Below are 57467 nucleotides of genomic sequence, written 5' to 3' on the forward strand. Positions count from 1 at the left end.
GTTTCAGAATTACCGTTCGTTCATGTAATATTTCAGCCGGTGCCGGATTTATTGTCGCACTGACCGGAGATATCATGAAAATGCCTGGCCTGCCAAAAGTACCGGCAGCCGAAAAAATTGATGTTGATGAAAATGGCGTAATTTCTGGTTTATTCTAGAACTGGAAGCCCGGTAAACTTGCTTTAAGAAGGATTGGTTCTGCAGTTCTTCCTCCAAACAATGAATCGATATAATCACAAAACCCTCGCTGATTTTCAGCGAGGGTTTTATTGCAGTTAGTTTTAATATTGTTTTTCCTTGATCAGACCTTTACGGTAGGCAGTGATCAGCATTTCCAGGTCTTCCACCTGGGTCATGATCGCTTTGCCGGTATCGGTGTCCCGAACCCTTTTTCGCTCGGTTGTTTTTTCCACAACCATCAGGGTAGACTTGATGTCAACCCCATCGGAAATAGCCTTTTCTACCGATTCAAAGGGGTCGTGACTGATTAGAATCAGTCCGTAGGAATTGTAGGTCAGTGTGTAACCGGCAATGCCGGTAGTTTTCTGATAAGCCCGGGCAAAGCCGCCGTCGATGACCAACTGCTTTCCTTTGGCTCGGATCGGGCTTTCCCCGGAGGTGGCCTTAACCGGAATGTGGCCGTTGATCAGGTGGCCCTGATCGGGGTCAACCCCGAATTCCACCAGAATTTTTCGGGCCAGTTCTTCATTATCGTCGATCAGCAGATAAAACGGCGCATGGTACTCTTTATGGGGTGTTTTGTCGTCAATGAAATAACGCTCAAAGGTGGCCATTTTGTCTTTGCCGAACAGGGGTGAATCCTCATGGCACCACAGGAACCAGAGAAAATCGGTTTGGGTGGGGTTTTCCTCGATGTCGCTTTTACCGAAATAGGCTTCCCGGGCCATCTGGTCGAACTTATCCATCAGGCTTTTCCCGGCGTAGGTTTTTCCGGCGATTTCTTTTTCCTTAAAACTGCCGTCGTCGTTTATCAACACACAGGCATGAAAGAGCAGGTTATCATTGAAGACCTTGTACATGCTGCCCTTGGCATACATAAAACGGATATGTTTCTGCAGTTTTTCACTGTGCAGAAAAGCGTAAACCAGGCGATCCATTACCAGCCTTTCTTCCTCGGTCAGGACACAGGGGTCGGCCGGATCCAGGGTTGGGAAGTTGGTGTCGTTAAGCTGGTAAACAACCCCCTCAACATTCACCGTACCGTTGTCAAAATCAATTCGGCGCAGCAGCTGTCGCTTGGCCATATTATACTCAGGGTGCTGGTCGATCATGCATTCTTCCAACTTGAACTGAATCATCGCAATGGCTTTGTGCATCTTGGCCATCAGGGCGGTTTCCTGGTCGGAGACGGTATGGCTGTCAGAAATTTTCGGGGCAAATTTGGTGCAGGGATCGTCGCTGTATTCCCGGTTGGCAAAGGAGGCCAGGGGTAGCAGATTGATACCATAGCCGTTTTCCAGCACATCCATGTTGGCGTAACGCAGGGCAATTCGGACGGCATTGGCAATGCAGGCGGCATTGCCGGCAGCGGCGCCCATCCAGAGAATATCGTGGTTGCCCCATTGCATGTCCAGAGAATGATGGCGCATCAGGGTATCCATGACCTCGTCGGGTCCGGCACCCCGGTCATAGACATCACCAATGATATGCAGGTGATCAATGGTCAGCCGTTTGATAACCCCGGAAATCTCCACAATAAAGTGTTGGGCTCGCTCCAGTTTAACCAGGCTTTCAATGATCTCCTGATAGTACTCCCGTTTGTTAAAGCGGTGTTCATCCTCCTGCAACAACTCTTCCATAATGTAGGCAAAGTCTTTGGGTAAGGCTTTGCGGACCTTGGAACGGGTGTATTTTGAGGCTGCGGCACGGCAGACCTTCACGAGGCGGTAAATAGTCAGCTTGTACCAGTTGTCCAGGGATTCCCGGCTCCGTTCCTTTTTTATCAGATCTATTTTTTCTTCGGGATAGTAAATAAGAGTGGATAACTCTTCCAGTTCTTCAAAGGCAATGGTGTTTCCCAGTTCTTGGTGGACCTTGCGTTTAATAGCTCCGGAAGCGTTTTGCATGACATGGTTGAAGGCTTCGTGTTCACCGTGTATGTCAGTGAGAAAATGCTCAGTTCCCTTGGGGAGATTCAGAATCGCTTTCAGATTGACCACCTCGCCGACGGCGCTGGTAATATTGGGAAAGCTTTGAGAAAGGAGTTCCAGGTATTTCTGATTTTCTTGAAGTTGCGTTTTTGTATAACCGTTCATATCGACCTCTATCTTTAAAATTCGAATCATAAATGCAAATGTTTTCGTCCTGATTATACACTTGAAAGCATTAAAAAGCCATTAAAAAATATCTGGACCAGCTAAAGACAAAAGCATGATTCCGTGATAAAATGAAAAGCATGAGCAAACAAACCTGACCCGGAAAAAACCGGGCGATTTACTACAAAATCTTAGTTTAAAACGAACAGGTGGAATAGATGGAGACAAAAATTATTGCTGCGGTTGAAGCAATTGACGAAAAACGGGCAATGGCACTGGTGGCGGCAGAACTTGAAACAGGAAAAGACAAAAAAGACATCGCAAATCAGCTTAATTTTGCCCTACAGCGGGTGGCAGTCCGCTATGAAGAAGGGGAATATTACATTGCCGACCTGATTATGGCCGGGGAACTGGTATCTAACCTGCTGAGCATGATGGGCATGGACAGCACCCAACTGATCGACGGCAGAAGCCTGGGCAAGATCGCGGTTGGCACAGTTTTTGACGATATCCACGATGTCGGCAAGAACATCTTTATCAGCATGCTTCGGGCTGAAGGGTTTGAGGTTATCGATATGGGTACCGATGTCTCCACCGAACGGTTTATCGAAGTTATTCGCAAAGAAAAACCGGCGATCCTGGGAATCAGCGGAATTCTCACATCGGTGGTGGAAAACATCAAAGAAGTCATCGATGAAATCGTTGCCCAGGGACTCCGAGACGAGGTGAAAATCATTCTGGGGGGTGCCCTGGCGGGAACGGACTATGCAAAATATGTGGGAGCCGATGACTACTCCAGCGATGCCATCCAAGGGGTTAATATCTGCAAGCAATGGCTTTTGCAATGAATGGGTGATGGAGAATGAGAAAAATTTTATATCTTGATATCGTCAATGACATCAAAGGAAAAATCGAAAAGGGCATCCTAAAGCCTGGGGATCTGCTGCCTTCAGAAAATGAAATGTCTGAGCAGTTTGACGTCAGTCGGACCACCCTGCGCAAGAGTCTGGCACTGCTGGTCAATGAAAAATACATTTACACCATTCCCGGCAAGGGGAATTATGTCTGCGAACCCTCGGCTAACCAATATCAGTTTTATTTTGACGAAATCGATAGCCTGAAAGGTGAGGTTGAAGAGGTCAAGCTGGTCAGCGTGGGGGTCATTACCCCGGGGCGGAAATTGATGCGGGAACTTAAAATCGGTTCTTTTGAAAAGGTGATTAAAATTCAGAAGGCGACAAAAATCAAAGATGAAGTCATTCAGTATTCAACCATCTTTTTACCCTACCAGAAGGGCAACCCGATTGTGGAAGATGTGATAAACTTTGCCAATTTTCATGGCTTTATGGAAAAGGGAAAACTCCAGTTTCAGCATAAAAAAATTCTCAACATCGATATTGTCCATCCGCCACTGGAGGTCCGGGAAAACCTGGACATTGATCATGATGACTGTTGTTTTTTGGTATCACAGAATATTATCTCGATGGAAGACAACATGCCCATCAGTTACAATGAGTTTTATATCAAGCGTAATTACTTTACCCTGACAGCGGAAACTACCTTTTAAAAGCAACATCCTAAAATTTTATCAGGAGCAGATAAAAATTCAAAGGAAGATAAAACTGATAATAATAGCATTAACAGTTCCCTGGCAGTAAGCCTCCCATCGAGATGGGACGTGCCGAACCCGGGGATTTTTTTATGAAAAATAAAAATGCTGTTTTAATCGGTTAAATTTCGGTTAAAATAAAATAAAAGCCATTTGCATTAAATCTGCAAATGGCTTTGTTATCTTATATATGGTGATCCCGATTGGACTTGAACCAACGACCCCTACCATGTCAAGGTAGTGCTCTGCCAGCTGAGCTACGAGATCACTTTTACTGCTTGATCATTTTACATGAATCTTTGCAAAAAGTAAAGTCTTTTTTAAAAAACTGTTAGGGAAGTTTTTTGAGCAAACCGCTGAAATTTGTCAAGAAAAGTGAATATACGGAATAAGCGTGGCGAAAAATTTAGACTTCGAATAGTGTTTTTAGATAGAGAAGTGTATAATAAAAGAACAGTGTTATACAATGTCCATCATCAGGGATTATGACAGGGTCGAGTAACAATTGATAATCTGCAAAGAGAAGGAGAACGAAGATGAAACCGTGTAAAAAATGGGATGAACTGATTGATAAAACAATTGAACCAATGCCAGGAACATCCCGGGATTTTAAACAGGAATGGGATGCGGTCCGATATTTTGTTGGAGATACGATGTTTGCCATGCGTGGTGAAAATAAAGAAGGGGATTCATTGTTGACTGTCAAGCTGCCCATTGGCGATGGTGAAATCCTCCGATCCCGCTATTCGGATATTATTTCCGGATATTATATGAACAAACAGCATTGGAATTCGATTAAGCTTGACGGTGAAGTACCGGAGAAGGTGCTGGTTGATTGCATTCAATTGGCCCATCACACTGTATTTATAAAATTGGCTAAAAAGAAACAGCGGGAGATAGAGGATAGTATTCACGTTGCGGGAGAATAATGGGATCAGATATTAGTGACGAGACTAGGAGTCGGCCCAGCGAGAACAAGTTTATGAAAGAAAATCCCCTGCATAATAAGAGACGATGAATTCACTCTGACGAAAGGCGACCTCTGCAGCGGTAGCGCCGGACAAAATAAGAGTTGACAAAGTCCGAAGTAAGATATATTATATGAATATCAATACATATGATTATTAAATCATATGTATAAAGGGGGATAATAAATGACCGTCATAGAAATACTTAAGATTTTGTCGGATAATAATCGTTTGCGAATTTTGAATCTGCTTTATATCCAGGAACTTTGCGTGTGCGAGTTGGAATATCTATTGGGAATTTCGCAGTCCAATTTATCAAAACATCTCCGGTTAATGAGCGATGCCGGGTTTCTGGAAAACCGCCGGGAGAATAAATTTGCTTATTATAAAATTAATCGGGCAGTTTTGACAGCACATCCTTTTATCACTGCAATCTTTGAAACTGAATTGAAACGGGAAGATTTTCTCGTGGATGAATTAAATAAACTGGGAAATTATAAGACCAGCGAATTGACCTGCCATCAGATTACCGCCTTAATCGGCTAAAAGAAATCGGCAAAAACAGCAAAACCCAGCCCAATGGCCAGCTGTTGTTTATAAAAAGCGAGGAAGAACATGGAGCTTAAACGAATTTATATTGAACTCACAAACCGGTGTAATCTGGATTGTGAGATGTGTTTTCGGCATACCTGGGATACGGTTGAAGGGGATATGGATCTGGAATTGCTTAAATCCATTAGGGAGCAGATCAAAGCCTTCCCAACCGTTAAGGAAGTTTTTTTCGGTGGGATCGGGGAACCGACAGTCTATCCTTATTTTAAGGAAGCTGTTGAAATGTTTGCTGACTACGATCTGTTTATGACCAGCAATGGGATCATGTCTGAAGAAATGGCAAAACTGGTTTGCGAAAAATTTACCGAGGTTTATTTTTCGGCCGATCAGTATCATGAAGACTCCCAGGGGGTTAAGGATCAGCTGATCAAAACCTTTGAAATCATATCCGATTATCATAAGCAGACTCATTCCCCCACTCCCAAGGTCGGGATTGCATATGTGCTCACTAAAAGTAATTCGGAAGCCCTTTTTGATATTATGAAAATGATGCGGTACTATGGCTTTCACCGGCTGTCACTGTCTCATCTGTTGCCGATTAATGAGAAAGATGCGGACGATGTTTTTTACAACCGCTATGAAAATCCCGAAGGCAAGGCCTATCTGGAAAAAATCTTTACCTACCGGGACATCAAGATCAATATTCCCGATATGGAGTTGAAAACTGAACGGCGCTGCGCCTTTATCGACAAGGGCTATATCTATGTGGATGCTGGCGGCGAAGTGATGTCCTGTTATCGGCTGGCCAACAGTTATGATGAATATGTTTTTGGTGATAAAAAAAGAGTACTCAAACATTCTTTTGGCAACGTCAAAGAAAAACCCCTAAAAGCGATTATTGAAGGCAAGGATTATCAGAGCTTCTGGAATACTGTCTATAACAATCAGTATCCTTCCTGTATTGACTGCGATCTCCGGGGTGGCTGCAGCCTGGTGGAAGATACCAAATATGACTGTTATTTCAATACCCCCTCCTGCTCTGACTGCCTATGGGTTCGGAATTTTATTCGTTGCCCCTGATGGTTAGCCGGTTGAGAATAGCATTAGCTAAATCATAGTTTGTTGTGAAAAACTCGGGCAGCAGACGCCCAAATAGTGCAAGCAAAAAAATACGCAAATAGAAGGCCTGAGTAACTCAGGCCTTCTATTTGCATTTGGTTTATCCGGATCCGATCAGGGTTCGGGGATATCAGCGATATCGGTGAGATTGCTGAGATCATCCAGATTCATAGAAGAATAATCAGTGAACACAACGTTGGATGGTGGGGTAAACTGGCTGTCAGCAATGTCGCCGTCGGAAATATCAGTAACCACCGAACTCATGGTCAGGGTACCATTACTGAGAATCTCAGTTTTCAGCGGGACACCATATCGGGTTGAAAACCACATCCGCGTATCGATGGTGCCATTTTGCCCGTCATTTTCACTGGTCTCGATATAGATCACTTTTTCGCCATTCAGGGTTTCCACCCGGGCGACCACATTTTCGGGAAAAACGTCGGCGATATCATCGATACTGGTGACCCCTTCATCCAGGTTCAGATCACCCAGATCGGTGGTCGTTTCCTGATCTTTAAAAGAAAAACCGGTGGTCTGGCCTTCAGTATACTGATAGGTCATCCCTTCAGCAGCATTGTAAATGGTGATCTGTTTGCCAACATCCGGCATTTCCATTTCCATCCGGAAGTTATCATTTTGGGTATAGGTGGTGGAGGTGGTATCGAAGCTGCCCGCGACAGAGGTTGTGGTGGTCATTTTGAGGGAATCCGGGTAACTGAAATTCAGGCTGCTCAACAGCGCCGCGCCGCTTAGATTTTCATCCAGAGTGGCGGATTTTTCGGCCCCGGTTTGGCTTTCATCAGTTTTGTCCGCATCTTTGCTACCGCTGCAACTGGCAAGCATGAATGCCGATAATACAACAAGAATTACAAGTAACCATTTAGTTTTTTTCATTTTGACTGACCTGTCCTTTCTTTCATTCCGGCAAGGGTTTGCCGTAAATTCCAAGGGTACGGTGGGATCGACTGGGAGCGAGCCCCAATTTTGTTTTTACTATCTTAATGTGTACCCCGGGAAGAAGGAGATAATCACAGAATAAATAAAAATCGCAACAAACTGGGAACCATCAATTTAATGAAATTCTAAATATTATTTAGTTATAATGGCAAACATGCAGTCACCCGGCTTAGCGGCGACAACAGCAGAAAAATAACGACTAAAAGGAATGCCTATGTTTATCATTGATCTATTTATTAAAAGCGGTCTGGAAACTCTTTATTTTACCGGGGCCATCATCCTCGCCGGCTTGCTTCTGGGTGTGCTGGAAACCCAGTCCAACCGTAATTTTCAGAAAAGTTTGGGCCGAAACGCGATCATGGTCACTGGGGTGATCGGCACTCCCATTCATGAGCTCAGCCATGCCCTGACCGCTTTGATCTTTGGCCATAAAATTACCGACATCAAGTTGTTTCAGCGACCCGATCGCGATGGGGTGATGGGTTATGTGAATCATGCTTATAACCCTAAAAATATTTACCATCAGGTGGGAAATTTCTTTATTGGCATTGCTCCGATTTTTGGTGGGCTGCTGGTGATTACGGCCCTGATGGGGCTGCTGATGCCCCAGGTGCTGGATAGCTTTATGGCGGTGGTAAGCCGGGGGATGGCAGTGGAAACCCTGAGCATGGCCTCATTTACCGGGGTTTTTGCGGCGTATGGGGATTTGCTCAAGCTGATCTTCGCCTGGGATAATTTCCGGAACATCAGCTTTTATCTGTTTTTGTTTCTGGCTATTTGTATTTCCTCGCATATTTCCTTGAGTCCGGCAGACATCAAAGGCGCCTTCAAAGGTCTGATCTTCATCTTTCTGATCCTGCTGATCCTCAATGCCATCGGTCTGTCCCAGTCCATTCTGACTGTTGATGTGCTGAAATATAATATTCTGATGACCTCATTTTTAATGATTGCCGTCATTTTTTCGCTGATTACCTATATCATCAGCCTGATTGGCAGAATTTTTGCCCGCTAAATTTACCGTTAACCAAAAAACCATCCGTTTCATCAGCGGATGGTTTTTTAGCTAACAGGATGATAAAAAAGCGATATTTACTCCCAATAGTCTTTGTAATTTGGCGGTTGCTCGCATATAATACCAGTATGAGACGATAACAATCGAAGGGACTTATGCTAATTTAGAGTTGCATGAAGATCCCGGGAAACAATAACTCGGGTTTGTTGGCATCATCCCAAAGCCAACCAGGCCCTGGCAGTTCTAAACGCAATTGCATAAGAAATGGAGAGAATCGATGAATAATAAGGTTAAAAAAATCGGGATTTTAACAGGTGGCGGCGATTGTCCCGGTCTGAATGCCGTGATCCGGGCAGTGACCAAAGCTGCCATTGCCAATTATGGCTACGAGGTGATTGGCTACAAGTTCGGGTACCGGGGGCTGTACAACAACGACTTTATCAAACTGGACGCCCATAGTGTTTCGGGAATCCTCCACAAAGGGGGGACCATCCTTTACAGCTCAAACAAGGATAACCTCTTTGACTATCAGGTGGAAGAAAATGGCCAGTGCGTTAAAAAGGATGTCTCGGATGTGGCCGTGGCCAACATGAAAAAAGAAGGCGTGGATGTGCTGGTGGTGCTGGGCGGCGATGGTACTCTGACCAGCGCCAGAGATTTTGCCCGGAAAGGAGTCAATGTCATCGGGGTGCCCAAAACCATCGACAATGATCTGTCCAAAACCGATGTCACCTTCGGTTTTAATTCGGCGGTGGATGTAGTCGTGGATGCGCTGGACAAACTCCATACCACGGCTGAATCGCACCACCGGATTATGATTCTCGAAGTGATGGGCCGAAACGCCGGCTGGATTGCCCTGCACGCCGGGATCGCCGGTTCGGCCGACGTTATTCTGATTCCGGAAATTCCTTTTTCGTTGGATGCCATTGTCGCAAAGATGAATGAGCGCAGTCAGCGGGGCCTGCCCTTCAGCATCATCGTGGTATCCGAAGGCGCCATGGAAAAGGGGGGTGAGCTGACGGTTTCGAAAATCGTCAACGATTCCCCGGATCCGGTCCGGCTTGGGGGTATCGGCAACAAGCTGGCATTAGCCCTGGAAGCCAGAATATCCGATCACGAAATCAGAAATACGGTTTTGGGTCATCTCCAGCGCGGCGGGATTACTTCGGCCTATGACCGGCTCTTATCCACCCGTTATGGGGTGGCGGCGGTGGAACTGATTGCTCAGGGTAAATTTGGGAGTATGGTGGCCCTTCAGGATGGAAAGATGACCGATGCCCCGCTAGAAGCGGTGATCGGCAAAAATAAACAGGTGGATGTCGATTCCGAGCTGATCCATGTAGCCAAAAGTCTGGGTGTTTCCTTCGGCGAATAACAGCGGGATTTCGGAGGACGGTATCCAGCTATCTGGGGTCTTGATATTTGGCAAAAAAATAGCCAGCCAGAAGCAATTTTTCCTGGCTGGCTATTTAAAGAAGTCATTGTAGGTTAATAAAAGGTGCGCAAGGATTAACAGAAATGGATTGATTAGCCCTATTCCGGGCTAACTTCAGGGGAGTCGTCAGTGGTTACAGCAAGTTCGTCTTCGAGCACCACATCGTCTTCATCCACTAAAATCTCCGAAAGTACTTCAAAAAAGAAACCTTTCGCAGAAGCCAGAGATTCGTTGTGGGCGAACATTGCCAGTTTGTGGTAATCGACAAAACCATCTTCATCAGCATAAGGTTTCAGACGTTGAAGAAAAAATTCTTCAGTGATGGCATCTTCAAATTTTTCCTGTACCGTGTTAAAGATTGTAATTAATTCGCTTTTCTTCATAGTTATTACCTTCTTCGGCGTTATTTCAGCCGCATCGGGCTGATAAATTAATTATAGGAGCGGGGCGCAGAATAAACAAGGTTTATTTACAAAACCAGCACAAAATTTAGATGAATGGTTTTAAAAAGAATGGATTTTTTGATCGCTTTTATAGTATACTGATAATAAATTAGAATGGTTTGAATTTGCGATAGCATGAAAAGGAAGGGGAGAAAGTAAATGGAGTTTTTATTGGCGTTTCCACCGGTTCTGCTGGCCTTATTTGCCGGACTGTTTACCTGGTTTGTCACCGCCCTGGGGGCATCACTGGTATTCTTTTTTAAGGAAATAAACATTAAGGTATTAAATGCTATGCTTGGTTTTGCCGCTGGGGTCATGATCGCCGCCAGCTTCTGGTCGCTGCTGGCTCCCGCCATCGAGATGGCTGAGGGCAGCAAAATGCCGGCTTATGTGATCGTATCCCTGGGTTTTCTGGGCGGGGGCTTTTTTCTGTGGCTGGTGGATAAGATTCTCCCCCATGTTCATCAGGGCACCAATCATCGGGAGGGGATCAAAACCTCCTGGCAACGGAGTGTGCTGCTGGTTCTAGCAATCACCTTCCATAATATTCCCGAAGGATTAGCGGTGGGAGTTGCCTTTGGCGGACTGGCTTCCGGTTCCCCGGCCATGACCCTGGCCGGGGCCGTATCTCTGGCAGTGGGAATCGGACTTCAGAATTTTCCCGAAGGGGCGGCGGTGTCGATCCCGCTGCGACGGGAGAACATGAGCCGACGCAAGGCCTTTTTCATCGGTCAGTTTTCCGGGATGGTGGAGCCCGTTGCAGCGGTGCTTGGGGCTGCCGCGGTGGTCTTTATTGCGCCGATGCTGCCCTTTGCGCTGGCGTTTGCTGCCGGGGCCATGATTTATGTAGTCGCGGAAGAACTGATTCCCGAAGCCCGATTGGGTCATGAAGGGGATATTGCCACCATCGGTGTGATGTTCGGCTTTACCCTGATGATGATTCTCGATGTCGCCTTGGGATAAAAAAATAAGGATGTCTCATGGAGACATCCTTTAACTTATTGGATATGGGTGGACATGCTTTCGGCAAAGAGAGCGATGCCGCCAAAGATCAGGTAAACCCCGGCAATGATGCCGAAACCCAGAAGCATGACAAAGGGGTTGAAAAGCAGGAAAATTGATAAGAAAATGTTGATGATTCCCGATGCCAGCAGCCAGCCAGTTCCGGTAGCACCCTGCTTTTTCATCACCGAGGAAGCGGCAATCTGGTTCATTCCGGTCGACAGGGCAATGAAAGCGAGCATAAACGCCAAGGTGCTGGCCCGGGACAATGGATCTGAGAAGATCAGCAGAACACCCAGTAAGACAGCCATGATACCGGAGGTCAGACTCCAGCCATTTTTAATTTCGCTTTTGGCAAAAATAATGATGTGAAAAGCGCCGTAAATTATCAAGCCGGCAATAAAAAACCACATAATCATTTTGGCCGCGAACATCGGCGCAAAAAAGATCAGACCACCGAGGATGACCATCAGGATGGCGACAACAATCCCCAGTGTTTTGGACATTTTTAGAAAATCATTCATCTTTTTTCCTTTCAAAAATAAATTTCAGGGTAAATTAGATCAAGTATATTTTATAATATTTAAAAAAAATTATCAAGCGAATTATAAGAAATGTGGAATTTTGAGAATAATCAAAAAAAAATAAGAAAATTAGATTCATGAAAAGATATTAAATGGCAATAAAAATACAAGGAGACAAAGAATGTTAATGATTGGACCCCACCTGTCGATCGCCAGTGGATTTAAAAAAGCTGGTGAAGAAGCGGTAAGAATTGAAGCCAATACCTTTCAGTTCTTTACCCGCAACCCCAGAGGCGGCAAGGCCAAAGCCCTTGACCCCAAAGATGTAGCCGGACTCCGGCAGATTATCGATACGCAGGGGTTTGGTCCGCTGTTGGCCCATGCCCCCTATACCCTTAATATGTGTTCGGCCAAACCGGAAACCCGGGAATTTGCCCGGATGGTCTTTAAAGAAGACCTGCTGCGGCTGGAAGAACTACCCTGTGAACTCTATAATTTTCATCCCGGCAGTCACACCGGCCAGGGGGTGGAAAAGGGCATTGCCGGGATTGTCCAGATTCTCAACGAAGAAATGTGGGCCGATCAGAAAACCACGGTAGTGCTGGAAACCATGTCCGGAAAAGGAACTGAAATCGGCAGATGTTTTGAAGAATTGAAAATGATCATTGATCAGGTGGCCTTGCCCGATAAAATGGGGGTCTGTCTGGATACCTGTCATGTTTATTCCGCGGGATATGATGTGGTGGCAAATCTGGATGGCGTGCTGGCAGAATTTGATCGGATCATCGGCCTGGATTATTTAAAATGCCTGCATTTAAATGATAGTATGATGCCCTTTAACAGCAACAAAGACCGCCATCAAAAAATCGGTTTTGGGACGCTGGGAATCGAAACATTTAAGCAGATTGTGACCCATCCGATGCTCAAAAACCTGCCTTTTTTTCTGGAAACGCCCCAGGAAGATACCCTGGCTTATCAAAAAGAAATCGAATTACTGCGATCCTTTTGAACATCCCGAAATTGTATATCGTAATAAAAAAAAGCAGCGATGGCGCACCCATCGCTGCTTTTTTTATGCCGTATTTAAACACAAGACAAATTCCTAAATCAATAACGATAGCACATAGCCCAACAGCATATCTTCATTGACATCCCAGGGATCTGCCATAATGGCCGCATCTTCTTCAGTTAATTCCGGATGGCGGGCGGCATAGCTTTCAAAGTAGTCCAGATATTCAGATTTGATGGTTTCCATAAAACACCTCGCTAATATTTTCCGTGATCGATTACATACTGATGAACCGCCTGGAGTTTCTCCAGATCCAGGCCTTTGCCCCGCAGAATGGATTTGCCGGTGGTAAAAATATAGCCGCCTCCGGGAGCCCCTTCCGCGATCATTTTTTTGGCAATATCGATGCACTGTTCGGTGGAGTGAGATTTCAAAGCTTCGATGGGGTAGTTGCCCATGATGCACATGGTCTTGCCCACCTTTTCCTTAATTGTCTTCATTTTGCCGTATTCAAAAATGCCTACCACATTGGGGTTCAGGCTGCCCAGATAATCATACAATTTTGACCAGTTGCCTTCAATAAACAAGGCCACCGTGTAGCCCATGCCGGTAAGGGTATTAACCAGTCGGGAAAAGGTCGGCCAGTAAAAACGTTCAAACTGTTTGGGGTTTAAAAATGACGGCATATGCAGGGGCATAAAGATGGCTGGGATTTTTTTCGGTGGCCCGGTATAACTGGTAACCCCCCACCGCAGCAGCAGCGGAAACAGCGCCTCGCAGGCCTGCTCGACCAGCTCGGGACAGCGGTGCATATCCACTGAGATCCCCATAAAACTGCGGAGCTGATCAGCTAAAAAATCAAATGGTGCTTCGATCATGTTATCCGAAATAATCGGGACCCCTACTGTGGTACTACAGTGGGCATCGATTTCCTGAAGGAGTCTGGTATAACGCATATGACTGAGGGCCCCTTTGGCCAGGTTAAGTCCGCCCAAGCCGCCGGGCTGATCAAAAGCCTTGTATTGCCGGGGCAGGACCTTATCCACCAGGGTCTTGAAGGGATCCTTAATCAGCTCTTCATACTCGCTGGCCAGCATGCCGCAGACCTCAGGATGTTGCATAAAGCCATCCTTATTAGGAACAAAATTCTGAGATCCGATGGCCGTGTACATCCCCGGGCAGCGTAAAAAAGCTGCTGCGGCGGCATCCACCTTCATGTCCTGATAGTAAATGGGCAGACATTCCCTGACAATCTCCAGATTCCAGGTGGCCGATTTGAGGTGACGGCCACAATAATCGATGGCAACCTCAGGCCCGTTTAAGGCAAAAATTGGGATCCGGTCTGGTTTTTCCAAATTAACTGCTTTTTCAATACGGATCAATCGCTCATCCAATAATCGTTTGGCATCACTCATTTATATTGACCTTTATCCTTTAAAATTGATATCGTTTTAAAATATTATATATATTCAAATTATCATTATTTTTGACAATTGTCAATATTTATTGAGTCTAAAATGGTGCCTGAAAATAGTGCTTGATTCCGGAAAAAGAATGTGCTAATATAATGTTAATAAGTGAGCAAGTGTTCACATATTAAGGAGAAGCGATGGAAAAAGTTTTGAAAAACGATCACAGCGAGGAAACCTTGTTTGAGGTAGCCGAATTTTTTAAGGTGCTGGGTGATCCCACCCGAATAAAAATCGTTAGTGCGCTGTTTGAAAATGGCGAGCTGTGTGTGAATGATATTGTCAACCTGATGGATGTCAGCCGAACGGCGGTGTCCCATCAACTACGGATCTTGAAAGATAAACGGATCATCAGTTACCGAAAAGAAGGTCAAATGAAATTTTATCACCTGGACGATGCCCATGTGGAAGTGATTGTCCTGTTGACGATCACCCATTTAAGTCATCACTAGGTGTAGCGAAAAGAGGTTATCAGCATGAAAGTATTTTTAGAAGGACTCAACTGTGCCAATTGTGCCGGGAAAATTGAAAAACTGGTTGGCAAAATGCCGAATGTCAGAGCGGCTAGTCTGTCCCTGGCCACTGGGTCACTGGTGATTGACGAAGGGGAGGGATTTGCTCAGGAAGAAACCTATGATGCGATCGTCAAACTGGTTCATTCCCTGGAACCCCATGTGGTCGTTTCGAAAAACCGGAAACGATCGGCTGCAGCAGAACCCTGCGGTTGTGAAGGTCATTCGGATGATGATCATGCGGCCCTGGCGCCCCATGAACACGGGCAGGCCCTGGGAGATATGGATAAACGGCAGAAGCTTGAGCTGATTACGGCGATTGGATTATTTATGCTGGGTTTTGTTTTCCAGGCATTGCTTCCGGCCAATCTGGAAGTGATCACCATTGGCGTTTTCCTGGGCGCTTATTTACTGGCTGGGTATCGGGTTATTTTACTGGCTTTTCGAAATATTGGTCAGGGTCAAATCTTTGACGAAAATTTCCTGATGACCATCGCCACCTTTGGCGCTCTGGTCTTAACCGAATGGCCGGAAGCTGCGGGAGTCATGATCTTTTTTGGGATCGGTGAATATTTCCAGGATCGGGCCGTCGACAATGCCCGCCGCTCGATTGCCGAAACCATCAGTTTCAATGCCATCACCGCCAATCGGGTTGGCCCCGAAGGCGAGGTTGTTATTGATGCCAAACTGGTTAAGGTGGGCGATGTGCTGGTGATCAAACCCGGCGAAAAAATCCCTGCCGATGGGGTCATCCTGCAAGGGCTTTCCCATTTGGACACCTCTCCGCTGACCGGGGAATCTTATCCCCGCAAAGTTGAAAAGGGGGATGAAATCCTCAGTGGGATGATTAACGGCAATGCGGTGCTGAAGGTGCTGGTTACCAAAGACTATGAAAACTCTACCGCCATGAAAATTATGCATCTGATTGAAGAAGCCAGCGATAAAAAAGGCAAAACTGAGAAGTTCATCACCAAGTTTTCGCATTACTATACCCCTATTGTGGTATTTTCAGCCATTGCCATGGCCATTATTCCGCCGCTGCTGATTCCCGGGGCGTCTTGGGAAACCTGGTTTTACCAGAGTCTGATCTTCCTGGTGGTCTCCTGCCCCTGTGCCCTGGTGTTATCGATACCGATCAGTTATTTCGGCGGTATTGGCCGGGCTTCCAAGGAAGGGGTGCTGATTAAAGGCGGAAATTATCTGGATGTTCTTTATCAGAGTAATGTCTTTGTTTTTGACAAAACCGGTACCCTGACCCAGGGTGAATTCAAGGTCATCAAAACCGTACCAGCAACCGGGTTTAGCGAAGTCGAGCTGTTAGCAGCGGCGGCTGCCGGGGAACACTATTCCAACCATCCCATTGGTAAGGCGATCACCGCTTATGCCCGGCAGGATGTGGACGAAAACCGGTTGAAAAATTACGCCGAAATTCCCGGCAAAGGAACCCGGGTCGAAGTTGACGACCAGGTGATTCTAGCCGGAAATAAGAGTTTGCTGCAGGATCATCAGATTGGGGTGGCCGAAAATAACGAAGCGGGCACGATTGTGTATCTCGCCATCGATAATCAACTGGCCGGATACCTGGTGCTGGGGGACATGGTTAAAGAAAGTGCCTTCGCTGCCCTGCAACAGTTAAAGAAACTGGGGGTCAGAAAAACAGTGATGCTCAGCGGCGATAATTCACAGGTCGCCAACCAGATCGGTAAGCAGCTGCAGCTGGATGAAGTGCGGGGGGATTGCTTGCCCCAGGATAAGGTGGCTGCCTTTGAAAAAATAAAAACGGATAATAAGGATGGTAAAACGATCTTTGTCGGCGACGGTATGAATGATGCCCCGGTGCTGGCCATGGCTGACGCCGGTATTGCCATGGGTGCCCTGGGTTCGGACGCCGCCATTGAGGCCGCGGATATTATTCTGATGAAAGACGACCCCATGGACATCGTCAAGTCAGTAGACATTGCTAAATATACCCGGCGGATTATGATTCAGAACATCGTTCTGGCATTGGGAATAAAAATCACGGTCCTGACCATGACCTTCTTTGGCATGGGTGAAATGTATCTGGCGATTTTTGCCGACGTCGGCGCCGCTATTTTGACTATCCTAAATACCACCCGGATCCTGCGCTACCGGGGCTTCTGGCAGAAAAGAAGGTAATTAAGCATTTTATATAATAATATAAACAGAGCGGTAAAATTTCACGAAATTTTACCGCTCTGAATTTTTTGCGCTCATTTTAATCAGGGTTACAGATCTAATCGTTCAATAGTATCGCCAATTTTGACGAGACCACCGTTAATGACGGCGGTAAAGACGACTTCGTGTGCCAGCGGACAGATTTGCTGGCTATCGGTAATCTCACAGCCAAAGCACTTTTTGCCAACTTGGGTAATTTTTTGGACCGTGTCGCCAATTTTCAACAGACTTCCGACCGGAAGTTTGTAGAGCTCGATATTTTCAGTAATGACATTTTCATTAAACCGTTTGGTGCACAATCCGGAGAGGTGCAGTTGTTCCATTTTTTGGATGCTTTCGATCCCGAAAAAACTTACCTGCCGCAGATCCTTGCCACCGTGGCGGTCACCTTCGATACCAAAATCTTTAATGAAAAAACCAGATGTCTCAAGGGGGACAGTCTGGCCCTTTTCAACGCTCTTATATAATTTAATAACGCAGCTCATCGTTTCGCTCCTTAACTAGTTATTTCAAAATTAAAAATGTGGCCCGCTAAATTTAGCTCTGAGAACTGATGATTCTGACTAAAAAGTCGGCCCAGATAGTTACCGAAGATTTCCGGCATAAATATTAAGTCGTCTGCCCCGGACAAAGCCAATCAATGTCAGATTAAACTGACGTGCCAGTTCGATGGCTTCATTGGTTGGCGCCGAATGAGAGGCAATAACGGGAATGCCGCAGCGAATGGCTTTAAAAACCATATCAGACGGGATTCGTCCGGTGGTAAAAAGAATGGGGTGGGCTAATTGCTGGTTTGCTGTCAGTGCCATCCCGATCGTCTTATCAACGGCGTTATGACGACCAATATCTTCACAGACATACATTTCGTTTCCGTCAATGCACATTGCGGCACAATGGGTCCCGCCGGTTTCATTAAACAAAGCCGCATTTCGGTTACAGGCGTTGGCTAATTTAAAAATTGTCTCGTAGGAGCATTGATGAGCAGGTAATGGTTTAAGGTTGCTGATTTGAGCAGCCTGCCTTATTTTTTTATTATTGCCACAAGAAATTGATTCGCTGGTGGTATCATGATCGATACTATTTAAGGAAATGATTTTGTTTAATTGCACTTTTACCCGCTCACCGCTTTGGCAAATATAAATAAAGTCAATATCATCTAAACGATCGATATAACCCTCACTAAACATGTAACCTAACACCAGGGCATCAAGTTTTTCCGGGGTGCAAACCAGCTTAAAAGCCAATTGTTCATTAATATAACAGCTCAGATGATGTTCGGTAATGACGATGTCGTCGAAATGTTCATGATTAAGCTCGTTATTGGCGTTCTGACGGATTCGTGTTATTGAAAAAGCTTCTTTTAATTCTAAATCAAGTGCTTCGTTAATTATTTTCAAGTAATCGTCCTCTTTTGTTTAAATTGCGGTAATTATTGGATAAACCGATATAGCTGATCAGATTAATGGTTAAGATTATTCTATTATCGTCTTTTTAGTACGTTGAATATGATTTTTTAACTCTCTCGGAGTATTCAAATTACTGAACATTTCCCAACCGGGACTATAACTGCGACCAACAGCTTCGTCAATATAATGTAAATTTTCGGCTTCAAAACATTTGTAAATACTTTTTCTGCCAGAGTCCAGAAATGTTTCAATTTTGGGAATTAGATCAACACTGTAAAAAGCATTAAATGGTTCAATCCACTCATCAAAGCGCGTAACGCAGCCTGATATATCAGGGTTTTCGGTAATGATACTTACCATGTATTTAACATAATCGCTATTATAGTAAGGCATGTCACAAGCAGTGACATAGAGAAACCGCGATTTGGACAGCAGAAGTGCTGAATAAATACCAACCAGCGATGCCGACAGCTCCAGGGCATCCTGGTAAATACCCCTTAAACCTGAAATATTTGGAATATCTTCCTGGTCGCAACCGACAACGATGATATCATCAAAGTCTTTTGAAAGCTGTTTGACGATCTGATTTAAAATGGTCTCTCCGCCAATCCGTAATTTCTTTTTGTCATATCCCATCCGCTGACTTAGTCCGCCAACCAGAATTGCGGCTGTTTTTGTTTCTTCCATGATCGTTTGTTCTTTCATAAATTCGTAATGCCTTTCGGTAACTACTTATTTTTGGAAAACTCCTATTTATCTTTAAAAAATGGGAGCATTTTTTAAGTTAACCATAAATGATTTTTTCTTGCTTCTAGATTTTTATTATATTCTAAATTCTTGGATTTGTCATTGACGTTTTCCCGTATTTACTAATGTTTCCGAAAAAATCGTTTGATAAATTACCGCCTCTTCAGATTAGAAGCTTCTTTAAAACGCGTCGTGCTAACAAACAGAATAACTGGAGTGGTTGAATTATGAGGGAGATTGAAAGAGGGCTACGGATTGAAGGTAAGTTTGTAAATGACATAACTGTGCCAATAATACCGGGGAAATTGCATAGTCGGTGGGGAAATGTGAATGTAAAAAAGGCCAGCATCACTTTGAAAATGACTTAGCCGGGTGTGCAAATATAGATGATACAAAACAAGCAAGGCTGTTTTAATCAAGGTGGCGTGTTAAAACGAAAGCTTGGTGGATGACAGATAAGTAACGTCGAGAAAAAAATGACTTAAACATTCAAAGCGGTTCGGACGGTAATGTTGTTTATGAAAATGAAGACGAAGACAATGCTACCCTCAGGATTGCCTCCGACTTCATGAAGAAAACTATTCTGCAGTTGCAGCAATTACCGGGTCTGAAGCGGCATTGATAGCCTCTTTATTTGTTCGCAGATATGTATAGTAGTAAACACCTGGAACCACAAAGGCACCGCCAATAACATTTCCGATAGTTACCGGAATAAGATTATTTATGATGATCTGACTCCAGGTAATGTCTGCTCCCAAAAATAATCCAATTGGTAAAAAGAACATATTTGCGACGCAATGCTCAAATCCCGCGAGCACAAAAAGCATAATTGGGAACCAAATTGCAAATATTTTGCCAATAATGTCTTTTGAACCTGCTTGCATCATGACTGCCAGCACCACTAATATGTTACAAAAGGTAGCGCGGATAATGATCGGCAACAACGGAATCGCTGTTTTTGCTTCAGCAATACCAATTGCTTTAGCAGCCATGGCTTCGCCGCTGTATAAGCCGCTTTTGAAAAGTAACCAGGCTAATAAAACAGAGCCCACAAAATTTGCAAGATAAACTACAGTCAAATTACGAAGCAAGGAGCCGAGGGTGATTTCTTTTTTAGCTAAAGCTAAGGTTAAAGTACAGTTTCCTGTAAACAACTCTGCGCCGCAAAAAATAATCAGCATCAAACCAACCGGGAAAACACCGGCACCAATGAATTTGGCAAGGGTTGCTTCAAAACCACTTCCTGCACCTGAAGTAACAATGGTGAATCCATAGGCACCTAAACCAACATACATACCAGCAAAAATACCGAGTAAAAGCATTTTACCAATGGGTAAAGAGGCTTTTGCTTTTCCGCTGGTCACCATACACTCGTTAATCTCTTTTGGGGTCAAAAAACCGTTCACACTATTTTCCTCCTAAACAAGTTACGACTTTCATGAATCGTTTGCAGAAGTATAGCACAGAAATAATTATTTGTATATAGTTAGCGTCGCTTAAGTTTACAATTAGTTCGGAGGACATAACAAAATTTAAAAGTAAATATAAACTTATGATAATATTTTGTCTAATTAGGACAAAAAAAGTCAAAGAAAAAATTTCGAGTCAAGTGAAATACTTACAATTGTAAGGGGACGTTAAATTCAAGACAATCGGAGTAAATACTTTTTTTTAAACGGTGTAAGGGCGTTTGACCACTGAAAGATAATAACAAAACCACAAGGTGATGAAATTTGGATATGTTAAATAACGTTAACTGGAATAAAAGTTGCGATTGGAAGTTGGGAAGCAGGCGTAAAAAAGCGGTTTATTTACCAAAAAAATTGTTTAGGACAATGATTCAAGAGATAAGAAAAATAGAAAGGAATACCAGTGGATCAGCGACAGCAACTCCTGTTAATAATAACTATGGTAACGTTTATCAGCTTGGGCGGAACTGCCTTTTGGTCAATGAGCAGAAACAGTCAGCAATAAAAAGGTAAAAAATAGTCCAATAAGAGTAAAAATAAGATTTTCGTAAAGAATGGCGCATATAACAAAATAGCATCGTTTTATATTCGCTATTCCACAAATCACGGCTAACGGAAGTATTTTCAAGGAGTTACGGACAGGGTATCATTTATGATGCCCGACAAGTCTCGCTAACAGTGGGTTGTATGCTAGACAAATAGAGACAGAATCAAGCCTGATGAAGCCGGAAAAGAACCGGTTTTCGCTGAATCAGGCCAGTCGAGTACAATAAAGTACAGATGAGTCGATTGAGAAAGAGAAAAGAAAAAAAATAGAAAAAAATATTCTGATCAAGAGAATGGTAAATTATCATCTGGCGGGATTGAAATGATGAATAACGGGGGCGTTAGGTGTTTTAAACACGACATACTATTAAAGATGACCAAATGTAAAAAAAAGATTGATGTTAAAAAAGTATCAATGACAAACGAAGAGTTATCAATTATAATTAAACTACTAAAAGAAAGGGGAAAAATATGGTTAATTTAACAATTAATGGGCAGAATATCAGTGTCGAGCCTGGAACAACAATTTTAAAGGCAGCAAGTTCCATCGGCATTGAGATTCCAACCCTGTGTAGTTTTAAAGATTTCACACCCGTTGGAACTTGCGGGATGTGTGTGGTAGAGGTGGCAGGTTCAAAAGAATTTGAAAAAGCTTGTTCAACTCCAGTTGCTGAGGGTATGGTGGTTGATACCGATACATTTGCAGTTAGAAATGAGCGACGTAAGGCGATGAAAGCTTTGATGGTGGATCACAAATTTGATTGCATGGCTTGTTATAAGTATGAGGCGTGTTTCTTTGTGGAAAACAATGCTAATTTGATTGATTATGATACCTACAAGGCAGTAGGAACAGAGGGGTATGCGGATCGACCAATTGATGATTCGAATCCATTTTATACTTATGACCCTAGCAAATGTGTTTTATGCGGGCGATGTATAAAAGCATGTGACTATTTACAATGTAATCACGTTTTAGCAGCATTTGATCCTGAAAAGGATAACATCATTAAAACAGTTAATGATTTGCCTAGAGGTAAAACAACAGAGTGTGTCAGCTGTGGAAATTGTATCGCGGTATGTCCAACCGGTGCATTAGCACCTAAGAAGTTTAAACCATTCAGCTATGCAAAACAGGTACAAACCGTCTGTCCCTATTGTGGAGTAGGCTGTACTTTAAATTTAAAAGTAGTTGATAATAAAATTACCGACGTATTCAGTACCGAGGGAAATGTAAACGATAATTTACTATGCGTAAAAGGTCGCTTTGCTTATGATTTCGTAGGCAGTCCGGATCGATTAACAACACCATTGATCCGAAAAGATGGGGTATTACAAGAAGCGACTTGGGAAGAGGCCATTACATTAGTGGCTAAAAAACTTAAAGAAGCAAAAACGGAAGGACCACAGGCAGTAGCAGGTTTTTCTTCTGCACGTTGTACCAATGAAGATAATTATGTCTTCCAGAAGTTTATCAGAACTGCGGGAGAAACGAATAATGTCGATCATTGTGCGCGGTTGTGTCATGCTTCCACCGTGGCTGGTTTAGCTAAGTCTTTCGGTAGCGGCGCGATGACCAACAGTATTGAAGAAATCGCTGTGATGGATGTTATGCTGGTGTCAGGCTCAAATACTACTGAGACCCATCCTGTCATTGGTGCAAAAATAAAACAACGGAAAGCTCAGGGAGCTGCTCTGATTGTTGCCGAACCCCGTAAGATCGAACTGGCGAACTATGCAGATGTTTATTTACAGATTAAACCAGGCACGAATGTCGCCTTATTTAATGGACTGATGCGTGCTATTCTGGATGCCGGTCTTGAAGACAAAACCTTTATCAATGAACGTACTGAAGGTTATGAAGCATTCTTAGAATTCATGAATACGATCACGGTCGAAAAATGTGCCGAAATTTGTGGCGTAGATCCCGATGAAATGCGAAAAGCAGGGGTTCTTTATGCGACAAAAGATAAAGGCGGAATCTTCTATTCCATGGGTGTTACCCAGTTTAATACCGGGACTGATGGGGTTATGTCCACCGCTAATCTGGCCATGTTGACCGGAAAAATTGGTCGGGAAGGCTGTGGCGTTAATCCGCTTCGGGGCCAAAACAATGTTCAGGGGTCCTGTGATATGGGTGCCCTGCCAGGCGATCTTCCTGGTTATCAAAAAACAGCAAATCCTGAAGCTGTGGAAAAATTTGAAAAAGCCTGGGGTGTTAAGCTGCCATCCAATACGGGTAAAACACTAACCGAAATTATTGATGATGTCGGAAATGGTACCGTCAAGTTCCTCTATGTGATGGGTGAGAATCCAGCGGTTTCAGATCCAAACACCAATCATGTTAAAGAAGCGCTGAAAAAGGCTAATTTCATCGTAGTTCAGGATATTTTCCTGACTGAGACTACTGAATTTGCTGATGTTGTTCTACCAGCTTATGTTTATGCTGAAAAAGACGGAACCTTCACCAATACAGAGCGACGTATTCAGCTGCTCAGAAAAGCCGTTGATGCCCCAGGTACCGCTAAAAACGACTGGGAAATTATTGGAATGATAGCCAAGGAAATGGGTGTTAAGGGCTTTGACTTTACCAGCGCTGCTGAAATCATGGACGAAATTGCCTCAGTAACACCAAGTTATACGGGCGTATCCCATGAACGATTGAATAATGGCGATCGTATTCAATGGCCATGTTTAAGTAAAGACTCAGAAGGTGCAAAATTCCTTCATGCCGGAAAATTCACCAGAGGTCTGGGTGCCTTCATGATTGCCGATTACATCCCACCAGAAGATCAGGCCGATGAAGAATATCCACTTATTTTAATGACCGGACGAATTCTTGAGCATTATCATACCCGAACAATGACAAAACGTTCACCGGGCATCGAAGAGATTGCCGGCGATGCATTTGTTGAAATCAATCCAGCCAAAGCATTGGAACTTGGAATTGAAGAGGGTGATATCATTAATGTCACATCTCCACGGGGAAGTGTTTCTGTTAAAACACGTTTTAATGAAGGGATCATGGAAAATAACCTGTTCATGCCTTTCCATTATGGCGAAAGCGGAGCAAACTCCCTGACCGGTGGTGCGGTGGATCCAATTGCTAAAATTCCACCTTTCAAAGTGTCTAAGGTTCGAGTTACAAAATAACGGACAAAATTTTTGCTTTACTAAAGGGGTACGAAAGTGCCCCTTTTTAATTGGGTGAATCGCCTGGACGAATGAATCGAACCATGTAATTTATCATTCAGTTGGCTTGATGGCTTACTTAAGACCGTGAACATGCGTATGACAAATTAAAAATGACAACAAATTGGAAGCGTTTACTTGACAAGTGAGATGTAAAGGTGTATCATATGATCATAAACATGTACACACAAGTCACACAAGTTTTTTATAAATATATTTTTTCAAAGGAAGGGTATTTAAATGCTGGATTTAAAGGTATTAACACAGGCAGTTGGAGATTTAGAAGAAGAAGACGTGATGGACCTACTCAATGATTTCGTCGCTACAAATCCCTCAGAAGCAGAAGCACAGGAAGCAGTTGCAGCATGTCAGGGCGGTATGGCAATTGTCGGTGATCTTTTCGAAAAAGGTGAGTATTTTGTTGGTGATCTGATCTTCGCCGGAGAATTATTAACTGAAGCAATTAATGTCTTAAAACCCGTTTTAGGCAGTGATGACTCTGCTGTTGCCGGGACCATCATTATCGGAACGGTCCATGGTGATTTACATGATATTGGAAAAAACATCTTTAAAAGTATGTCGGAAGCGGCCGGTTTTGAAGTGGTCGATTTGGGGATCGATGTGGCTCCGGAAATCTTCGTGGAGAAAGCCAAAGATTGCAACCCTGCCATCATCGGCATGAGCGGTGTTTTAACCCTGGCGATTGACTCAATGAAAGAAACGGTTGACGCATTAAAAGCGGCAGGTATTACGGCGAAGGTAATTATTGGCGGAAATCCGGTAACCAAAGAATCGTGTGAGTATGTGGGCGCGGATCAATTTACAACGAATGCGGCAGAAGGCGTAAAAATTTGCCAGGGTTGGGTATAAGCGGTCACTTGTGATCAACAACCCCAGGTCGCTGGATAAATAAATAGAAGAATTAGAGATAAAAGGAAGAGACATGTCTCTTCCTTTTATCTTTTTTTTGTTGAAAATGAGCGGTTCTGTTGAGTAAAAAGAGAACGATTTTTTACCCTAAATTTCTAAGATTTGTAGATATTTGTATATACAGGTCGATATAAGTATGGTATAATTTCGACAAACGATTTCATGAAAATGAGATGTATTATAGACTCAAAACACGAGAATCGCTTCTTTACTCGGGCAGGCATTCGGGCATTGATATCAAAATTGCTTAGATGTGGATGGGTATCTTGGGAGTAGTATTATTGACAAAAAATTACCCGATAACACTGTCTTTATGTTGAGAAAATCAGTTTAGTAACTTTTGCTCTTCTATTATGAAGAGCAAAGGCCTCTAAATTCAAAGACGTTAAAATTTGCAAGATTTATATCAATTATACCATTATCAAAAAAAATAATTTAGGTTATAATTAAAAGGATTTTGAAAATATTAAACTAGAAATTCCAGGTGTGATCATTTAGATAAGACCAGGTCGACAAAACAAGACGGTGGTATTCAATTTACACCTTTAAGGGAGTGGAACTTAAATTATGAAACATAGCATTGTAAGATCCATCGAAGGATTATATGAAGATCGAACCCTGGAGCTCGTGCGAATTGCTATTCGAAAAGGGTTTAAACCAATTGATATCTTCAATTGGTTGCAAACCGGAATGGAGCGGGTCGGTAAATTATACGAAACCAGTGATTATTTTATTGCCGATTTGATTTTTGCCGGGATCATCTTTCAGGAAGTGATGGAACTCGAAGAACTAAAAGAAATTACCAAGGTAACTCCAAAAAATAAAATAGGCAGATTACTGCTTTTTTCTGTTTTCGGTGATTGTCATGATATTGGCAAAAATATTTTTGGCTCATTTGCCAGAACCGCCGGATTCGAACTCATTGATCTGGGGACGGATGTTTCCCTTTATCAGGTGGTGGAAGCCATTGAGACGGTCAAGCCGGATATCATCGGCATGAGTGGTATGCAGCAGGAAACCATTTATGAAATGCGGGCGGTGGTCTGCGAATTGGTTAACCGGGGAATCCGGGATGATTACCGGGTGATTATTGGCGGTGCTGTCATTGATGAAAAAGCAGCACAGATTGTGGGGGCAGATTTTGCCACGAAAGATGTGATGACCGGTGTCGAAAAATGCAAATTATGGATGATCGAAAAAACCGGAAAAAAAAATAACGATAAATAGACCAAGGTGGTAGAAAAATGGGATCCCCCGAATATTTAAAAATAGTCGATGCAATAAAAAATAGAATAACCAGTGAAGAAATTAAACCGGGTGATGCCATACAGTCAGAAAACCTTCTCTGCGAAGAATTTAATGTCAGCCGCATGACGGTCAGAAAAGGTTTAGCAGTTCTTGTCAATGAGGGTTACATTTACTCCATTCCAGGCAAAGGCAACTATGTCTGTGAACCTAATCTGGATTCCTACACGCTTCATTTTGACGAAATGATGACAACTGAAAAAAAAGGTGAAGAAATCCGGCTGATTGAGGTCAATGTCGTGAAACCCAGCTATGAGGTAGGTTTTAATTTGGAAATCCCCGAAAATAAACATGTCATTGTGGTGAAACGGGTTTTTGTCAGCGATGGCATCGTTAAGGCCTTTGATGTTAAATATATTCCTTATTACCGGGGCATTCCGATTGTCGAAAAAGAAATTCGCTATGCCACCTTTCCGGAAATGGTGGCCAAAAAGAACTCCATCTTTGCGATGACCAAAAAGCTCAAAATTCGGGCGATGGCGGCCAAAGGGGAAGTCAGTCAGGTGTTGGATATTATGGAAGGCGATCCTGTTCTGGTTGTGGAACAGAAGCTGATGGATGAAAAAGATCACCCCATTGGATGGGGGCTTATGTACTTTACCGGTGAGGATTCTGGGCTGGAGGCAATTGCTTCCTTCGATTAGTTTGAATAACTGAGGTATGGGATGAAAGAAAGTATCTTACTGATTGCGTGTGGAATGATTCAGGACGAGATGAGCTTAGCGATGAAGAATACCGGCATCAATTATGATACCATTTGGATGAGTGCAGAACTTCATAACAACCCGGACATGTTAAACCAGGAACTGCAAAAAGTGATTGACAGCCATCAGGAATATGACACCATTCTTTTGGGTTATGGAAATTGTGGCAAAGCACTGATCGGATTGCGAAGTGATCATGCCAGACTGGCCTTGTTGCGCTCCGAAGATTGTATCCAGATTCTGCTTCATAATAAAGAGAAACTCAAATCCATTCGGGGTGAAACCTATTTTATAACCAAAGGGTGGATGATGGGGAAAAAGTCCTTAAAAGAAGAGTATCACTATGCCATTAATAAATATGGTCCCAAACGGGCCGAGATGATCATGGGGATTATGTTTAAAAATTACAAGTCCCTGATGATGATCGATTCTGGCGCCTATAATCTGGAAGATTGGATCCATTGTGCCCGGCATTTGAGTCAGGTCCTGAAATTAGATTTTATTATTACCCAGGGGGATGTAGAGCTGCTGGAAATGTTTCTTTCGCTGGCGTGGGATCATCGGGTGGTCGTGATTGAACCCGGCGCAGAAGTAACCAAGGATGATTTCGGAGTGGAATGTGCCGTGGCATCCTGTACCAATATGTTTACAATGTAAAAATCCGACAGGGATCACGGTTGCGGCGACTTAATCGGGAGATACGAATAGTGTCTCTTTTTTTATTTTACAAAAATAGTGTCGACAATCTGTGCTATGTTTGAAACATGACAGCCAACACAGCTAGACAGATAATTTGGAAAACAGTATAATAATAAAAGTGTTTATAACGCAGTTTAACAACAGAGAGGAAAATCGATGAAACTGGAAAAACTATTAAACGAACTAAGGATAATTGAAATCAGAAATAATCAGCCTGATTGTGATATAAATAAGATTTGCTATAATTCCCGGGAAGTGGTCCCGGGCAGTCTGTTTGTCGCCATCCCCGGATATGTCACTGACGGTCATCAATACATCGGCAAGGCCATCAGCCAGGGCGCCGTGGCGGTGGTCCATCAGGATGACCTGACTGACTATCAGGCCGGAGTAAGTTACATCAAAGTCGGGGATTCCCGCCATGCCCTGGGGATTCTGGGGAGCTATTTTTATGGAAAACCCTCGGCGTCGATGGTGGTAACCGGTATTACCGGAACCAATGGCAAAACCTCGCTGACCTATATGCTTAAACATATTTTTGAAACAGAGGGCAAAAAATGTGGACTGATCGGTACCATCCATAATCTGATTGGCGATCAGGTGGTTGATAATCGCGGCCGCACCACCCCGGAATCCCTGGAAGTCCAGGAGATTATCAACGAAATGAAGGAGCGGGGCTGTACCCACTTATTTATGGAAGTTTCCTCCCACGGTCTGGCTCTGGATCGGGTCAATGGGGTAGATTTTGATTACGGCATCTTCACCAACCTGACTCAGGATCATCTCGATTATCATAAGACCTTTGAAAATTATTTTGAGGCCAAAGCCAAGCTCTTTTTTCAGGCCCAAAAAGCCAACATTATCAATGGCGATGACCCCTGGGGTCGGAAGCTGTGCGATATCTTAAAAGAAAAAACGAGTGTACCGGTGCTCACCTATGGCATGAATCCGGGCCATGACTATTACGCCAGAGACCTGATCTTTGGCGCTAAAGGAACTGACTTTACGCTGGTTACACCGGACGGGGAAGAAAAATTATGGTTAAATATCCCCGGAGAGTTTATGGTTTATAATGCCATCGCCGCGATTATTGCCGCGGTGGCCGAAGGGGTAACCATGGCGGTGATCCGGACGGCCCTGGCGACGATGCCGGGGGTTGAAGGGCGGATGGAAATTCTGGATCTCGAGGCGCCTTTTAATGTGATTATCGATTATGCCCACTCTCCAGATTCCTTGGAAAAGCTGCTCCAGTCGGTGCGAAAAATATTTACCGGCCGGATTGTTCTGGTCTTTGGCTGCAACGGCGACCGGGACAAGGAAAAACGGCCGATCATGGGCCGGATTGCGGGAGAGTATGCCGATATGGTGGTGGTGACTTCGGACAATCCCGCCAGTGAAAACCCAATCGACATCATCAATGCGGTGGTGGCTGGCGTCCGGGAAAAAACAGATCAGGTTGCCACGGTGGAACTCCGCCAGGAAGGGATCTATTACGGCGCTACCCTGTGTCGCCCCGGCGATGTGCTGGTGCTGGCCGGCAAAGGTCACGAAAAACAGGAAATCATGAAAGACGAAACCCTCTATTACAACGAATGGGATACGGCTAGAGAAGCCGTCGCCCGTCTAAAACTGAAGTCTGAGAATTAGAAAAAGACAAGAAAAAAGCACCCGCTGGGTGCTTGAGGTTGTTGCTAAACTACCGTACCGACCAATTTTTAATCTATTGTTCGCTGCGGGATCGGACAGGCTCTGCCATGTCCGCCCCGATGCGTACAATCAGATTAATAATTGTCGGCACTACGTTGATACTATATGTACATTTTTAAGCACCCCATGGGTGTTTTTTTCATTTCAGGGTCAAAACAATCGGGCAATGATCCGAGCCCATCACCTCGTCTAAGATATCGGTGCCCGCTACCTGGGGCATGAAATTTTCAGACACGAAGAAGGAATCGATCCGCCACCCGGCGTTGTTGGCCCGGGCATTGAAGCGGTAAGACCACCAGCTGTATTTAACATCGTCGGGATGTTGCACCCGCCAGCTGTCGACCATGCCGATGCCAAGGAAATCATCAACCCAGGCCCGTTCTTCTGGCAGGAAACCGGACCGCTTGGAGTTTTCCTTGGGATTTTTCAAATCAATTTCGCGATGGGCGATGTTAATATCCCCGCAGACAATGACGTTTTTGCCGGCTGCCAGCAGTTCCTGGACATCATTTTGAATGCAGCGGTTGAAGTCCATTTTAAAACTCAGCCGCTCATCGTCTTTCTGGCCGTTGGGGAAATAGACATTGTAAAGGATAAAATCCGGGTATTCCATGATAATGGTACGGCCTTCATTGTTGAAGGCCGGGTCGGATAAACCGGTGCGGATGGCCAGGGGTTTTTGTTTGTAATAAACCGCTGTACCGCTGTACCCTTTTTTTTCACCAGAGTGAAAATAGGCAAAATAGCCGGGGATATTGAGTAAAGCATCTTCCAACTGATGGTCATGGGCCTTGGTTTCCTGAATGCAGAGGATATCCGGATTGGCTGCTTCAATAAAGGAGACAAAGCCTTTTTTTTCTACGGCCCGAATGCCGTTGACGTTCCACGAAATAATCTTCATATGTTACCTTCCTATTTAATCAAATTTAATTACGGTACCGGTTTGTTTGGGGTCTGACCCGCGCCGCCAGATTATTCCCCTTTTTCGAGATTTTCCAGGGTCTCCAGCCGATCCATAATCTCCAGCAGTGCTTCTTCCAGAACCGCCTTTTCTTCAGCCAGTTCCTGCAAAACGGTATAGTCTTTGGTGATTTCGGTCAGCTTCTTCGTAACAAAATCCAGCCGCTGATCCTTGGCTTCCAGATCCAGCAGCAACGCCTCCTGCTCCCTTTTTTCCTTATATGTCAGGCCGGGTTTGCGGGTTTTAGGCTTTTCAATGGCTGGGGCTGCGGTTTTTTTCTCCGGTTGCTCCGGGGTATCGTCGCGGTGGCCCAGGCCAGTCAGGGGATGTTTCTTGATATAGTCCGAATAATTGCCGGTTTGGGTGGTGATCTGACCTTTACCATCGAAGGAAAAAATCTGTTCACAGGTGCGGTCCAGAAAATAGCGGTCATGGGAAACGGTCAGCACCGAACCCTGAAACTCGTCCAGGTAGGCTTCCAGAATCGTCAGGGTGTCGATGTCCAGATCGTTGGTGGGTTCATCAAACAGCAGCACATTGGGGGCCATCATCAGAATCCCCAGCAGATAGAGCCGCCGCCGTTCGCCACCAGAAAGTTCGGAGATATAAACCCATTGGCTGTTTTTATCAAACAGAAACAGTTCCATCATCTGGGCGGCCGTAACCGTTTCGCCCCGGGAATTTTCCATCACTTCGGCTTTTTCGCGGATATAATCAATGGCCCGGAGGCTCAAATCCATATCCTCAGATTCCTGGGAAAAATAACCGAGTTTGACGGTATCACCCAGGGTGATGGTGCCACCATCCGGCTTAAGTTTTCCGGCCAGCAGGTTCAGCAGGGTCGACTTGCCATAACCGTTTTTGCCGATGATCCCAATCCGTTCGCTGGGGCCGAGAATCATCGAAAAATCATTGATAATTTTCTGGGGGCCGAAGGATTTACTTAAATGCTCAATTTCAATGACTTTTTTACCCAGACGGGAAAAGCCCACCGAAATTTCCATCTGGTTTTCAGAAAGGTCAGTGGCCCGCTCTTTGATCTCGTCAAACCGCTGAATCCGGGCTTTCTGTTTGGTCGTTCGGGCTCGGGCACCGCGACGGATCCAGGCCAGCTCGCGGCGATAGAGGTTTTGGCGCTTGGCTTCGATGGCGGTTTGGGCTTCCCGGCGGTTGGCTTTCTGCTCTAAAAAGTCGGAGTAATTGCCGGTATACTCATAGAGCTGGCCCTTATCCAATTCGATCGTTCGGGTCACCACCCGATCCAGAAAATAGCGGTCATGAGTAACCATCAGCAGGGCCCCTTTACGGTTTAACAGGTAATTTTCCAGCCAGGCAATGGTGTCATTATCAAGGTGATTGGTGGGCTCGTCAAGAATCAGCAGATCGCAGGGGGTCAGCAGGGCCGAGGCCATCGCCACCCGTTTGCGCTGCCCGCCGGAAAGCTGGCCGATTTTTTTATGATAGTCGTGAATGCCCAGCTGCGAGAGGATCGTTTCGACCTGGGATTTCAGATTCCAGAGGTTTTCATCATCAATGCGCTGGGACAGCGACAGTAGCCGCTTTTGCAGGGCGGCATCCTCCGGGGAATCGTCCAGGGCGGCCAGGGTGGACTCATAATCCCGGACCAGGTTCATTTCCGGCGAGTTGGCCGAAAAGACCTGGGAAAGCACCGTGGTCTCCGGGTCAAGATCCGGGTCCTGGGACAGAATTTCGACTCGCTTGGTGCCGAAAAACTTAACCTCGCCGGCATCCGGGCTATCGAGGTTTCCAATGATCCGCAGCAGCGAGGTTTTCCCCGATCCATTAACACCAATCACCCCGATCTTATCGGTATCGGCGATGGAAAATGAGAGTTGATTAAAAAGAGTTTTCACCCCGTAAGTTTTTTTAAGATTTTCAATACTGGCAATATTCATTGACTCGTCCTTTGTGTTTTCATTTTGCTGATATTTTACCATAAAGAGGCGGGATCATGGAATAACTTTACAAAAAGTCCTGAAAATAGTATCATGTAATCACGAATTATAGAAAAAATGATCGAAATGAAAAAAGATGGGGTGAACAAAATGATGTTGGGTAAAACCATTTTTATTGCAAAAAGTGCCGATGTGGTGGGAAAGGTAAAACTGGGTAATTTTATCTCAGTGTGGTTTCAGGCGGTCATCCGGGGGGATGTCGACAGCATCACCATTGGTGATCGGACCAATATCCAGGATGGGACGGTGGTACACGTGGCTCCAGGTTATCCGACGGTCATCGGTGCCGGGGTAAGCATCGGCCACAATGCCATTATTCACGGCTGCGAAATCGGCGATAATGTCCTGGTCGGGATGGGGGCGATTATCCTCAATGGTGCCAAAATTGGTGATAACTCCATTGTTGGAGCCGGCTCGCTGGTGACCCAGGGTAAGGTCTTCCCGCCCAATTCACTCATCATGGGCAGCCCGGCCAAAGTTGTCCGGGAGTTGAAACCGGAAGAAATTCAGAGCATCCGCGACAACGCCGAAGAATATCTGGACACCATGAAGGGCTACATGTAAGCCATCAGCGAAAGACGGGGCAAATAAAAAAAGACCCAACGGGTCTTTTTTTGGTTCCTAAAACTTGACCGGTTTCAGGCGAAAGCGTTCCAGGGGTTTGTGCAGAATCGTCACCAGCACGATCCCAACCAGACCTTGAAGGGCACTGAAGGGCAGGTTTACCAAAGGACCGGCAACATTGCCGTACATGATCACTTCGGAAACGAAATAAACAGCGGTCATCGCAATGACGGCGGGGAAAGCAAAGAATAGCAGATTCTTTTCGGGAAAGCGCTTCATCAGATAGCCGAAGATAAAGGCCATCGATCCTTTAGCGATAAAGGTGGGCAGCATATAGGCGCTGTAGCCACCGAAGTAGTCGGCACTAGCCGAACCGATCCCGGCGGCAATCAGACCGCCCCAGGGTCCTAAAATATAAGCGGATAACAGCACCGCTCCATCACCGGGATGAATATAACCCGTCGGCAGCGGGATCTTCACCAGCGATGTCATCACAAAGGTCAGGGCCATCAATAACGCCGTATAGGTGATTTTTTTGGTTTGATCATTCATTCATATGTCCTCGATTCTAAAAAAATACTAAGCCAACGATGAGCCGTTGGCTTAGTATAAGATTAGCGCATATTTCAATTCAAAACAAGGTCTTGAATTGAGGTATTTTTTTAAAAATCTGAACCCATCGATTAGACCTGTTCGATAAAAATACTGACGGCAGCGTTACCCGGCAGATCGGTTTTTTCCGGGTTGTTGGGCGAAACTGCAATACTGATGCTGTAACCGCTGACGGTTCCCTTCAGGTGGGTTGATTCGGAAATAACTTCCTCGGAATAATCAGAAGCACTGGCCAGTAGCGCTTGATAAAAAACAAGAAGTTCATCGGTGCTATAATCGGAAACATAGGAAGTTTTCCAACCTGGATGCCCCGAATCACTGGTAATCTGATGGGACTGAGAAAGAGTGGTTACGCCGTAAAGCGGGACCATCTGGCTGGGATAATTGCCAGCTAAAAGACCGGCTTCGTCAACATAGATTTCTTCAGTATTTTCCTCAATGACAGTCTGCATTTCCGACGGCACCGTAATCGTGGTGGTGGCGGTTGTATCGGGTTGATTATTCTTGATCGGCTCGGGCTGTTTGGTTACCGCGGTGGTGCTACTGCTGTTACTGGCTTCATTGGTGGTGCTTGCTTCATCGCTGATCAGCTTTGGCATGATAAAGACAGCGCCGACAATAAGAACCCCAATGAGTAAAACCGAAAGAACGACATAACGTATTTTCATAAATAACTCCTTTGGATGCAATCAGCAGGTGATTGAGAAACAGTACATGAAACTCACAGCTTTTCTCAATGTTCTGAGCTGATTACGAATTGGATGATTATCTCATTATAACCGAGAATCTTAATTTTTAGAATAAAGATTTCAAAAAACTTGATTTTATTAAGGATATTGGATAGAATATAAAACAGACCTTTTTACTTTTAAATAGTTATAAATAAGAACATAAATGTCAGGACAAGGACGCTGTGGGGAAGGCTTTATCAGAGAGATAATCATTTTGGTGAAAGATTATTAAAAGACACCTCAGAGAGATCACCTTTGAACAGGATTTCTGAAGGCTGGTTAGCCATCGCTTAAACCAGATTAGGAAACCCCGGGGAATCGTTAACTTCAGAGAGTGGGCAGTTTTCTGCCAACTTGGGTGGTACCGCGATTTTTCGTCCCTTGATTTTTCAGGGGACGTTTTTTTGTTGATGCGGTTATGTTTGACCGGAACGGGTCGCGCATTTATTGGGGAACAGTGGTGTAAAAGTATTTAATTTATTCAAGAAGCAATGAGCGCATTTGGATAACGCAATTAATTCGGAGCATTTACTATCAAGCACTTAATTAACTAAGAGAATTTAACTAAGAGAATAACTCAGAGAGACTTAATGGAGGTAGAAATTTGGCACAGTTTAAAACACTAATAGAGGGAAAAATCGGCGAGCGCGAAGATGTGATCTCACAACAGTGGGAAGCGATGAATCTGTTGCAGCAAACCATTGATAACCGCGAAGGAAAAGAGAATTTTGTCTTTTATGAAGGCCCCCCCACCGCCAACGGTCGGCCCGGGATCCATCATGTGCTGGCCCGGACCCTGAAAGACACCGTCTGTAAATACAAGGTGATGGACGGTTACCGGGTCCTACGAAAAGGTGGTTGGGATACCCATGGCCTGCCGGTGGAAATCGAAGTTGAAAAACAGCTGGGGCTGTCCAGCAAACCGGAAATTGAAGCCTACGGCATTGATAAGTTCAACGAAAAATGTAAGGAATCGGTCTTCAATTATGAAGGACAGTGGAAGGAAATGAGCCGCAAAATGGGTTATTTCATTGACATGGAAGATCCCTACATCACTTTGGATAATAATTATATTGAAACCGTCTGGTGGATTCTCGATAAGTTTAATAAAGAAGGCTTTCTCTATGAAGGTCACAAGATCATGCCCTATTGCCCCCGTTGTGGTACCGGTCTGGCCTCCCATGAGGTTGCCCAGGGCTATCAGGAAATTAAAAGCAATACCGTCGTCGCCGCATTTAAACGCAAGGATGCCGACGAATACTTTTTAGTCTGGACCACCACCCCCTGGACTCTGGCCGCCAATGTGGCCCTGGCCGTTCATCCCGATGCCGATTACATCAAAGCCCGCAGCAATGATGAAGTCTATATCTGTGCCAAGGTGCTGGCGCCCAAATTACTGGGCGAGGACTACGAAATTCTCGAAGAAATGAAGGGATCAGCCCTGGAATACGTCGAGTATGAGCAGCTAATGCCGTTTGTGACGCCCGATAAAAAAGCCTTTTTTGTTACCTGTGCCGATTATGTCACCACCGAAGACGGGACCGGGATTGTTCATATCGCTCCTGCTTTTGGGGAAGATGACTACAAGGTTGGCCGGGCGTACAATCTGCCGGTGCTGCAACCGGTGGCTGAAGACGGAAAATATACCGACACCCCCTGGAAGGGACAATTTGTCATCGATGCCGATCTTGATATCATCAAATGGTTAAAAGCCGAAGGCAAACTGTTCAAAAAAGAAAAGGTGCTGCATAATTATCCGCATTGCTGGCGCTGCAAGACTCCGCTGCTATATTATGCCAAACCAAGCTGGTATCTGGAAATGACCAAGATTAAAGATACCCTGATCGCAAACAATAACGGCGTCGAATGGTACCCGGATTTTGTCGGTGAAAAACGTTTCGGCAATTGGCTGGAAAACCTCAACGACTGGGCCATCTCGCGCAGCCGTTACTGGGGAACACCGCTGCCGGTGTGGCGCTGTGACGATTGCGGTAAACTGGAAACCGTCGGTTCCCGCAAAGAACTGGTGGACCGCGCGATTGAGGATATCGATGAAAGTATTGAGCTGCATCGCCCTTATGTCGATGATGTCCATTTCACCTGTCCCGATTGCGGCAAAACGATGACCCGGGTCAAAGACGTTATCGACTGCTGGTTTGATTCCGGCTCGATGCCCTTTGCCCAACATCACTACCCGTTTGAAAATAAAGAACTGTGGGAAGAACAGTTCCCGGCTGATTTCATCTGCGAGGGGATTGATCAAACCCGCGGCTGGTTCTATTCATTGCTGGCAATTTCATCATTTGTGACCGGCAAAGCGCCTTACAAAAAGGTCTTAGTCAATGACCTGATTCTCGATGCTGAAGGACAGAAAATGTCCAAAACCAAGGGTAACACCGTTAATCCTTTTGAAATGTTTGAAGAATATGGGGCTGATGCCCTGCGCTGGTATCTGCTCTATGTATCACCAGCCTGGACCCCGACCCGTTTTGATGTTAAGGGGATCAAAGAGGTCCAAAGTAAATTCTTTAACACCCTGAAAAATACCTATCATTTCTTTGCCCTTTATGCCAATACCGACAACATCGATCCCCGCGAGTTTTTTGTGCCTTATGCCAAGCGGCCCGAAATCGATGCCTGGATCTTGTCCAAATATAATCGCCTGGTCAAAGAAGTTCGCGAAGAAATGGAAGTTTTTGATTTAACTAAAGCGGTCAAGAAAATCCAGAACTTTGTCAACGAAGATTTATCCAACTGGTATATCCGTCGCAACCGTCGCCGTTTCTGGGGAACCGAGCTGACGGAAGATAAAAAAGCCGTTTACAATACCACCTGGGAAGTATTGGAAGGGGTGGTTCGCCTGTGTGCTCCCTTTGCCCCTTATATCACCGAAGAACTGTATCAAAAATTGACCGATGGTGTTTCGGTTCATCTGGCCGATTATCCCACCGTCAACGAAGAGCTGATTCAGGATGCCATTGAAGAACCGATGGATCTGGTCAGAGAACTGGTCAGTCTCGGCCGTGGTGCCCGGGAAGAAGCGCAGATCAAGGTGCGACAACCGCTGTCCAAGATTATTGTTGATGGCAAATACCGCGAAACCCTCGGCGATCTCTGTGTTCTGATCGAAGAAGAACTGAATATTAAAAAAGTCGCTTTTGAAGATAATCTCGGTGATTTTATGAACTATGCGTTAAAACCAGACTTCAAGGTCGCCGGCCCGGTGCTGGGCAAAAACGTCAAACTGCTGGGCAAAGCCCTGGCCTCAGTTGAAGCCAGTGAGGTTGTGGCCAAGCTGGAAGCTGACGGCAGCTTTGTGATTGAGCTGGATGGCGAAAGCCTCGAACTCCGTAAAGATTTCATCGATATCCGGATTTCGGCTAAAGAAGGCTTCAACGTCCAGATGTTCAACAACAAGTTTATCATCCTCGATACCAGCTTAGATCAGGATCTATTGGATGAAGGCTGTGCCCGGGAATTTGTGTCGCGGATTCAGCAACTGCGAAAATCCAACGGCTATGAAGTCATGGACCGCATCGACATCAGCTACAGCAGTGATGAAGCGATGGCTCGGGCGATTGAAATCTATACTGATTTTATCAAAACCGAAACCCTGGCTGATACGATTACCGTAAAAGCCGGTGTCGGCGAAATGTTTAATTTAAATGGTCATGATACCTGGATTGAACTGGCGAAGAAATAGCGAGAAAAAACACATAAATAAGCAAAAAAACAGCCCCCGATAAAGCATATCAATGCTTTGTCGGGGGTTATTTTGTCGTGATTACTCGGCTTCAAACTGCGGATAATAGCCCAGAAACTGAAAATACTCGGCCTTTTCCTGAATGATCGGCAGCAGGTTGACCAGGGTGTTCTGGGAAATATTGCCGGTGAAGTCGATGAAAAACAGGTACTCCCAATTCTCTTTTAACAGTGGCCGGGATTCGATCTTGCATAGGTTGAGTGAAAATACCGAAAAGATCCCGATGATTTCGTACAGTGCGCCGGGACGGTGGGGCAGCCGAAAGGCAATGCTGACCCGGCTGGGATTTTCAAACAGTTCGATCTCCCGGGAAATAACGACAAAGCGGGTCACGTTGGTTTGGGAGAAGTTGATGTCTTCGGCCAGGACTTCCAGGTCATAGATTTCGCCGGCCCGCTTGCTGGCAATGGCGGCCATGGTCGGGTCATTTTGCTCAGCCACATATTCGGCGGCGATGGCAGTATTGAAGTAAGGAATACATTTCCAGTCCGGATAGTCTTTAAGAAATTCCTCGGACTGGGAAAAGCCCTGAGGATGGGAATAAACCTCGGTGATCGTCTCCAAACTGGCGCCTTTGGGAGCCAGTAGACAGTGCCGGGCTTTGATCTCTTCTTCGCCGACAATATAATACTGATAGCGGGACAGCAGGTCATAAACGGCAGCAATCGACCCGGTCGATGAGTTTTCAATCGGCAGCACGCCGTAATCGATAAAGCCCTGACTGAGGGCTACAAAAACATCCTCAAATGTTTTATAGGCAAACAGTTCACAATCCGGTTTAAAAAACGCCAGGCTGGCGGCTTCGCCATAAGAACCGCGGGTGCCGGCATATGCCACCCGCGGTTCGGTTTTGATGCTTTGAGGATAAACCGAAAAAGCTTGTTTTAAAGCATTCAGGGTATTCGCTTCAGTCGTCATCTCAGTAGCCAATATTTTCTCCCACCAGAATCACCTTGATCCGGTCCGCGACGCGGCTGTGTCGGGTGATCACGATATTGGCGCACATACAGTCATCGGCATGACATTGGGCACAGTTTCCGGTGTCATAACAGGGGGTTTTAGCACTTAAGCGAATGGCATTCACCGGTGCGGCAATATTCTGGGCCCGATAAACGCCGGCATCGGTATTGGCCACCACCTTGTTGATCCCGGCAATGACAATCACCTGCTCCGGACCAAAACACATCAGCGCGACCCGGTTACTGATGCCATCGACATTGACCAGTTCGCCATCCATGGTGATGGCATTAGTGCCGGTAATAAAGGTGTGAGCCAGGACGCCCTGGGCCACTACCTCTCGTTTTTCCTGGGCAGTTTTCGCCAGACTGCGGTCAATATATTGATAATCGCCATTCTTAACCGCATCAAGGAGACCAATTTCCTTGATCGATTCTGAACCGCCATGGGTCACGCTGGCCCCACCGGGAATCAGTGACAAGGCCAGTTCCAGCGCCTCCTGGGCAGTTTGGCAATAGTAGCCTTTAAAATTTCGTTTTTCAAGTTTTTTAATTAAAGATTTACTGAGATTCAGATAATTATCTTCCTTATAACCCAAAATATTACCTCCAGAGAAAAGAATAATCTTATTATAATCCAAAGCTGTTAAAAAAACAAAATTTATTCAAAAAATGGGGTATAATAATAAAAAAACATGCAATCGCAGAAGAGGAGGACGTCATGCATAAGTATAAGGGGATTATCTTTGATCTGGACGGCACCCTGGTCAATTCACTGGAAGACCTGATCGATTCGGTCAATGAGATTATGAAATATCATCAATTTCCGATCCATTCCTATGATGAGGGTAAAAAACTCATCGGCAGAGGGTTGAGAAATCTGACCCGGGATGCCCTGCCGGAAAAATATCGGGATGATGAAGCGTTTGTGGACCGACTGACAGAAATGGTCTCAGCGGAGTATTCTGTTAATTATCGCAAGAAAACCAAACCCTATCCGGGAATTACGAAATTGCTGGACTATTTAAAGGCCAACGACATTCCCTGGAGTGTTTGTACCAACAAACCGGATATTGCCGCAAAATCACTGGTCAATGCGTTATTTGACGATTATGAATATGTCGATGTGCAGGGCTTTACCAAAGACGCGCTGAGAAAACCGAATCCGGCGGTAACCCTGGAACTGGTCGCTAAAATGGGCCTGAAACCTCAGCAATGTCTGTATGTCGGTGATTCTACCGTTGACTATGAAACCGCCGTGAGAGCGGGAATGCTGCCGGTTTTATGCACCTGGGGATTTGAATCCTTTGAAGTGCTGACCAAGCTGGATGACGCCATCTGGTTGCACAACCCGATGCGGATTGTCGATGCCCTGCGCTACGGTAGGGAAATGTATTCGCTGTTTAACGAAACACCCAACCCGGATCCGAATGCACCAAAGAAAAAACACTGATCAGCGACGACGGCTAAAATTCAAGGAAGTTAGAATCAGAAAACTTAAGAAATGTAAACGTTGAACAAGATGTAAACGAAAATCAGAATTACATGTTGACAAAAAAAGCAGGTCTTGTTATAATAAAAAATTTTACTTTTCCAAAAATCTGTGGTATACTGACGTAGAGAAAACCACAGAGAGGTGAAGTTCATGCCAAAAGCAACCATTATGGACATTAGACGCGAGGTGGAAAATTATTTGGGCAGACGAGTCAAACTTGAAGCACATAAAAGCAAGAAGAAACTCTACCAAAAAGAAGGGGTAATTGAAAGCACTTATCCCAGTATTTTTACTGTACGAGTTCAAGAGGATCAACGAAAAGAACAAAAATTGTCTTTTAGTTATTCCGATCTCTTAACTCAAAGCGTAAAAATTGTATTACTAGATGAGAATGAAGCTGATGGTGCACTGTTAGTTTCATAACGACAAGATAAAAAGTTCCACATTAGGAGAAGGACTCAGGTTCTTCTTTTTTTGTTGTCTTTAATGGTAGGTTTTTTATGAAACCGATGGTATAATAACCGGGTATTGAAAAAATTGGAGATAAATATGAATACTAAGAACTTAAAAATAGAATCTGAAATTGGCACCCTGAAAAAGGTCCTGGTCCATCGACCGGGCAAAGAACTGGAGCGGATTGTTCCGGACTCACTGAAGGAGTTGTTGTTTGAGGATATCCCCTGGCTGGCCCGGATGCAGGAGGAGCACGATGCCTTTGCGGCGATCCTCAGAAAACGGGGCGCCGAGGTGTTTTATGTGGAGGATTTATTAAAAGATGTGTTAAAGTCCACCGCCGTCCGGGAGAGTATCATTGCCGAAGTGATTGACAAAAATCCCTCATCGGGGAACTACATCGATGGTTTCTTAAATGAATATCTGATGTCACTGGACAGCAATGCCCTGGGTGATGCCCTGATTGCCGGAGTGCTGCAAAAAGAACTGGGCCATATGGAACGGCATCTGGTCCTGACCGATTACTTAAAAGGCCCGGAACCCTACGCTTTTTATTTAAACCCGCTGCCGAATTTATATTTTATGCGGGACCCGGCCGTGACCATTCATGACGGGATGTGTATTTCCGCCATGGCCACCCGTACCCGAAAACGGGAAAGCCGCTATATGTCCGCGATTTATGAGCATCATCCGCTGTTTGCCAGCTGTGGTAATAAAACCTTTTACCAGGATACCAACTTCTTTTCAGTTGAAGGCGGCGATATCCTGATTTTAAGCCCGACGGTGGTGGCTGTCGGTTGCAGCGAACGGACCGAGGTTCAGGGGGTTGAGGAACTGGCTAAAAACCTCTTTAATGCCGATCTCGGCATCGAAAAGGTGCTGGCCGTGAAAATCCCCAGCAACCGCGCCTTTATGCATCTGGATACCGTTTTTACGATGGTCGACGTGGATAAATTCATTGTCTACCCGGGGATTCTGGAACAGGTGGAAACGGTCATCATGACGCCCGGCAAAAAAGACTATCTTCATTATGAGCGCAAAGACAGCCTCAAAGAAGCCCTTAAATCAGTGCTTGGTTTACCAGCCATTAACCTGATTGAGAGTGGCGGCGGCAACCCGGTTGCCGCGGCCCGGGAACAATGGAACGACAGCACCAACACCCTGGCAATTGCTCCGGGGGTCATCGTCGCCTATGCCCGGAATGAGAAGTCCAATGAGGTGCTCAGTCAAAACGGTATCGAAGTCATCGGCATCGAAGCATCCGAACTGGTCCGTGGCCGGGGCGGTCCCCGCTGCATGACCATGCCCCTCTATCGGGACGGGTTTTGATTTCGCCGCTTGTCTGGTAAGCACAAATTAAATAGATTCGAACAAAAGTTGCTTTGATGTCGGTTTCCGCAAACAATTTTGTAACGTGTAGGCGAACAGGCGAGAGCCTGTCCGACGTACAGTGTAGAAATTGTTTCGCGCAAACCGGCAGCGAAGCTCACGGGACTTAGGTAATAACGATCAATCTAATTTCAAGAGAATGTTACCTTGCTAAAGGTATCAACAATCAGTTAAAATAAACTTAACAAGAGATAAACGGAGGAAGCATTGTGAATTTAAAAGGACGTCATTTGTTGACATTAAAGGATTTTACCCCAGAGGAAATACAGTATCTGATCGACTACGCCGCCGAACTGAAAGCCAAGAAAAAATCAGGGGTGGTGGGTGATCTGCTCAAAGGCAAAAATATTGTGCTGATTTTTGAAAAAACGTCAACCCGAACCCGTTGCGCCTTTGAAGTGGCGGCCTTTGACGAAGGGGCTAACGTCACCTTTTTAACCAACAGTCAAATGGGCAAAAAGGAATCGATTGAGGATACCGCCATCGTTCTGGGCCGTTTTTATGATGGCATTGAGTTCCGCGGCTTTGAACAGCAGACCGTCGAAATGCTGGCCGAACATTCCGGGGTACCAGTCTGGAACGGCTTAACCGATTTAGATCACCCGACCCAAATTCTGGCCGATATGCTGACCATCCAGGAAAACTTTGGCATCGTCAAAGGCCGACGGCTGGTATATGTCGGGGATGCCCGTAACAATATGGGCAATGCTCTGATGATCGGCTGTGCCAAACTGGGGATGCATTTTGTGGCGGTGGCCCCTGAATCGCTGTTCCCGGAAGAGGCGTTAGTGGCCGAAATGAAAACCCTTTGTGAAACAACCGGGGGAACCATTACCCTGACTGCCGATATCAAAGCTGGCGTCAAGGATGCCGACGTCATTTATACTGACGTCTGGGTCTCGATGGGTGAAGAAGATCAGATGGCCGAGCGGATCAAACTGTTGTCGCCATACCAGGTTAATATGGAGATGATTAAAGCAACGGGCAATGATGAGGTGATCTTCCTTCATTGTTTACCAGCCTTCCATGACCAGGAAACAGTCGTCGCCCGGGAAGTCAAAGAGAAGTTCGGGCTAACCGAAATGGAAGTCACCGATGAGGTTTTCCGCAGTGTACATTCCAAGGTCTTTGACGAGGCTGAGAATCGGATGCATACGATCAAAGCGGTAATGTGCTCGTCTCTGGTTGGCTAAAATGCCCGATTACGTCGTTGGATCAATTTATTCAAATCCTTGCGTATTAATTATACGCGGCGGCCTTGAATAAATTAATCCGCCTAGTACTCGAGGTTTCGCTCAACCAGTACAGAATAACTTAAACGTTCCGTTCATAGTACGTGATTCATTACCAGGAGATTAACAATAAATGGAAATTAAAGATATCAGAAAATTACAGAATGGCTCCGATGTCCGGGGGGTTGCCCTTGAGGGGATTCCCGGTGAGGAAGTTAATTTTACTCAGGACATGGCGATGAAAATTGCCTTTGCCTTTGCCACCTGGCTGGAGAAAAAGCTCGGGAAAACCCCGTTAACCTTTGCCATCGGCCGAGACAGCCGGCTGTCCGGACCCCATCTGGCTCAGGCGGTGGCGTTGGGGCTGGTCAGTAAGGGGAACAAGGTCTATCAATGCGGCATTGCCACCACCCCGGCGATGTTTATGACCACCATCGATCCGGTCCTACAAGCCGATGGGGCGGTGATGGTGACTGCCAGTCATCTGCCCTTCAACCGCAATGGGCTGAAGTTTTTTACCCGTGACGGCGGCCTTAATAAAGAGGATATCAGCGCTATTCTGGAACTGGCCGAGACCATTGAAACCGGCTTTACCCCGGGCGGACAAGCGCTGGACGATGATTTTCTGCCCAGCTATTCCGAGAATATTTTAAATATTATCCGGGCCAAAACCGGCACCGAGCAGCCGCTGACCGGCGCCAGAATTGTGGTTGATGCCGGTAATGGAGCCGGCGGATTTTTTGTTGACCAGGTGCTAAAGCCGTTAGGGGCTGACACCACCGGCAGCCAGTATCTGGACCCCGACGGTAATTTTCCCAACCACGTGCCCAACCCGGAAGATGCCGTCGCCATCGCCCATATCACCAAAGCGGTGTTGGACAACCAGGCCGATCTGGGGATCATCTTTGATACCGACGTCGACCGGGCGGCGATTATCGACGAACAGGGCCAGGCCATCAATCGCAATGGATTTATCGCCTTTATTGCCAGCATGCTGTTGACCGATTATCCGGGCTCGACAATCGTTACCGATTCGATTACGTCCACCGGGTTAACCGAGTATATTGAAAGCCGCGGCGGGCAGCACCATCGCTTTAAACGGGGCTATAAAAATGTCATTAACGAAGCGATTCGCTTAAATAACGCCGGTATCGAAACCCATCTGGCGATGGAAACCAGCGGTCACGGAGCCATCAAAGAAAACTATTTTCTCGATGACGGCGCCTATCTGGTCACCATGGCGCTGATCAAGTTTGCCGAACTGTTTAAGGCCGGCCAGCCGATCAGTTCGTTTCTGGCCGGACTCAAAGAACCGGCTGAGGCCAAAGAAATCCGCCTCAAGATTACCACTGCGGACTTTAAGTCTTATGGTGAAACGGTGTTGGCCGAATTTGCCCAATTCGCCGCCAGCCAACCCGGCTGGACCGTGGTCAGTCCCAACTATGAAGGGGTCCGGGTCAGCTGTGACGCCAGCGCCGGCAACGGCTGGTGTCTGCTGCGAATGTCCCTCCATGACCCGATTATGCCACTCAATATCGAATCCGATTCGGTCGGCGGTTGCGCAATGATTGAGACGGTTTTAAAGCAATTCCTGACTCAATATCAGGCCCTTAAATAAATTATTTTTGCTTTTTCTGAAAAAATTTATAAATTAAAAAGCCAGACGATGGTGAATTGTATCACATCGTCTGGCTTTTGTTATCATTGACAAGATCTTTTTCATCCATGGTTTTGACTCCAAACACAAAGTAAAGCAGATGACAGATCCAGACGAAGATTAAAACCACCCGTCCAATTGTCGTCGCCCTCATCATGATAAAACCGAATAGCATGGTAATGGTCACGATTGAAATGATCCGTAATTTGGCCTTCTTTGTCATTCCCTGGCCTTTAACCAGGGATTCCAGATTATTCTGGTACAGCTTTGTTTGCATAAACCAGGCATGCAGGCGGTCAGAACTTTTGGTAAAGCAAAAGGCAGCCAGGAGTAAAAAGGGTGCGCAGGGCAGCATTGGCAAAATCGCTCCAATTGCTCCAAGTGCCAGACTGAGACACCCTAAAATAAGATAAAATCCTTTTTTAATTTTCATCAATCTTCAGGCCGGCCACAAAGCCATCAATCAGATCCATGTGCTGGGACATCGCAAAGGCGGCGTTGAGCTGTTCTTTGTTGCCGAGAGCGTTCAAGATTTTGCGGTGCTGTTGATCGATAATTGGTCCCCGTTGGGTATCGTCGAGAATGGCAATTCGGATATCCTTGATCAGGGCTTCGATCAGGGTGGCCGATGACAGCAGGACGTTATGTATCATCTTGTTTTCTGAGGCCAGGGCAATTTCATAATGGAAGCGCTTGTCCAGTTCGGCCCGGACCGACTCATCGGTTTCGGTTTCAATGGCATCACAGATTTTTTTCAGACTGGCAAACCGCTCCGGCGTCATTTTTTTGGCCGCCAATTTAGCCGCTTCGGTTTCCAGCGCTCGCCGCAGTTCCTGGACCTCTCTTAATTCGCCTTTGCTGAGCCAGAACATAATCGTCAGCGGCTGGGTCAGGGTATCTTCAAAATTTTCGGCAATAAAATTGCCTTCGCCCTGCTGACAGACCACCAGCCCAATCATCTCCAGGGCCCGGATCGCCTCCCGGATCGTCGCCCGGGAAACCCCCAGCTGTTCCGCCCATTGCCGTTCCGAGGGCAGCCGGTCGCCGCTTTTTAAATTTCCTCTAATAATATTTTCTTTAATTTGCTCGAGGATCTGCAAATATATTTTCGTGTGTGCAATTTCTTTAAACATCTAAAACTTCACTTCATTTCATTCGATTTTTTCGTTTACTCTTAGTTTTTTTAGTAAGGATCATAATATACCATTGTACCACAGCCACTTTTAAAATTCAAAAAGATAAAAAGTGGGATAAAAAATAATTTCTGAAAACGTTATTTTACCACTTGACAAATATTTACGAAACGCATATAATGGCAACAGGTTAGTGGTCTGACCACCAGACCAATAGTAGAATTTTATCAGAGATTTGTCAAGTGGTTTATGAATGGGTTTAAGAGGGTTTAACAGTTTTCGTCGACTGACCAGCTCAGTCGACAGCGGAATTTATGATGAAAGAACATTTTCCTTGCTGTCTGTTGATGAAATGGACAGCAAAAGAAATTTCGCTCAGGTCTTAACCAAATGATTTGCATGATTCGGCGTTTGCGAAACGGAGCACATAGCTCATGGTACTATCGCAATTGTCAATTTAATTTATTTTATGGAGGGTGAGTATGAAAATACTGGTATGTATCAAACAGGTTCCGGGAACGTCCAACGTGGAAGTGGATCCGGAAACAGGTGTCCTGATTCGTGATGGGGTTGAATCAAAATTGAATCCCTATGATTTATTTGGTCTGGAAACCGCATTTCGCTTAAAAGAACAATTGGGCGGCACCATTACCACCTTGTCAATGGGTCCGATGCAAAGTAAAGAAGTGCTTTTTGAATCTTTCTATATGGGCGCTGACGAGGGCTGTTTATTATCAGACCGAAAATTTGGCGGGGCCGATGTGGTCGCCACCAGTTATACGCTGGCCCAGGGGGCTAAAAGACTGGGTGATTTTGATCTGATCATCTGCGGCAAGCAGACCACCGATGGCGATACCGCTCAGGTTGGTCCGGAAATGGCCGAATTTTTAGGAATTCCCCACGTTACCAACGTCATCAAAATTCTGATGGCGGATGAAAAGGGCCTGACCCTGCAAATGAACATGGAAGAATCCCTGGAAATCCAACGGGTGCCATACCCTTGCCTGATCACTGTCGACAAGGACATTTACACCCCGCGCTTACCTTCTTATAAACGAAAACTGGAAATTTCCGAAAATCCCGAAATTAAAGTTTTGACCCTGAAAGATATGTACGACAGTGATGCCAAAAAATATGGCCTCAGCGGCTCACCAACCCAGGTCGAACGAATCTTCCCGCCGGAAAGCAACGTCGAAAAAACCAGCTTTGAGGGCGATGGACCAGCTCTGGCACAGGCCCTGATGGGAATTTTAACTGAAAAAAAATACTTAAATAAAAATATTTAGGCTAGGAAGGAAAAAATCATGGCAGGAATTAAAATAATCAAGGAAAACGTTGATCAAAAAACCTTTGAGGCACTGGCAGAAATTTGCCCCTTCGATGCCTTTTCTTATGAAAACGCTAAGTTAGAAGTGACCGCCGCCTGTAAAATGTGCAAGATGTGTTTGAAAAATGGACCAGCCGGCGTTCTCATGCTGGAAGAAGATGAAAAGATCGCCATCGACAAAAGCCTGTACAAAGGCATTACCGTCTATGTCGATCACATTGAAGGCAAGATTCATCCGGTTACCTTTGAGCTGATCGGCAAGGCCCGGGAACTGGCTGCGGTGATCGATCATCCGGTTTACGCCCTGTTTATGGGGACCAATATCACCGCCGAAGCCAGCGAACTGTTAAGCTACGGGGTCGATAAGGTATTTGTCTACGATCAGCCGGAACTTAAACATTTTGTGATCGAACCCTATGCCAACGTGCTGGAAGACTTTATCGAAAAAGTGAAACCATCTTCGATTTTAGTTGGTGCCACCAACGTCGGTCGTTCCCTGGCGCCACGCGTGGCCGCCCGTTACCGTACCGGTCTCACCGCTGACTGTACCATTCTGGAAATGAAAGACAATACCGATCTGGTTCAGATCCGACCAGCCTTTGGCGGTAATATTATGGCCCAGATTGTTACCGAAAACACGAGACCACAGTTCTGTACCGTCCGTTATAAAGTATTCTCTGCGCCGGAGCTGGTTAAAGAACCCTGGGGCAGTGTCGAAGTGATGGAAATCGGCAAAGAGAAACTGGTCTCCGCCATTGAAGTGCTGGAAGTCATTAAAAAAGAAAAAGGCCTTGATCTTTCCGAAGCCGAAACCATTATTGCGGTTGGCCGGGGCGTAAAATGCGAAAAAGATCTGGAGATGATCCATGAGTTTGCTGAAAAAATCGGCGCTACCGTAGCCTGTACCCGACCCGGCATCGAAGCCGGCTGGTTTGATGCCCGCCTGCAGATTGGCCTCAGCGGCCGAACCGTTAAACCGAAACTGATCATTGCCCTGGGTATTTCCGGTGCCGTCCAGTTTGCTGCCGGGATGCAGAATTCCGAATATATCATCGCGGTCAATAATGATCCCAAAGCACCAATCTTTAATATTGCCCATTGCGGCATGGTCGGCGATTTATACGAAATCATCCCCGAACTGTTAAAAATGATTGCCGATCCGGAAAGCGCTGCCGTCGGGAAAACCCTGGCGATGCCTGAAGCCATTGAAACACCAGAAAGGATGGTTGGCTAAGATGAATTATAAAAAAGTGGAAGCAAAGGATATTGATTTTTTAAAGGACCTGATTCCTGCTGAACGGATCTTTGTCGGTGACCAGATTGGTGAAGACTTCAGCCATGATGAGCTCGGCAGCATCCATTCCTATCCGGAAGTGCTGATTAAAGTAACCACCACCGAAGAAGTATCAAAAATCATGAAATATTCCTATGATCATAATATTCCGGTCGTGGTCCGGGGTTCTGGCACCGGGCTGGTGGGGGCCTGCGTCCCACTGTTTGGTGGGATTATGTTAGAAACCACCCTGATGAACAATATCCTCGAACTGGACACCGAAAACCTGACGGTTACCGTGGAACCCGGCGTGCTGCTGATGGAACTGTCCAAATTTGTGGAAGAAAATGATCTCTTTTATCCGCCCGATCCCGGTGAAAAATCGGCCACCATTGCCGGTAATATCAGCACCAACGCTGGTGGCATGCGGGCCGTGAAATACGGCGTGACCCGGGACTATGTCCGCGGTCTGACCGTGGTCTTATCCAACGGTGAAATCATCGAGCTGGGTGGTAAAATTGTTAAGAACAGCTCCGGTTACAGCTTAAAAGATCTGGTCGTCGGCTCCGAAGGAACCCTCTGTGTGATCACCAAAGCGATCTTAAAACTGTTGCCGCTGCCCAAGATGACCCTGAGTCTGCTGATTCCCTTTGATAATATCAGCGACGCGGCCGGAATTGTTCCCAAGATCATCAAATCCAAGGCGATCCCGACGGCGATTGAATTTATGGAACGCCAGACGATTCTTTTTGCCGAAGATTTCCTCGGCAAAAAATTCCCTGATTCCAGCAGCAACGCCTATATCTTATTGACCTTTGACGGCAATTCCAAGGAACAGGTCGAAGCTGAATACGAAGTTGTCGCCAACCTCTGTCTGGCCGAAGGCGCCAAAGATGTTTATATTGTCGATACCGCCGAACGGAAAGATTCGGTCTGGTCAGCCCGGGGCGCCTTCCTGGAAGCGATTAAAGCCTCAACCACCGAAATGGATGAGTGCGACGTGGTGGTACCACGAAACCGGATCGCCGAGTTTATTGAATTTACCCATGAGCTGGCCGCCGAAATGGATGTCCGAATCCCCAGCTTTGGCCATGCCGGCGACGGTAACCTGCATATTTATGTATGCCGCGACAAGTTGGACCAGGCCGCCTGGGAAGTCAAACTGGAAGAAGCGATGGACCGGATGTATGCCAAGGCCCTGACCTATGAGGGACTGGTTTCTGGTGAACACGGCATCGGCTATGCCAAACGAAAATATCTGCTCAATGATTTCGGTACCGAGCATCTGGCTTTGATGGCCGGTATCAAACAAACGTTTGATCCTAAAAACCTGTTAAATCCTAAAAAAGTCTGTCAGATGTAGGGGGAAGTATGGATAACTTGTTACTTTTCTTTATCGCCCTGATCCCGGTGGTATGGCTGATTGTTTCGCTGGGGGTCTTAAAGATCCCCGGCTACAAAGCCTGTCCGATCGCCCTGGCGATCACGATTCTATTAAGTATTCTGGTCTGGAAAATGCCCGTGATCGACAGTCTCACTGCCGCCCTCGAGGGCGGTGCGATGGCCATCTGGCCGATCATGCTGGTCATTGTGGCGGCTGTCTTTACCTATAATCTGGCTACCCACACTGGGGGTATGGAAGTCATCAAAAAAATGATGACCAGTATCACCACCGATCAACGGATTTTAGTGTTAATCCTGGCCTGGGGCTTCGGTGGCTTTTTAGAAGCGATTGCCGGCTTTGGAACGGCCGTGGCGATTCCCGCCAGTATTTTAGCCGCCCTTGGTTTTAATCCGGTCTTTGCTGCCATTATCTGTTTGATTGCCAACACCACCCCCACCGCGTTTGGGGCGATTGGTTTACCCGTCAGCACCCTGGCTTCAGTAACCGGTCTTAATGTAAACGATTTATCATTTGCCGTGGCGCTGCAGTTGTTTATTATGATTGTCGTGGTGCCGTTTATTCTGGTCATGCTGACCGGCAAGGGCGTCAAAAGTCTCAAAGGCGTCGTCTTGATTACCCTGATGGCCGGTTTGTCCTTTGGCTTACCGCAGATTTTTGTGGCCAAGTATTTAGGCGCCGAACTGCCGGCGATTGTCGGATCGGTGGTTTGTATGGCCGTCGTGATTGCCATGGCCAAGATCTTCTATAAGGATACCGCGGCCAAGGATGCCGAAAAGATTCCGTTAAAAACCGCCGTGATGGCCTGGTTACCGTTTATTCTGGTGTTTGTCATTATCATCCTGTGCTCATCGCTATTCCCGGCTATTAACGGGGCGCTGGCGCAAGTGAAAACGACGATCCAGATTTACACCGGACCGCATGGCAAACCCTATACCTTCTTATGGATTTCTACCCCCGGAACGCTGATCATCTTTGCCACCTATCTGGCTGGCTTGATTCAGGGCGTTAAATTTGGCCAGATTTCTAAAGTGTTGGGCAATACCATGAAACAGATGAGTAAGTCCGCCATTACCATTGTCGCCATTGTGGCGCTGGCCAAGGTGATGGGGTACAGCGGCATGATTGGCGTCATCGCCCAGATTCTGGTTTTGATTACCGGCGATTTTTATCCCCTGATAGCGCCGCTAATTGGAGCCCTGGGAACCTTTGTCACCGGTAGCGATACCTCTGCCAACGTCTTGTTCGGTGGGCTTCAGGTGGAAGCCGCCAACGCCATCGGGATGAACCCTTACTGGCTGGCCGCCGCCAATACCGCTGGGGCCACGGCTGGTAAGATGATCTCACCTCAAAGTATTGCGGTGGCCACTGCCGCCACCGGCATTATCGGCAGCGAGGGCAAGATCCTCCAGGCAACCCTGAAGGTCTGCGCCATCTACGTCATCGTCATCGGGCTGGTTGTCTATTTTGGGGCGCCGCTGATAGAAGGGCTGCTGAGTACCTTTGGATAAAAAGGAAGCAATTTAAAAGCGGTTGTCAAGAGATACCGTACCGACCAATTGTTAATCTGTTGTATGCGCGCAATTCGTACAGTTGCATTTACTGATCCAGGTAAATCAAGGTTATGTCGCAACTGTTCGCCTTGAGGCACACAACATGATGTAACAATTGTCGGTACTGGGTTAGCATCTTTAACAAACTTGTAAATCAAGACACTGGAGAAAAAACTTCTCTAGTGTCTTTCGTCTAATCAGAAAGGAACGTTTATGGAAATCAAGATACCTTATGGAAAAGAAAAACAGCAGCTGGAGATTGCGGAGGCATGCCTGAATGGGGTGCTGCTCTCGCAGATTGAAGATTATCATCCCGACGCTACCCAAAGCGAGCTGGTGGCCGCGGCGATTGAGCAACCCGAGGGGTCAGCCCAGCTGAGTCAGCTGGCGATTGGCAAACAAAAGATTATCATTATTGCCAGTGATCATACCCGGCCGGTGCCCAGTAAAGTTATTATGCCGCTGATGCTCAGCGAAATCCGCAAAGGTAATCCCGCCGCGGAGATCACCATCTTAATTGCCACCGGCTTTCACCGCCTGACCACCCGGGAGGAGCTGGTCGGTAAATTTGGCGAGGCCATAGTCGATCAGGAGCGGATTGTCGTTCATGATTCCGGCGATGACAGCAGTCTGGTCAAAATCGGCACGCTGCCCTCCGGCGGTGAGCTGATCATCAACCGTCTGGCCGCCGAAGCCGATCTGCTGGTTTCGGAAGGTTTTATTGAGCCTCATTTCTTTGCCGGTTTTTCCGGCGGCCGTAAAAGCGTGCTTCCGGGCATCGCCAGCCGGGTCAGTGTATTGGCCAATCATTGTGGCGAATTTATTGCCCACCCCAAAGCCCGCACCGGCGTGATTGAGGGCAACCCCCTTCATATTGATATGCTCTACGCCGCCCGCACTGCCAAACTGGCCTTTGTCGTCAATGTCGTGATCAATTCCGAAAAAGAAGTGATTTATGCCGTGGCCGGCGATTGCGATGCCGCCCATATCAAAGGCCGGACCTTTCTGGAGCAGCTCTGCAAGGTTCAGGCGACCCCCAGCGATATCGTCATCACCAGCAATGGCGGTTATCCCCTGGATCAGAACATTTACCAGGCGGTTAAAGGGATGACTGCCGCCGAAGCTGCGGTCAAACCCGGCGGGGTGATCATCATGTTGGCCAAATCCAACGATGGCCACGGCGGCGCGGCCTTTTTCAATACCTTCCGGGATGAGAAAAATCTCGACAAGATGCTGGCCGGTTTTGTCAACACCCCCCGGGACGAAACCATCCCCGATCAGTGGGAAGCCCAGATTCTGGCGCGGATTTTATTAAAGGCCAAGGTGATTTATATCTCGGCCGCCCCGGATGAAATGATTAAAGAATTCCAGATGACCCCGGCTAAGGATGTCAATGAAGCCCTGGCGCTGGCAAGAGCGCATCTGAACAATGAAGCGGCCACCGTGACAGTGATCCCCGATGGGGTGGCGGTGATTGTGGAATAAGAGCAGCGGGAGGGAAAACGCCCCTTTCTTAAATCTGAAGGCGCAGGCTTTACAGATGACGAGTATCGTGGTACAATTATTTGTACAATATCTAGTACAAATAAGAATAAGGGGTGAAAAAAATGTTAGCTGTAAATTATTCAACCATTCGCAGTAAGCTCAAAGATTATTGTGATAAAGCCACCGACGAAAATGAAACCGTCATTGTAACCCGTAAAGACGAAAAGAATGTGGTCATTATGAGTCTGGATAAATACAACGAAATCATGAGAACAGCCCGCAATGCCGAATATCTCGATATGATTGATCGCAGCATCGAGCAAGTTAGGCAGGGCAAAGTAGTGGTCAAATCAATGGCAGAGTTAGAGGCGCTGGCAGATGAGTAATCTGACCTTTTCGGATAAGGGACACTATCAAGATTAAAAAAAATAGCGACGTTTAAGCGGTTAAGCTTAGACCTCGCTGTTTTTTTGATAGCAGAAAACCCTATAATTCGCCCTGATCAGCCGCCACCGGGCCATCCAGCAGCAGGTAGGACGTTAACTTAATCGCAAAGATAACGCTGTCGGGATGGTTGAGGATTTCCCCCAGTTCCGGATGCTTTCCGGCGAAAGTGGTCTTGATCGGGAGGACCTCAGCCTCGGCCAGGGGCTTAAATAATCCGGCAAAGGTAACCGAAACGATGTTGCCTCCGGCGGTCGGGTGCTGGCGGCTATCAACCAGAACACTGACCCGGGGATTGGCCTGCAGATTCTTAAATTTCCGGGATTCCCGGGTGGAGACCAGATAAAGCGTGCGGTGATCATCGCTCAGCAGATAGGTCATCAACGAGCAGTAGGGGTTTCCCGCGGCTTCGGTACATAAAACACAAAGGGAATTTTCGCGTAGAATCGTTTCCAGTTTAGCTAACATGTTACCACCTTTCATCAGGCGGGAGGAAGGGGTAGCCATCCTCCGGTCTGAGTAAATAAATTTTGACGAGTCGATGAATATGCCTGATACTGAACTTTTTTACATTATATCAGATATCAGCTGCATTTTTTGGTCGAGTTCTTATTCTTTTCAAAAGATATTCATGACAGAATAGTGAAAATAAAATAATTTAATTGAAAATAAAAGTAACAAGGAGTATAATCAAATAACAGATAGAAAAATGCAGAAATTAAATAATATTCTCTAAGTTGAAATGAATAAAGACAAGGATGTGGGCGAGATGTTTTATTATTGTGGACATTGCGGTTGGATTACTGGAAAGAAGATTTTCAAAAATAATGATATGATCTGTGAGGTATGTTCTGAAGAATTAAAGGAAGTGCCACAAGAATACCTGACAGCGAGTGGTTTATTATTTATTTCACAGGATAAAAGAAAAGAATTCATAGAAACAGTGATTAAAACAGCACCAGAGTTTAACCCGAATTTATTTGAACAGCATGAGCATATTCTGAATGAAAAAAAGAGTAACCTAAAAGAACAGATTGAAATGGAAATATCGACTAACCGGGAAAATGAAAAAGATGAGAAAATCTGTTGTCCAATATGTGGATCGAAAAAATTATCGAGAATCTCGAATGTAAAAAAAGTGGCAAAAGTATATGTTTTTGGTATTTTTGGTGTTGGTGATCTCGGAAGAACATGGAAATGTAGCCATTGTGGTGCAAAATTTTAATCATAAATTTGAGGGGGTAAAAAAATGGGAATATTTGACAAAGTAGTGAGTGCTGCAAAAAATACCGGTTCCTCGATTGCAACTGCGGCAGTCAAAACGGGTTCATCGATCGGGGTAGCAGCACAGGATCAAAGCGAATTGGCTGGCTTGAAAATGCAGGTAAACATTATTGAACAAGAACTGGAAAAGGCCTATTCACAAGTTGGTCGTATTTATATTGAATACGTTATGAATTCCGGCGAAATGCCAGGGATTGATGTTAGTGACATCTTAAGAATGATCGATCCTAAAATGTCGAGAAAAATTGAATTAGAAGAACAAATTATTGAGTGTCAAAAACGCGTTAAAGATAATAATTTGATGAAAGAAAAAGATCGGGCTGAGATAGCTTTCCGTTTCGAAAAGGATAAATTGGATAGAGCGTTGGCAATGGATGTGATATCACAGGATGATTACAATGTAAAACTTGCCATTGCCTATAAAAAGGTAGAAAATTTTGAAGAAATCAGAAAAATTGAAAAACTGTGCGATATGCGCATCATAACGGAAGTAGAAAAATTAGAAAAACTGAAGTTCTTAACTGAATAAGCTAGCTGACTATTACAAGATGCAATACCTCATATGATACCAGCTATAATGGTACATAAGCGCATTTAAGTTTATGCGTTATTAAAACCTATCAATGTCCATAAAAAATGACTGTTTCTTTTAGAAATAGTCATTTTTTTCAAATTGAAAGCCAAGTATTAAACCGACAACGCCACCAACGATATGCGTCAATTGCGAAATGTTATCACTGCTTACGAAGCCAGTATAAATTTCTTGACCTAAGTACAAACATGCAATCAGAATTAGCGTTAAAGGGATAAAGCCCTTTTTAAAATTTGCAAATGAGCTCATCACAATCATCATAAAGACGATACCGCTAGCTCCTAAAAGGGGGTTGTGGGGGAATAAGATAATCTGAATCAGGCCGGTCACAAAAGCGGTTATTAAGATCGCTATCAACATTTTTTTTGAACCGTATTTTTCTTCTAGCATCGGTCCAAGCAATAAGATATATCCGAAATTACCAAAGAGGTGTTGGAAATCTGCATGACCTAAAATATGCGTAAAGATGCGAATATAGGCAAGTGGATCCATCAGAGAACTGCGATAAACACTAAAAAGCAGGTACGTGCTTTTATCATACGTAATTAAACTTAGAAATAGAACCAGTAAAGCTACCAATGCAAAGGTTAAGGTTACAGGGGCATTATAGTCAATCCTTTTTATCCATTTTTCCAATTTTCATCTCCTCTAGATAATGTGGCTTAGCATTTTGATTTTTGGTTGCAGAAAAGCAGAGCAATCCTAGTTGTGTTTGATCATTAAAAATATATTTTACGGGGTTTGTGTATTTTTGTGACCCTCCCGGATAATCATCGCAATAGAACCCTTAACGGTTGCGGATGCTAATCTGATTATAGCACAGGTAGGTAGCCTTGGGTAAAAAATCACCCTGAATGGGTGGGGTTGTGATGATTAATCAGCCGGGAACGGGGTATGAAAAAAGTACCATAAATTAATTTTACAGGAGGTGGACGATGATGAAGGTTAGCGCTAAAAGCTGGGGTTTGATCGGGTTTGTGTTGCTTTGTTCGTTGTTTTTACTAAGCGGGTGCGGTCAGCCGGCGGGGGAAAAAGACAGCTCTGATCAAGCGGCTGGACAGACGACGGAAAAAGAGCGCACTGATCAGGCGACCGAAAATGTCAGTGATTTTTTCAACAAGGTGCAAATCGGCCAGACCAAAGCGGAAGTCGATGCTGCATTGGGTGTCACCCCGACATCCCCGGTGGAAGGGGCGTTTGATTATGTGGATGAAAATGGTAATGGGGTGACCGTCATTTTTATGGAACGGAGTCTCGGCGATGGCAGTCCCAAGGTTGCTTTATCTAAAAAGTTGATCGGGACCGAAAAATATATTACCGGAAGGCCCGATGATCAACGGATAACCGAGGAGCAAGCCGAAAAGATTATCGAAGGGATGACCTACGACGAGGTTAAAAGTATC

General features: G+C 45.6%; 55 protein-coding genes and 1 tRNA gene (1 of these 56 running past the window's edge). 35 read left to right on the top strand and 21 right to left on the bottom strand.

All coding sequences use genetic code 11. The features are described from left to right. Positions 1-158 (top strand): formate--tetrahydrofolate ligase (locus ABGU93_RS05170; RefSeq protein WP_347412485.1); only part of this gene is annotated, 158 nt, incomplete at its 5' end. Positions 159-281: 123 nt separating this feature from the next. Here ABGU93_RS05170 and ABGU93_RS05175 read toward each other — a convergent pair. Next, on the bottom strand, positions 282-2276 hold the full coding sequence (locus ABGU93_RS05175; protein ID WP_347412428.1) for a fructose-1,6-bisphosphatase: 1995 nt from the start codon (positions 2274-2276) through the stop codon (positions 282-284). 218 nt (positions 2277-2494) lie between these two features. Between ABGU93_RS05175 and ABGU93_RS05180 the strand changes: the two genes are divergently transcribed. Together ABGU93_RS05180 and ABGU93_RS05185 are read left to right on the top strand one after the other, a co-directional pair. Then, positions 2495-3124 (top strand): cobalamin-dependent protein, encoded by a 630-nt coding sequence (locus ABGU93_RS05180; RefSeq protein WP_304886544.1) that lies wholly within the window; start codon positions 2495-2497, stop codon positions 3122-3124. A gap of 14 nt (positions 3125-3138) precedes the next feature. Then, positions 3139-3843 carry a GntR family transcriptional regulator gene (locus tag ABGU93_RS05185; RefSeq protein WP_304886546.1) on the top strand — a complete coding sequence of 235 codons (705 nt, stop codon included), beginning with the start codon at positions 3139-3141 and terminating at the stop codon, positions 3841-3843. 233 nt (positions 3844-4076) lie between these two features. Here ABGU93_RS05185 and ABGU93_RS05190 read toward each other — a convergent pair. After that, positions 4077-4152: transfer RNA gene (locus ABGU93_RS05190), tRNA-Val, on the bottom strand. A gap of 269 nt (positions 4153-4421) precedes the next feature. On the opposite strand from ABGU93_RS05190, the gene ABGU93_RS05195 reads away from it, so the two are divergent. From ABGU93_RS05195 to ABGU93_RS05205, 3 genes are all read left to right on the top strand, one after another. Next, positions 4422-4814, top strand: coding sequence for an MmcQ/YjbR family DNA-binding protein (locus ABGU93_RS05195; RefSeq protein WP_347412429.1), 393 nt, complete (start codon positions 4422-4424; stop codon positions 4812-4814). A 225-nt stretch (positions 4815-5039) separates the two neighbouring features. Continuing rightward, positions 5040-5399, top strand: coding sequence for a metalloregulator ArsR/SmtB family transcription factor (locus ABGU93_RS05200; RefSeq protein ID WP_347412430.1), 360 nt, complete (start codon positions 5040-5042; stop codon positions 5397-5399). A gap of 69 nt (positions 5400-5468) precedes the next feature. Beyond that, a complete protein-coding gene (locus tag ABGU93_RS05205; RefSeq protein WP_347412431.1) occupies positions 5469-6485 on the top strand; it encodes a radical SAM protein in 1017 nt (338 codons plus the stop codon). 153 nt (positions 6486-6638) lie between these two features. On the opposite strand, the gene ABGU93_RS05210 is transcribed toward ABGU93_RS05205, so the two are convergent. Continuing rightward, positions 6639-7418 carry a hypothetical protein gene (locus tag ABGU93_RS05210; RefSeq protein WP_347412432.1) on the bottom strand — a complete coding sequence of 260 codons (780 nt, stop codon included), beginning with the start codon at positions 7416-7418 and terminating at the stop codon, positions 6639-6641. A gap of 271 nt (positions 7419-7689) precedes the next feature. On the opposite strand from ABGU93_RS05210, the gene ABGU93_RS05215 reads away from it, so the two are divergent. Together ABGU93_RS05215 and ABGU93_RS05220 are read left to right on the top strand one after the other, a co-directional pair. Then, positions 7690-8493, top strand: a complete 804-nt coding sequence (locus tag ABGU93_RS05215) for a hypothetical protein (RefSeq protein ID WP_347412433.1) — start codon at positions 7690-7692, stop codon at positions 8491-8493. Between the two features lie 277 nt (positions 8494-8770). Continuing rightward, positions 8771-9868: a 6-phosphofructokinase gene (locus ABGU93_RS05220; protein WP_347412434.1), complete on the top strand. Its 1098-nt coding sequence runs from the start codon at positions 8771-8773 to the stop codon at positions 9866-9868. A gap of 158 nt (positions 9869-10026) precedes the next feature. On the opposite strand, the gene ABGU93_RS05225 is transcribed toward ABGU93_RS05220, so the two are convergent. Further along, entirely contained in the window at positions 10027-10311 is a 285-nt protein-coding gene (locus ABGU93_RS05225) for a hypothetical protein (RefSeq protein WP_347412435.1), read from the bottom strand. Between the two features lie 219 nt (positions 10312-10530). Here ABGU93_RS05225 and ABGU93_RS05230 point away from each other — a divergent pair, with 219 nt between their 5' ends. After that, positions 10531-11334: a ZIP family metal transporter gene (locus ABGU93_RS05230; protein ID WP_347412436.1), complete on the top strand. Its 804-nt coding sequence runs from the start codon at positions 10531-10533 to the stop codon at positions 11332-11334. 35 nt (positions 11335-11369) lie between these two features. Here ABGU93_RS05230 and ABGU93_RS05235 read toward each other — a convergent pair whose 3' ends face one another. Next, the gene (locus ABGU93_RS05235) at positions 11370-11897 is read right to left on the bottom strand and encodes a DUF308 domain-containing protein (RefSeq protein ID WP_347412437.1); all 528 of its coding nucleotides are present in this window, start codon (positions 11895-11897) and stop codon (positions 11370-11372) included. 181 nt (positions 11898-12078) lie between these two features. Here ABGU93_RS05235 and ABGU93_RS05240 point away from each other — a divergent pair, with 181 nt between their 5' ends. Continuing rightward, positions 12079-12906, top strand: coding sequence for a deoxyribonuclease IV (locus ABGU93_RS05240; protein WP_347412438.1), 828 nt, complete (start codon positions 12079-12081; stop codon positions 12904-12906). Between the two features lie 93 nt (positions 12907-12999). Here the strand turns inward: ABGU93_RS05240 and ABGU93_RS05245 are convergent, their stop codons facing one another. Further along, positions 13000-13152, bottom strand: a complete 153-nt coding sequence (locus ABGU93_RS05245) for a hypothetical protein (RefSeq protein ID WP_304886567.1) — start codon at positions 13150-13152, stop codon at positions 13000-13002. An 11-nt stretch (positions 13153-13163) separates the two neighbouring features. Next, positions 13164-14321, bottom strand: a complete 1158-nt coding sequence (locus ABGU93_RS05250; RefSeq protein ID WP_347412439.1) for a uroporphyrinogen decarboxylase family protein — start codon at positions 14319-14321, stop codon at positions 13164-13166. A 194-nt stretch (positions 14322-14515) separates the two neighbouring features. On the opposite strand from ABGU93_RS05250, the gene ABGU93_RS05255 reads away from it, so the two are divergent. Both ABGU93_RS05255 and ABGU93_RS05260 read left to right on the top strand, forming a co-directional pair. Further along, on the top strand, positions 14516-14827 hold the full coding sequence (locus tag ABGU93_RS05255; RefSeq protein WP_347412440.1) for a metalloregulator ArsR/SmtB family transcription factor: 312 nt from the start codon (positions 14516-14518) through the stop codon (positions 14825-14827). Between the two features lie 24 nt (positions 14828-14851). Continuing rightward, a complete protein-coding gene (locus tag ABGU93_RS05260) occupies positions 14852-17044 on the top strand; it encodes a heavy metal translocating P-type ATPase (RefSeq protein WP_347412441.1) in 2193 nt (730 codons plus the stop codon). Between the two features lie 89 nt (positions 17045-17133). Here ABGU93_RS05260 and ABGU93_RS05265 read toward each other — a convergent pair whose 3' ends face one another. The 4 genes from ABGU93_RS05265 to ABGU93_RS05280 all read right to left on the bottom strand — a co-directional run bounded on the left by ABGU93_RS05265 (position 17134) and on the right by ABGU93_RS05280 (position 20642). Beyond that, positions 17134-17568: an MOSC domain-containing protein gene (locus ABGU93_RS05265; protein ID WP_304886575.1), complete on the bottom strand. Its 435-nt coding sequence runs from the start codon at positions 17566-17568 to the stop codon at positions 17134-17136. A 99-nt stretch (positions 17569-17667) separates the two neighbouring features. Continuing rightward, a complete protein-coding gene (fdhD, locus tag ABGU93_RS05270; RefSeq protein ID WP_304885014.1) occupies positions 17668-18480 on the bottom strand; it encodes a formate dehydrogenase accessory sulfurtransferase FdhD in 813 nt (270 codons plus the stop codon). Between the two features lie 75 nt (positions 18481-18555). Beyond that, the gene (locus ABGU93_RS05275) at positions 18556-19194 is read right to left on the bottom strand and encodes a molybdenum cofactor guanylyltransferase (protein ID WP_304885016.1); all 639 of its coding nucleotides are present in this window, start codon (positions 19192-19194) and stop codon (positions 18556-18558) included. Positions 19195-19814: 620 nt separating this feature from the next. After that, positions 19815-20642, bottom strand: coding sequence for a formate/nitrite transporter family protein (locus ABGU93_RS05280; RefSeq protein ID WP_347412442.1), 828 nt, complete (start codon positions 20640-20642; stop codon positions 19815-19817). 327 nt (positions 20643-20969) lie between these two features. Here ABGU93_RS05280 and ABGU93_RS05285 point away from each other — a divergent pair, with 327 nt between their 5' ends. The 7 genes from ABGU93_RS05285 (at position 20970) to ABGU93_RS05315 (ending at position 29722) form a co-directional block, all read left to right on the top strand. Then, positions 20970-21218 carry a hypothetical protein gene (locus ABGU93_RS05285; protein ID WP_304885022.1) on the top strand — a complete coding sequence of 83 codons (249 nt, stop codon included), beginning with the start codon at positions 20970-20972 and terminating at the stop codon, positions 21216-21218. A gap of 504 nt (positions 21219-21722) precedes the next feature. After that, entirely contained in the window at positions 21723-24401 is a 2679-nt protein-coding gene (fdhF, locus tag ABGU93_RS05290; RefSeq protein ID WP_347412443.1) for a formate dehydrogenase subunit alpha, read from the top strand. Between the two features lie 279 nt (positions 24402-24680). Continuing rightward, a complete protein-coding gene (locus tag ABGU93_RS05295; RefSeq protein WP_347412444.1) occupies positions 24681-25310 on the top strand; it encodes a cobalamin-dependent protein in 630 nt (209 codons plus the stop codon). A gap of 627 nt (positions 25311-25937) precedes the next feature. Then, on the top strand, positions 25938-26597 hold the full coding sequence (locus tag ABGU93_RS05300) for a cobalamin-dependent protein (RefSeq protein ID WP_347412445.1): 660 nt from the start codon (positions 25938-25940) through the stop codon (positions 26595-26597). A 17-nt stretch (positions 26598-26614) separates the two neighbouring features. Further along, a complete protein-coding gene (locus tag ABGU93_RS05305; protein ID WP_026395095.1) occupies positions 26615-27319 on the top strand; it encodes a GntR family transcriptional regulator in 705 nt (234 codons plus the stop codon). Between the two features lie 21 nt (positions 27320-27340). Further along, the gene (locus ABGU93_RS05310) at positions 27341-28036 is read left to right on the top strand and encodes a DUF1638 domain-containing protein (protein WP_347412446.1); all 696 of its coding nucleotides are present in this window, start codon (positions 27341-27343) and stop codon (positions 28034-28036) included. A gap of 198 nt (positions 28037-28234) precedes the next feature. Next, complete coding sequence (locus ABGU93_RS05315; protein ID WP_347412447.1) at positions 28235-29722, top strand: UDP-N-acetylmuramoyl-L-alanyl-D-glutamate--2,6-diaminopimelate ligase; 1488 nt, start codon at positions 28235-28237, stop codon at positions 29720-29722. Between the two features lie 199 nt (positions 29723-29921). Here the strand turns inward: ABGU93_RS05315 and ABGU93_RS05320 are convergent, their stop codons facing one another. Further along, entirely contained in the window at positions 29922-30683 is a 762-nt protein-coding gene (locus tag ABGU93_RS05320; protein WP_347412448.1) for an exodeoxyribonuclease III, read from the bottom strand. Between the two features lie 71 nt (positions 30684-30754). Next, positions 30755-32659 carry an ABC-F family ATP-binding cassette domain-containing protein gene (locus tag ABGU93_RS05325; protein ID WP_347412449.1) on the bottom strand — a complete coding sequence of 635 codons (1905 nt, stop codon included), beginning with the start codon at positions 32657-32659 and terminating at the stop codon, positions 30755-30757. Between the two features lie 117 nt (positions 32660-32776). Between ABGU93_RS05325 and ABGU93_RS05330 the strand changes: the two genes are divergently transcribed. Further along, on the top strand, positions 32777-33283 hold the full coding sequence (locus ABGU93_RS05330) for a gamma carbonic anhydrase family protein (RefSeq protein WP_347412450.1): 507 nt from the start codon (positions 32777-32779) through the stop codon (positions 33281-33283). Positions 33284-33340: 57 nt separating this feature from the next. Here the strand turns inward: ABGU93_RS05330 and ABGU93_RS05335 are convergent, their stop codons facing one another. Both ABGU93_RS05335 and ABGU93_RS05340 read right to left on the bottom strand, forming a co-directional pair. Further along, positions 33341-33835, bottom strand: a complete 495-nt coding sequence (locus tag ABGU93_RS05335) for an ECF transporter S component (protein ID WP_347412451.1) — start codon at positions 33833-33835, stop codon at positions 33341-33343. A 131-nt stretch (positions 33836-33966) separates the two neighbouring features. Then, the gene (locus tag ABGU93_RS05340) at positions 33967-34563 is read right to left on the bottom strand and encodes a hypothetical protein (RefSeq protein ID WP_347412452.1); all 597 of its coding nucleotides are present in this window, start codon (positions 34561-34563) and stop codon (positions 33967-33969) included. Between the two features lie 667 nt (positions 34564-35230). Between ABGU93_RS05340 and ileS the strand changes: the two genes are divergently transcribed. Continuing rightward, complete coding sequence (gene ileS / locus ABGU93_RS05345) at positions 35231-38329, top strand: isoleucine--tRNA ligase (RefSeq protein ID WP_347412453.1); 3099 nt, start codon at positions 35231-35233, stop codon at positions 38327-38329. An 81-nt stretch (positions 38330-38410) separates the two neighbouring features. Here the strand turns inward: ileS and pheA are convergent, their stop codons facing one another. Beyond that, positions 38411-39319: a prephenate dehydratase gene (gene pheA / locus ABGU93_RS05350; protein ID WP_347412454.1), complete on the bottom strand. Its 909-nt coding sequence runs from the start codon at positions 39317-39319 to the stop codon at positions 38411-38413. Further along, entirely contained in the window at positions 39309-39944 is a 636-nt protein-coding gene (locus ABGU93_RS05355) for a lactate utilization protein (RefSeq protein ID WP_347412455.1), read from the bottom strand. The genes pheA and ABGU93_RS05355 overlap by 11 nt, the downstream gene beginning before the upstream one ends. A 122-nt stretch (positions 39945-40066) precedes the next feature. Between ABGU93_RS05355 and ABGU93_RS05360 the strand changes: the two genes are divergently transcribed. The 5 genes from ABGU93_RS05360 to ABGU93_RS05380 all read left to right on the top strand — a co-directional run bounded on the left by ABGU93_RS05360 (position 40067) and on the right by ABGU93_RS05380 (position 45532). Then, positions 40067-40798 (top strand): HAD family hydrolase, encoded by a 732-nt coding sequence (locus tag ABGU93_RS05360; protein ID WP_347412456.1) that lies wholly within the window; start codon positions 40067-40069, stop codon positions 40796-40798. Between the two features lie 192 nt (positions 40799-40990). Next, positions 40991-41263: a Veg family protein gene (locus ABGU93_RS05365; RefSeq protein WP_026395084.1), complete on the top strand. Its 273-nt coding sequence runs from the start codon at positions 40991-40993 to the stop codon at positions 41261-41263. Between the two features lie 126 nt (positions 41264-41389). After that, positions 41390-42622 carry an arginine deiminase gene (locus ABGU93_RS05370; protein ID WP_347412457.1) on the top strand — a complete coding sequence of 411 codons (1233 nt, stop codon included), beginning with the start codon at positions 41390-41392 and terminating at the stop codon, positions 42620-42622. A 269-nt stretch (positions 42623-42891) separates the two neighbouring features. Next, positions 42892-43875 carry an ornithine carbamoyltransferase gene (argF, locus tag ABGU93_RS05375; protein WP_347412458.1) on the top strand — a complete coding sequence of 328 codons (984 nt, stop codon included), beginning with the start codon at positions 42892-42894 and terminating at the stop codon, positions 43873-43875. 172 nt (positions 43876-44047) lie between these two features. Next, positions 44048-45532 (top strand): phosphomannomutase/phosphoglucomutase, encoded by a 1485-nt coding sequence (locus tag ABGU93_RS05380; RefSeq protein ID WP_347412459.1) that lies wholly within the window; start codon positions 44048-44050, stop codon positions 45530-45532. A 61-nt stretch (positions 45533-45593) separates the two neighbouring features. On the opposite strand, the gene ABGU93_RS05385 is transcribed toward ABGU93_RS05380, so the two are convergent. Further along, complete coding sequence (locus ABGU93_RS05385; protein WP_347412460.1) at positions 45594-46004, bottom strand: YbaN family protein; 411 nt, start codon at positions 46002-46004, stop codon at positions 45594-45596. Further along, complete coding sequence (locus ABGU93_RS05390; RefSeq protein ID WP_347412461.1) at positions 45994-46704, bottom strand: FadR/GntR family transcriptional regulator; 711 nt, start codon at positions 46702-46704, stop codon at positions 45994-45996. The genes ABGU93_RS05385 and ABGU93_RS05390 overlap by 11 nt, the downstream gene beginning before the upstream one ends. A 482-nt stretch (positions 46705-47186) precedes the next feature. On the opposite strand from ABGU93_RS05390, the gene lctB reads away from it, so the two are divergent. The 6 genes from lctB (at position 47187) to ABGU93_RS05420 (ending at position 54130) form a co-directional block, all read left to right on the top strand. Next, complete coding sequence (lctB, locus tag ABGU93_RS05395; protein WP_347412462.1) at positions 47187-47990, top strand: lactate dehydrogenase subunit LctB; 804 nt, start codon at positions 47187-47189, stop codon at positions 47988-47990. Between the two features lie 18 nt (positions 47991-48008). Then, a complete protein-coding gene (gene lctC / locus ABGU93_RS05400; protein WP_347412463.1) occupies positions 48009-49265 on the top strand; it encodes a lactate dehydrogenase subunit LctC in 1257 nt (418 codons plus the stop codon). Between the two features lies 1 nt (position 49266). Further along, on the top strand, positions 49267-50667 hold the full coding sequence (gene lctD, locus ABGU93_RS05405) for a lactate dehydrogenase subunit LctD (protein WP_347412464.1): 1401 nt from the start codon (positions 49267-49269) through the stop codon (positions 50665-50667). 8 nt (positions 50668-50675) lie between these two features. After that, the gene (locus ABGU93_RS05410) at positions 50676-52217 is read left to right on the top strand and encodes an L-lactate permease (protein ID WP_347412465.1); all 1542 of its coding nucleotides are present in this window, start codon (positions 50676-50678) and stop codon (positions 52215-52217) included. Positions 52218-52472: 255 nt separating this feature from the next. Continuing rightward, positions 52473-53744 carry a nickel-dependent lactate racemase gene (larA, locus tag ABGU93_RS05415; RefSeq protein WP_347412466.1) on the top strand — a complete coding sequence of 424 codons (1272 nt, stop codon included), beginning with the start codon at positions 52473-52475 and terminating at the stop codon, positions 53742-53744. 122 nt (positions 53745-53866) lie between these two features. Further along, on the top strand, positions 53867-54130 hold the full coding sequence (locus tag ABGU93_RS05420) for a type II toxin-antitoxin system prevent-host-death family antitoxin (RefSeq protein ID WP_070370466.1): 264 nt from the start codon (positions 53867-53869) through the stop codon (positions 54128-54130). A gap of 100 nt (positions 54131-54230) precedes the next feature. On the opposite strand, the gene ABGU93_RS05425 is transcribed toward ABGU93_RS05420, so the two are convergent. Further along, positions 54231-54656, bottom strand: a complete 426-nt coding sequence (locus ABGU93_RS05425) for a pyridoxamine 5'-phosphate oxidase family protein (RefSeq protein WP_347412467.1) — start codon at positions 54654-54656, stop codon at positions 54231-54233. Positions 54657-54930: 274 nt separating this feature from the next. Between ABGU93_RS05425 and ABGU93_RS05430 the strand changes: the two genes are divergently transcribed. Continuing rightward, on the top strand, positions 54931-55413 hold the full coding sequence (locus tag ABGU93_RS05430) for a hypothetical protein (protein ID WP_347412468.1): 483 nt from the start codon (positions 54931-54933) through the stop codon (positions 55411-55413). A gap of 24 nt (positions 55414-55437) precedes the next feature. Further along, the gene (locus ABGU93_RS05435) at positions 55438-56001 is read left to right on the top strand and encodes a hypothetical protein (RefSeq protein ID WP_347412469.1); all 564 of its coding nucleotides are present in this window, start codon (positions 55438-55440) and stop codon (positions 55999-56001) included. A 120-nt stretch (positions 56002-56121) separates the two neighbouring features. On the opposite strand, the gene ABGU93_RS05440 is transcribed toward ABGU93_RS05435, so the two are convergent. After that, positions 56122-56700, bottom strand: coding sequence for a rhomboid family intramembrane serine protease (locus tag ABGU93_RS05440; RefSeq protein ID WP_347412470.1), 579 nt, complete (start codon positions 56698-56700; stop codon positions 56122-56124). 299 nt (positions 56701-56999) lie between these two features. Here ABGU93_RS05440 and ABGU93_RS05445 point away from each other — a divergent pair, with 299 nt between their 5' ends. Beyond that, positions 57000-57467, top strand: the 5' portion of a protein-coding gene (locus ABGU93_RS05445; protein ID WP_347412471.1) for a hypothetical protein. It continues 159 nt past the right edge of the window; only the first 468 of its 627 coding nucleotides appear in the window; the start codon lies at positions 57000-57002; the stop codon falls past the right edge of the window.

The organism is Acetobacterium sp., assembly GCF_039830195.1.
Lineage (GTDB): Bacteria > Bacillota > Clostridia > Eubacteriales > Eubacteriaceae > Acetobacterium.

Excerpts from the sequence above, each read along its gene's own strand:
- ABGU93_RS05250 (WP_347412439.1), bottom strand. The coding sequence starts at position 14,321 with ATGAGTGATGCCAAACGATTATTGGATGAGCGATTGATCCGTATTGAA.
- ABGU93_RS05255 (WP_347412440.1), top strand. The coding sequence starts at position 14,516 with ATGGAAAAAGTTTTGAAAAACGATCACAGCGAGGAAACCTTGTTTGAG.
- ABGU93_RS05435 (WP_347412469.1), top strand. The coding sequence starts at position 55,438 with ATGGGAATATTTGACAAAGTAGTGAGTGCTGCAAAAAATACCGGTTCC.
- ABGU93_RS05195 (WP_347412429.1), top strand. The coding sequence starts at position 4,422 with ATGAAACCGTGTAAAAAATGGGATGAACTGATTGATAAAACAATTGAA.
- ABGU93_RS05245 (WP_304886567.1), bottom strand. The coding sequence starts at position 13,152 with ATGGAAACCATCAAATCTGAATATCTGGACTACTTTGAAAGCTATGCC.
- ABGU93_RS05330 (WP_347412450.1), top strand. The coding sequence starts at position 32,777 with ATGATCGAAATGAAAAAAGATGGGGTGAACAAAATGATGTTGGGTAAA.
- ABGU93_RS05220 (WP_347412434.1), top strand. The coding sequence starts at position 8,771 with ATGAATAATAAGGTTAAAAAAATCGGGATTTTAACAGGTGGCGGCGAT.
- ABGU93_RS05420 (WP_070370466.1), top strand. The coding sequence starts at position 53,867 with ATGTTAGCTGTAAATTATTCAACCATTCGCAGTAAGCTCAAAGATTAT.
- ABGU93_RS05185 (WP_304886546.1), top strand. The coding sequence starts at position 3,139 with ATGAGAAAAATTTTATATCTTGATATCGTCAATGACATCAAAGGAAAA.
- ABGU93_RS05205 (WP_347412431.1), top strand. The coding sequence starts at position 5,469 with ATGGAGCTTAAACGAATTTATATTGAACTCACAAACCGGTGTAATCTG.
- larA (WP_347412466.1), top strand. The coding sequence starts at position 52,473 with ATGGAAATCAAGATACCTTATGGAAAAGAAAAACAGCAGCTGGAGATT.
- ABGU93_RS05265 (WP_304886575.1), bottom strand. The coding sequence starts at position 17,568 with ATGAGCTGCGTTATTAAATTATATAAGAGCGTTGAAAAGGGCCAGACT.
- lctC (WP_347412463.1), top strand. The coding sequence starts at position 48,009 with ATGGCAGGAATTAAAATAATCAAGGAAAACGTTGATCAAAAAACCTTT.
- ABGU93_RS05385 (WP_347412460.1), bottom strand. The coding sequence starts at position 46,004 with ATGAAAATTAAAAAAGGATTTTATCTTATTTTAGGGTGTCTCAGTCTG.
- fdhF (WP_347412443.1), top strand. The coding sequence starts at position 21,723 with ATGGTTAATTTAACAATTAATGGGCAGAATATCAGTGTCGAGCCTGGA.
- ABGU93_RS05235 (WP_347412437.1), bottom strand. The coding sequence starts at position 11,897 with ATGAATGATTTTCTAAAAATGTCCAAAACACTGGGGATTGTTGTCGCC.
- ABGU93_RS05325 (WP_347412449.1), bottom strand. The coding sequence starts at position 32,659 with ATGAATATTGCCAGTATTGAAAATCTTAAAAAAACTTACGGGGTGAAA.
- ABGU93_RS05275 (WP_304885016.1), bottom strand. The coding sequence starts at position 19,194 with ATGAAAGAACAAACGATCATGGAAGAAACAAAAACAGCCGCAATTCTG.
- ABGU93_RS05260 (WP_347412441.1), top strand. The coding sequence starts at position 14,852 with ATGAAAGTATTTTTAGAAGGACTCAACTGTGCCAATTGTGCCGGGAAA.
- ABGU93_RS05410 (WP_347412465.1), top strand. The coding sequence starts at position 50,676 with ATGGATAACTTGTTACTTTTCTTTATCGCCCTGATCCCGGTGGTATGG.
- ABGU93_RS05370 (WP_347412457.1), top strand. The coding sequence starts at position 41,390 with ATGAATACTAAGAACTTAAAAATAGAATCTGAAATTGGCACCCTGAAA.
- lctB (WP_347412462.1), top strand. The coding sequence starts at position 47,187 with ATGAAAATACTGGTATGTATCAAACAGGTTCCGGGAACGTCCAACGTG.
- lctD (WP_347412464.1), top strand. The coding sequence starts at position 49,267 with ATGAATTATAAAAAAGTGGAAGCAAAGGATATTGATTTTTTAAAGGAC.
- ABGU93_RS05200 (WP_347412430.1), top strand. The coding sequence starts at position 5,040 with ATGACCGTCATAGAAATACTTAAGATTTTGTCGGATAATAATCGTTTG.
- ABGU93_RS05210 (WP_347412432.1), bottom strand. The coding sequence starts at position 7,418 with ATGAAAAAAACTAAATGGTTACTTGTAATTCTTGTTGTATTATCGGCA.
- ABGU93_RS05230 (WP_347412436.1), top strand. The coding sequence starts at position 10,531 with ATGGAGTTTTTATTGGCGTTTCCACCGGTTCTGCTGGCCTTATTTGCC.
- ABGU93_RS05180 (WP_304886544.1), top strand. The coding sequence starts at position 2,495 with ATGGAGACAAAAATTATTGCTGCGGTTGAAGCAATTGACGAAAAACGG.
- ABGU93_RS05240 (WP_347412438.1), top strand. The coding sequence starts at position 12,079 with ATGTTAATGATTGGACCCCACCTGTCGATCGCCAGTGGATTTAAAAAA.
- ABGU93_RS05360 (WP_347412456.1), top strand. The coding sequence starts at position 40,067 with ATGCATAAGTATAAGGGGATTATCTTTGATCTGGACGGCACCCTGGTC.
- ABGU93_RS05175 (WP_347412428.1), bottom strand. The coding sequence starts at position 2,276 with ATGAACGGTTATACAAAAACGCAACTTCAAGAAAATCAGAAATACCTG.
- ABGU93_RS05215 (WP_347412433.1), top strand. The coding sequence starts at position 7,690 with ATGCCTATGTTTATCATTGATCTATTTATTAAAAGCGGTCTGGAAACT.
- ABGU93_RS05380 (WP_347412459.1), top strand. The coding sequence starts at position 44,048 with ATGGAAATTAAAGATATCAGAAAATTACAGAATGGCTCCGATGTCCGG.
- ABGU93_RS05320 (WP_347412448.1), bottom strand. The coding sequence starts at position 30,683 with ATGAAGATTATTTCGTGGAACGTCAACGGCATTCGGGCCGTAGAAAAA.
- ABGU93_RS05300 (WP_347412445.1), top strand. The coding sequence starts at position 25,938 with ATGAAACATAGCATTGTAAGATCCATCGAAGGATTATATGAAGATCGA.
- ABGU93_RS05310 (WP_347412446.1), top strand. The coding sequence starts at position 27,341 with ATGAAAGAAAGTATCTTACTGATTGCGTGTGGAATGATTCAGGACGAG.
- ABGU93_RS05430 (WP_347412468.1), top strand. The coding sequence starts at position 54,931 with ATGAATAAAGACAAGGATGTGGGCGAGATGTTTTATTATTGTGGACAT.
- ABGU93_RS05295 (WP_347412444.1), top strand. The coding sequence starts at position 24,681 with ATGCTGGATTTAAAGGTATTAACACAGGCAGTTGGAGATTTAGAAGAA.
- ABGU93_RS05365 (WP_026395084.1), top strand. The coding sequence starts at position 40,991 with ATGCCAAAAGCAACCATTATGGACATTAGACGCGAGGTGGAAAATTAT.
- ABGU93_RS05315 (WP_347412447.1), top strand. The coding sequence starts at position 28,235 with ATGAAACTGGAAAAACTATTAAACGAACTAAGGATAATTGAAATCAGA.
- ABGU93_RS05305 (WP_026395095.1), top strand. The coding sequence starts at position 26,615 with ATGGGATCCCCCGAATATTTAAAAATAGTCGATGCAATAAAAAATAGA.
- ABGU93_RS05425 (WP_347412467.1), bottom strand. The coding sequence starts at position 54,656 with ATGTTAGCTAAACTGGAAACGATTCTACGCGAAAATTCCCTTTGTGTT.
- ABGU93_RS05340 (WP_347412452.1), bottom strand. The coding sequence starts at position 34,563 with ATGAAAATACGTTATGTCGTTCTTTCGGTTTTACTCATTGGGGTTCTT.
- ABGU93_RS05225 (WP_347412435.1), bottom strand. The coding sequence starts at position 10,311 with ATGAAGAAAAGCGAATTAATTACAATCTTTAACACGGTACAGGAAAAA.
- ABGU93_RS05390 (WP_347412461.1), bottom strand. The coding sequence starts at position 46,704 with ATGTTTAAAGAAATTGCACACACGAAAATATATTTGCAGATCCTCGAG.
- ABGU93_RS05335 (WP_347412451.1), bottom strand. The coding sequence starts at position 33,835 with ATGAATGATCAAACCAAAAAAATCACCTATACGGCGTTATTGATGGCC.